We start from the raw sequence: 57,671 nt of genomic DNA, 5'->3' as shown, positions 1-57,671 counted from the left end.
CGAGTAACAATCCCTTCATCAATATCGTAGAGAAAATCTCCAACGTTGACCTCAAGATTGAGGTCCCGCCATACAAGGATTATCAAACCAAGTTCAATCTGCTCTTATCTTCCGGTCAATTGCCAGACATCCTGCACACGAATTTTCCTGCTCCTACTTACAAAGTGGCACGCGAGGGTGCTTTCATCGACCTTAAACCTTATTATGATAAATCTCCCATTGTCAAGAAAGTCATTACCCCGCAAATGATGGAGCTCGCCAAGGATCCGATCAGCGGTAAATATTGGCGCATCCCAATGGCCCTTGACAAAGGGCCGCAAGGCCATGGGATATATACCCGCTATGACCTCGTCGAGAAGTACAACGCCGGCAAATGGCCGGAATCCGTGGAAGAGTGGGTAGATTTGCTGCGGAAGATCAAGAAAGCAGAACCGGACTCTGTGCCGTTCTCTACTCGGATCGTGGGAGACCAGCTGTTCGCTTTTGGTGGTGCTGTATTCTTCAACCTATACGGAGCAAACCCTTACTCGTATCGAATTCAAGGCGGCAAGGTTATTCCGAATATCGTGCTGCCGGAGTACAAAGCGGCGGTCGAGCTGATGAGATCTCTTTATGATGAAGGTCTGTTCGATAAGGAATTCGTGACATCCGATTCTACGATCTGGGCTACGAAGTGGGCGAACAAAAACGTGCTGTTCCAATGGAACGGGGCGGATCAGATCCTTCCGGGCCTATCGTCCATCATTACAACAGGAACGGATATTCAGAAAAAATATAAGTATGTGTTCGCTCCATCGTTGAAGAAATTCCCGGCTGTCCTGGCCGATCCTAAGTATGCGGCAGGATCTGTGGCATCCCCGATCTCGGATCACGGTCTGTACATCTCCTCCAAAGCCAAGGATAAGGATCGCGCATGGGACGTCATCGAAGCGTTCGCAGCGGATGAGCTGAAGGAAGCGGTCTTCTGGGGCAAGGAAGGCGAGACGTATATCATAAAGGACGGCAAGCGTACACCGATCGCCGAGAAGTTGGGCGCGAAGGAGCGGACATGGGCCCGCCACTTGATGCTGATCTATGGCTTTACAGACGGCCAAGACGCTCAGAATGCTACTTATGAACTGCAGATCGGGACTCCGTTGTTTAAGACGGTCCAAGACAGTATGAAGGTGCTTGCAAGCGAAGCCGAGAAGATCGGGTTGACCAATCCCCCGGGATATGTAGAATCGGACGATGTCTTGATGAAGAACTCCGAAATGATGCAATCGATCAATAAGTTCACGTCCGAAGCGATCATGGGCCGCATCACGATGACTCAGTTCGACCAGGAAGTCAAGGCTTGGGAAGCCAAGTACCGCGCGCTGAAATACGATCCGCTGCAAAAGTTTATCGATGCCAATAAAGATAAGCTTCGCTCTCTGGGCTTCAAAAAGGTTGACTGGTAAATTTCGGATCGGCCTCAATGACGAATCATCTTCTCTCAGGAGCAGATGGGCATTCATCTTTTAATTCTAGTGAAGAGGGGCATTTCCAATAATGGATCCATCGACCGCAATTGAGACCTGGCCAACCGTCCCCAAACCGAATAAGCGTGGTCGGGTGAGAGTAAGCACATTAATTAACTTGTTTATTTTGTTCGCGCCTACGGCCATTCTTCTGTTCTTGTTCAACTATAAGCCGATGTACGGCATTATTATTGCCTTCAAGAATTACTCGATCTACAAGGGACTATGGGGCAGCGAATGGATAGGCTTAAAGCACTTCGAGTACTTTTTAACAGACGATAAGTTCTGGCAAGTTATGAAGAATACTCTCTTAATCAATTTTTACGACCTTATTTACGGGTTCACTGCGCCGATTGTTTTCGCTCTATTGGCCAATGAGTTGTATCAGAAAGCATTCAAACGCGTCATGCAAACCATCTCTTACTTGCCGCACTTTCTGTCCTGGGTCGTAGTTGCGGGGGTGTTCACATCTTTCCTTTCGCCAGAGACCGGGCTGTTCAATCATTTCTTAGGCATTTTCGGGATCGACCCGATATACTTTATGGTCGAACCGGGACTGTTCCGCGGACTTCTGGTCTTCGCTGATATATGGAAAGGTGTGGGCTGGTCCGCTATTTTGTATTTTGCCGTGATCGCCGGAATCGACAGCAGCCTCTACGAGGCCGCATGGATTGACGGCGCCAGCCGTTGGCGTCAGGTCCTTCATATCACGATCCCTCATATGGTCCCCATGATTACCTTGCTGCTTCTGCTACGGATCGCACATATGTTCGGCATCGATTTCGACCGGATCTTCCTTATGCAGAATCCGCTTGTCTACGACGTATCGGACGTCATCAGTACGTACGTGTACAGATTAGGGCTCGAGCAATCCCAGTTCAGCTTGACGACTGCGATCGGACTTATGCAGAGCGTGTTGGGATTCCTCTTGTTGATCGGATCGAATCAATTGTCCAAGCGTTTGACCGGCATGGGCTTGTACTAAGGAGGTAAGAGGACTTACATGGATAGGTATATGTCGCCATCACGGCTGATCTTTCAAATTTTCAACTATACGTTCTTCGTCGTGTTCTGCATCACCATCCTGGCTCCATTCATCAATGCCATCGCGATCTCCTTGAGTAGCTACAACGGGGTTCTGTCGGGCAAGGTCGGGTTGTGGCCGATCGAGTTCCAGACGGATTCCTACGAGAAGATTGCCGGCAACTACACGTTCCTGCGCTCCGCGGCGAATACGGTGTTCCTGACCATCGTGAACACGACTCTGTCCGTCATCATTTCGCTCTGCGCGGCCTATGCGTTGTCGCACAAAATGTTCAAGGGCCGGACAATCGCCTTAACGTATATCCTGATCACGATGTTTTTCAGCGGGGGGCTGATTCCTTCCTACCTGAACGTGATGGATATGCACTTGGGCAATACGTATTTCGCCCTGATCTTGCCTTATCTCGTCAACCCGTTCTACATTATCGTGTATAAGAACGTGATCGATTCATTGCCGAAGGAGCTGATGGAGTCGGCGGAGATCGACGGAGCCGGGGAAATCCGCATGCTGTTCCGCATCGTGCTGCCGTTGGTATTGCCAATGACAATGGCCTTCGTCATTTTCAGCGCTGTCTCGCATTGGAACCAATGGTTCGGCGTCCTGCTCTATATCAAGGAGAAATCGATGTGGACGCTGCAGTTCCAGCTTCGCGAAATTTTGAACAATTCCAGGCTGGAGGACGAGGTGCTCAATCCGCTAGGCCAGCAGATCATTCACCCGGAGAACCTGAAGATGGCCGCTCTTATGGTCACCATTCTGCCGATTATCGTCATCTATCCGTTCGTACAAAAATATTTCATCCATGGCCAGCTCGTCGGTGCCGTAAAGGGTTAACCTAAGCCATTTATTACATGTACGACTGAGACTAAAAATAGAGCCAGTATGATCAAAAGCCTTGATCTTACTCAATGTGATTAACTTAACGGTATAGTCAAATAAATTTGCCCCCTTTAGGCATCAATCTAAAGGGGGCAAAAGGAGAGAATGTGCTATGGATAAAAAAATGTGGGGGATATTAGTTCATCTTGGGATGAATATGTGGAGTGACCGCAAAATTGATGAAACGCTCGCCTTTGAAAAAGACGTATGGGACGACATTGTTGAGGCGTGCGTTGCAAACGGATTAAATACGATAGTTTTGGATTTGGGGGAAGGGGTGCAGTATGCCAGCCACCCTGAGCTCGCAAAACCGGGGGCATGGACGCGGGAGGAGGTCAGGCGGCAGGTAAAGCGGTTGAAGGCTGAAGGCATCGCGTTGATTCCTAAGCTGAATTTTTCCGCCTGCCATGACGCCTGGCTCGGAGACTACGGTCGGATGCTTTCCACTCAAACCTATTACAGGGTATGCCGGGAGCTAATCAGCGAAGTTTACGGACTGTTTGACGCTCCGAAATACATTCATTTAGGAATGGATGAAGAGGATTACGAGATGCAGCAGGAAATGGACCTTGTCGTTATTCGTCAGGGAGAGCTTAGGTGGAATGACCTGCAATTTCTGTGTGATTGTGTAAGTGATACCGGGGGAACCCCCTGGATATGGGCCGACCTTTATATGGACGTTACCGAAGAATTCAGAACCCGCGTAAGCAATGAAAATATTGTTTTGAGTCCGTGGAACTACAACGCTATTAGACGGGAGCATTATACGCCGATTGAAACGAGACCGGGAGAGGCGCTGCGTTATGCTGACAGAAACTATAAATATATTGAGGAAGTGCCGTTCTGCACAAACTTTATGGAAAAATCGCCCCGTCTTGCTGATGACGGCTATAAAATCGTTCCTTGCACCTCGAATTACTTTAATTGTGAATACAACATTCCAGATATGGTAGAGTATTTTAAGGAAATCGCCCCCGGCGGCAATTTGCTCGGACATATTACCGCACCGTGGAAAAGAACCACTAAGGCGCATTTGGACAGCTTTAAAAAAGAAATCCGTATGTTGGGTGAGGCAAGGGATAAATTCTACAGCTAGCAGGGTGCTGAAACAGGAAGTCATAAGATACTACAGTTTGCGCGCAGGTACAGCTCAAGGAACAGAAGCCGGAGCGATATTGCTGCAATTCTGGGGTGAGGCTGATTTTCGGCGCCGTGCGAAGCTGGGCGTCTTGCTCTGCACGACCAGTATCGCAATAATGAAGGGATGGAACATTCGTTCCAAGGGGTGATGGCCTATCATGTCTATTCTCCGACTTATCGGCGGAACGTTGCCAGCTTGGCGGAGATCGGCTGGAATGCGCAAAGAGAGTATATGCATCTGCGCGAGACGATGCGGAAGAAATTCCAGGTTTATTGAAGCTTTATAGATACTGTCGACGGCGAATCAATGTGTGATTAGAACAAATATCCGGGAACTAACATATCTAAAAATCCTCAAGCATTGTCTGCTTGAGGATTATTTAGATTAAAATATTCAGTCATTATGGTAGGTGCGGCTCTGAGATATTACTTTCTTATAAGCGACACAGTCTACGCTCCCAATCGCAGGTTTAGCATCGCGGCCTCCACATTTAATTCGAACCTCCGCTTTATCACTATCGATGATACGGTTCGGCGGAAATAAGCCGATAAAGTCGACTTAAAACGCCGCCGTGACTTGGATCGGCGTATTTCCGCTATCACGGCTACGTCGACCTGTACAATAGGCAGGCGGTTTTCGCTTTTCGGAAAATTAGCCGCTTAACGAACAATAAAGTCGTTGGTGGCTTTTAAATAATAACCGTCATTATTATATACCGCATCATCAGTATGTTTTGTGATGTTTCTACCTTAATCGATAATCTTTCCATGCAAGCACACGGAAACATTTATACCAAAGAACATAGCATTATCATAGTCAGCAGCAGACTTTAGAACAAAACCACTATTGAACATATCATTGCTCCTCGATCTTTGGAGGGTAGTCAGACTTTAATAGTTCAACTGAATCGTATTTTGCAGTTTCGAAAATTAACTTTGCTGGGGCTTTAGCCGTAGGATTCTTTACTATGTGGCCGTAAACCTTACCAAATTTTTCGAATACAAACATAGTCTTATCCGGTTCATTGAGTAGTGGATATTTATTGAGCATGAAACACCTCCGAATGAACCTATTCGACACAAAGAAAGAAAATACCTCCAGGTGGCGAATGGTGAAAGTTGAGAGGTTATTTATCAAGAATTATTCAGGAGAGGGTTTGGGTTCACGTTTAGTTGGGACAAAAAGAACCCGAAGGTGAAGATTTCTGGACCTTCTTTGCAACGTGTGAAAGCAAAGATTAAAGGGATTACATCTCGGAAAAGTCCGATTTCAATGGAGAACCGAATCAAAGAGCTTAACCAATATCTAACGGGATGGTGCGGATACTACGCATTGGTAGAGACTCCCCACATTTTTCAGGAACTGGACGAGTGGACACGAAGAAGGTTGCGGATGTGCGTTTGGAAGCAATGGAAACTACCGAGAACGAAGGTAAGGAATCTAACGGCTCTAGGCATTCCTATACAGAAAGCGCATGAATGGGGCAACACGAGAAAGAAATACTGGAGAATTGCTTGTAGTCCGATTCTTCACCGGGCTTTAGACAACCAATATTGGAAATCTATGGGCCTAAAGAATCTAACGGATAGATACAAACTTTTGCGGAATATGACATGAACCGCCGTATACCGAACGGTACGTACGGTGGTGTGAGAGGACGGGGGCTAGGCGCCCCCTCCTACTCGATTTTAAAGGATAACCTGAGTCCCTAATTGACATCGTCTATATCTAAGAATCGGGTGAGTTCTTTTGTATCGCGGATATCGAGTACGTTCATGAGGCGTAGCAGGTTATGGCTATCCGGTGCAGTTTCTCCAGCTTCCCATTTTTGATAGGATCGTACCGATGTGCCGATGGCGTCCGCAACCTCTTTTTGGGTATATCCTTCGCGGTTACGGATCCTTTTGAGTTCCTCGTTATCGAATTCCATCAACTGTGGTCCTATATGTAAAGCGTACCACACATCGGTTCCATCCTCTTGCTCCCCCCAGCAATTAAGGCCCCATATAGCTGTCGTCGGCCCGACCTGAATGAAGAGCTCACCTTTGAGGCGGTCATTCACTTTTGCCCACACACGCACTGGGTTTTTGATCCGAATTCCAATCCATCTTAAGATCGGATGTCCAGAAGCGTCACACGGGAATGTACCCGAGACTCGAATTTTATTGCCATCTCTGCTGGTGTAATCATAATTATATTGCTGTTCCAAGGGGTAGATTATCGGTAGAAGATCGCTTCTCTCCAAAACATCATTGTAGGATACGATAAAGTGCTTGGGCATTTTATCGGACAAATTGAGAACTTCGATAAGCTTCAGGTAGTGAGACCATTGGAATAGGAATTCAGTCTGACATAAAAGTCCCGTTTGTTTGATGGGGTAGTTAAATATCAACTCCACTTCTAACTGGTGGTGATAATGCATCTCCTCCAGCGTTACAAACAGCTGTTCGATGTATTCAGAAGCTTGCTCACCATATTTATGTTCCCGAATAATTCCCATTACATAGTCATTTAGTTGTCCTAGTTTGTCAAAGTTTCTCTGGGATCGATAAAAATAAAAGGGGACGCGTCTGAGAAAAGTTTCAACAGGGAGTGAATGGTTCGGGAAGTATAGCTCGTTTTCCTTTTCTCCAAGGTAGGGAAATATTTCTTCACCAATGGTTTCATGCCTACCAAAGTAAGACATGAGCTTTGTAATAGTCTTGGGATCGTCTATATACTTCTTTAACTGTTCCTCAACCGAGAGTGTAATCGCTGGCATCTCCTGCACCTCCTGATATGATACTTCCAGTCTAACACGAAGAATTTGGGTATTATAGATGTCTATTTATTCGTGTATTAACGAGAGCAGGGCAAACAAATTGCGATATACCAATTGTTATATGGTATGATTACAGAATTCTAAACGTCATGTTATTCGTAGGGACTTATGATCTTTAAAGTTAATAGTCAACTTTACCATAAATGTCGGGTAACATTAAAGTTGGTGCATAGACATTAATGTTGGTGCATTTACAAAATAGTTGGTACTCCTTTGCTTGGAGTGAAGTCCAATAAATATCACCTAGAAGTGGTCCCGATGATAATAATTATTCGGGACCACTTTTCTAAAGGCGGAGGAAAATGGATACCATCGGTGCAAGAATTAAGTTTGTCAGAAAACTGCGGGAACTAAATCAAGTAGCAATTGCCCGGGCACTTGGTATATCACAAGAGAACTCTTAGTGAATTAGAAAGCAACAAGTTTTCACCTTCTGTAGAAACGCTCATACAACTTCATCAAAAATTTGATGTGGACTTACATTGGCTTCTATTAGGGAAGAAGAACTAAGCGCGGGTTTTGGGGTATAGTGCATGCCACACTGACAGCGATTAGGTCAGGGGCTCGGGCTCCCTTACTCCACCAAACATTTGATAACGGAATCCCTTGCACAGCAAGGTTTTTTTGGTTTTTGCTTTTGCTACTTGGCGGAACAGTCATAAAAATATGGAGGAAAACACGACGCCATTGTCCGGTGATATCGCTTACCGTTTGCCATGACCGGCGCTACGATTCCGATTGGCAGGCGCTTAAGCGGGTGGTCGATTCCGGTGAGCTGGGGGACATTTTGTTCTGGAAATTGGAGCACAAAGACGATACGAGGAGGAATGGCCTTGAGGATAGGAATTGACAGCTTTACGCTCCGGGAATTGAACCTGGATCCTTATCAGTGTCTCGATTATGCCAACAAACGTGGATTGGAAGGCGTGCAGTTTGGCGGCGTGGACGGGTTAAGCAGCAAGCGCGATGTGGGTGAACTCCTGCACTTAAGGGAATACGCCGATTTGCTCGGGATTTATATAAACGTTTCCGTAGGTACATGCAATCCCCATCTGTTACACCAATCGGAGGACGAAGCAAGAAGCGCAATCATCCGTGATACTCAACTCTTCGCCAAAGCCGTCTGGTATGAGCTGAGGAGCGTAATCAGCCACAATGACGAACGATACAAACACCCCGTTCCATGGAACACGCATTTATCGAGAAGTGCCGATTTCGTATGAAGTCTGAGATCGGTGCTGGAAGAATGCGAAAGTCGGATCAACGCCGGGCCAGCTTCGTTGAGTTGGCTTCGATTGAAGCTTTTTTACAACGTAGTTTCCAAAATTACTGTTGTCTTTCCTCCGTGATCACACCATAATTCAGGTATAGTAGAAGAATAAGCGATTGTTCTGGGGCCATGAAAAATGGGGGTGGTACAGACAATGAAAATCAGATTAAAAATGTATCACTACAAAATCATCATTATTCTATTAACCGTGGCGATTGTCCCTTTTTTGGTTGTAAGCATTTACAGCACGAACCTCTTTTTGCGATATTCGATCAATATGTTCAATTCCAAAAACGAATTTGAATTGATTCGGACGGGCGCTTTCATGGAAAAAACATTGCAGCAAAGTATGGAGGCGATCTTATCGGAGATGGCGGATCAGCAGTATACGAAAATGCAGTCTATTCTCGATAAAATGAATATCCACCAGAAGTTGACCAAAGTAACCTATAACAATAAGTATGTGGACCAAGCATTGCTGTTTAATGAAGATGAAGGCTATCTGATTGTCTCCAATTACGGCATCGTGAGCGACCTGCAAAATTCGCCGTACCGCTGGATCAACGACGATATTGTCAAGATGGCCAACTATCAGGTTAAAGTGACGGGAACAAAAAGTTTGGTTTCGGCAGGGCAAAAGAAATACATCGTGTCGCTCATTGCCAAACTGCCGATGCATGATACGCAAGCCTATCTTATTTTTAATGTCAATATGGAGGCTTTGTACCACGATTTTTTGCGGCAACTGAATATTAATAGCGACGTGTACAACTATTACTTGAAGGATGCATCGGACACCGTTATTTTTCATCAAGATTACGAGCAGCTCAGTTCTTCCGGAACGCAGGAGAAGGAGCCGCTTACACGAACGGGTCGACTCGTTGTGAACAGTTATAAATTACCGACAATGGGATGGAGTTTAGTTAGTGAAGTGGATACTTCTAATTTGTATCGTGATATATTCGAGGTAAGGAACAAAATTATTCTGGTGCTGCTAATCTCGCTGTTTATTATTCTGATCATGATTTTTTTAGGCACGAGACTGCTTTACAGGCCAGTCAAAATGGTTATCGCCAAAACGACGGCGCTTTTTACCGGCAAAATAGGCGAGAAACAAGGCGAATTTGAATTCCTCAGCTCTGCTTTCGAGGATGTAGTGAAAACCAATCGCCATTTAAAGCTCGAGACCGAACAATTAATGAAAAAGACATTGGTGTACAATTTAATCAAAGATCGATTTATTCTGAACACAGAAGATATCGATCATTATTTGCACGGCTATCGTACGGATCTGGTGGTGGTATATTTTACGATAAACGACCAAACGGAATGGTCCATGAATAATCCGCATCTGATCTGCCAAGTGGAAAATGACCTTGGTACCTCATTCGATATCGATTTATTCATCGAATCCGAGCGGGAATTTATCGTTTTGTTCCGTCTGCGGCGAGGCGACCTGAATGCATTTATTACTGAACTGTTATCCACGCTGGATGATCTCATCACAAAAAGTTTGACGATTAGCATCGGCGGTATTCATCCGTTGGACAAAATCAATAACTCCTTTACTGAGGCTTTATACGCTTATAATATGGGACGAATCTACTCCGGGCATACGAATATATATTGCTACAACAAACTGCCGATCGATTACCAGAACAAACAAATGTCGGATCCCGCTTTCGAGGAGTTGGAGCTGGCCGTCAGGCAGCATAATGAAAAGGCGTATTGCGATTTGTTGCATATGATGTTTTCGGAAAACAGAAGTGTGATGGAGTACAATTATAATTTGTATATGAACATTTCTTTGCTAATCCGGCTTTACGACCATGAAAGCGTGAAGTTTTTGCGTGAAATGAACGAGTTGATCACCGACAAGGGAATTATGAATGCGGTCTACGTCAAACAGTTCTTAATCAGCAAATTTAAAGGCTACATTACCGATTACCGCAAAGATTTCAACGACTACGTGCAGAAGGTGAAAGCGTACATTGCGGAACATTATGCAGCCAATTTTTCGATGGATGATCTTGCGGAGCACGTTGGAGTGACGCGACAGTATATTAGCCAATTGTTTAAAAAGCAATACAACACGACGTTGATTGATTATGTGACCCAATATCGCGTCGAACAAGCGAAGGAACTGCTTGCCAATACGTCGATGAAGGTTTCCGATGTTGGAAGCAAGGCGGGATTTAACAGCAAAAGTTATTTCACCAAAGTGTTCAAGCTGAATACGGGTATTACACCGTCGGAATATCGAGAGTTGGCCTGGAACCGCATTCACAATAAAGGTAGTCGCATCGCCTTGAACAACGAAGAAGAATTGGCTAGATAGCCGCTGCATCAAGATGGTCTTAATTGCTTGAATGTATCGTATGCCTGCTTCCATTGTTCCGTCCAGCCTTAAAGTTTGGATTGAAAAAATGGGTCGTGGTCGCAATCGTAAATTCGCAAGATTGGATCCCGTCAAAAAATAGATGAGCAGATCGGGTGTAAGCAGCAGTGTTGACGCGGCCTCCAATTTCGGGGAGGCCGCTTTTTTCATTCTCCTTGCCGACGTATCCTAACATTTGTTGCAGCAGCTTTATTCGAAAAGCTTCGCTTTCAAGCGACGCTATTTCCTCGAATGCCTCGTTCGTCAGCACTTTTGGCTCCCGGACCGCTCAGGCGATCAGTCAAATTTTGGAGCTTTCCTCCACAACCTCTTCCCGATCATACGCTTCTCGCAAATTGCGGCCGGTCGTGATAAGGCCTCCATTTCCGGGTTAATTGCAACTTTATCACAGAGACCGTGCAATCATACAAAAAGAAAAACTGTTGTAATAACGGAAATAATAGCTTCCATCCTGCTTTTTTACAATCATCTTGACAATTGTTTGATTGAACGGCCCGAATGTTTTCCCTATGCTGAGAGCGTAAAACCACAATTTCACGAAGGGTGGTTGTCATGAAACCAATGGATTATGGCTGATTATGGCGTGTCGTTTATTACTGGGAAATGGTCGGAAAATCAAGTTCGTCTGTGGGTCGAATCGCGTATGCGCTTCATAAACGAAAAAACAGGGAAAGTCGAAGACTATTATCAATGCGGTGCTTGTAAAAGCGAAGCTACAATCGATATTGCCGCAAAATGAAAACTTAAAAGGGAGAAGTGGAAATGGATAAGATGATCGTTAAAGAAGGAGTTACCGTATTGTTTCTTGATATGCGGGAGATTGAGACGGCTTCAAACGCCAAGCTTACGGTGAATCCAGCGAAGAAGTGCAAAGCGAACCCGGTACTGCCTTTAGGCGATTACAGCGAATGGGACGGATGGCGAGCTGCCGATTGGGCTGGCTCCGTGATCTACGATCAAGACGAAAAGTTGTTCAAAATGTGGTATTACGGACAGGCGGGACCGTATGGAGAAACGTCTACAGGTTATGCCACCAGCAAAGACGGGATTTGGTGGGACAAACCGAACCTTAACATTTTTCCGGCCAACAGCAAGCGCAACAATATCGTGTTCAGTCATTACGATCCTTCGGGATTGCGATTTTCCGAGCATTTCTGCGTGACGAAGGATTATGCCGAGAAGGATGAACGTAAACGATACAAGGCCTTGACGAGGGTGCTAACAAACGAACCGATAGACGGCAAAACCCCGCGCAGCTTTCAATGGGCGTCCAATGTCGTCTATTCGCCCGACGGCATCCATTGGACGACAAGTCCGCATACGGTAGACGGGTGTGTGGACATGGCCAATATTATGATCGATGAAAGCGATCCTGGAAAGCGATTTAAAATTTACGGGTGTTTCGGAACTCCGACACGATGGTCACATACGATCATGGCCTATGGACCGGACATGGAAAATCTTCAAATGCAGTCCGAAGATCCGCTGATGCCTCCGGAAGAAGAAGCTACGGTTCACCTGTTAAGCGGGTTACAATACAAAGGGTATTATTTAGCGTTATACAACTACAGCCTATGGGCGGATTATTACGGGCATACGGGTAATGAAGACGCGGTCCAGGCCAGGAGTAGGGATAACCGCGGTCCGCGGGACTTAAGGCCGGGGGAAGGATGGGGAGCTTTCAAAGCGAACACGAGACTTGCGGTAAGTAGAAATGGCATCAGTGATTTCGTCAAAGTAAACCCTAGCGAAGCGATTATCGACAGGGGAGACAAAGGCGAATGGGACGATGCTTTTATCGTTACCTCAAATCCTGTGGTGAAGGACGATGAAATATACGTCTTTTATACCGGACACGGCGAACCGTCAGCCAACGGTCCTCAACGCTTCGATGTGTCACCCGTTAGAAGCGGACTCGCCAAGATCGAACGAGGAAGATTGACTTATCTCTCAAGCGAAGACCGGCTTTCTACGGCTGTCGTTACGACAATTCCAATGGAATTGGAGCAGTCCGGCCACCTCGAGTTGAGAGTTAATGCGGGAGAGTTGATCCCTTATCGCGATTGGATCGAGGTGGAAGTGATTGATCCAGCGACGAACGAGCCGGTAAGCGGGTTCACCAGGAGAGACTGTGAGGATATTTATTTGGACGGTTTCGATATTGTCGTCACCTGGAACGGTTCAAGCTCCTTGGCCATGAAGGATACAAACCGAATCAAGCTTCGTTTTTTCCTGCATGGCAAGGCAAGATTGTATTCCTTTGCGTTTGAAAGAGGAAAGGAAAATGCCTGATATGGATTTGGCGACAAAGAAACGTTTAATCGAGCAATTGACGGATTGCGCCACTGCGCTGGTATGCAATGCTGAAGATTTGCTCTGCATCGAAGTGCCGTATATGGACCAGACCATCAAATGTCTTTCTCCCGGTCTTCCCCCCTTGGTGGGGGAAGCGGTGACCATCAAGCTTGACAGCTCGACGCCGGGCAATAAGGCGGATGCCGAGCCATACTTCAACATGTTGGACGCTATGAGCAAAAAGGATATCCCGCAAGTGGTCGTCATCCAGACGGTAGGTATCGATAAGTCGAGAGAATGTGCGGCAGGCGACGGCATGGCCAAAACGATGATATCGGCCGGCGCCGTAGGCCTCGTGACAGACGGAGGAATAAGGGACATGAAAGATATTTTGAACCAAGGATTCAAAATATTCGGCATGGGGCACGTTGTTCACCATGCCCCCTACGTTTGGAGCGGGCTCTACGAACCCGTGCAAATAGGCGGGATTACGGTCAGGACCGGCGATATTATCCACGGCGATATCGACGGCATGATGGTGGTGCCGGAGAAGAGCTGGGAAACGATCGTTGAAGCGTGCTGCGTTACGGTGGATTTTGAGAAAAAAGCTCATTTGGTGCTGCGGCAAAGCGGGTTGTCCATCCCGGATAAGCGGGACAAGGTGCAGCAATTATGGCGAGAAGCAGTAGAAGCCGTGAAGAGGAGTGGGAACGAATGATTATCGACCGCATCGAAAATGCTTCGCTTTATTACGGTATGCATACATCGATTAAAAAGGCGCTTGAATATTTGAAGCAGACGGATTTCTCTACAATGGAGCCGGGCAATTACGATTTGGACGGTGAAAATATGTATGTCATGGTGCAACATTACTTGAATCGCCCCATCGAGAAAGGGATCTGGGAAGCGCATCAAAAATACATCGACCTCCACTATGTGTATGAAGGAAATGAACAAATGGGCTATGCGTGCGTCAGCCAATTATCCCTGATCAAGGAATATGATGAGAAAGAAGATTATTCATTTTATGCGGGAGAGGGGAGCTGGAATGTTTTCCACGAGGGAACATTCGTCATTTATGGTCTCCAGGATGCTCATATTCCGGCAATAGCGATCAACGAACCCCGACCCGTAAAAAAAGTGATCGTGAAAATAAAAGCATAACGCCGTTTCTGTGCAAACTTCATTTATACAACGGTTCTGACAAATGTGTGATTGATTGATACGGAATCTTCCCCTCATGATAAGTGTAGACACAAGCAACCTCTACTTCGAAAAAAGGAAGCTTATACAAAGAAGGGGGACGAGAAGCAAATAGCAAGTTCTCATGGATGGGCGTTGCAATATGCAGGTAGCGTAAATGGGTGGCAAAGATGGAAAAAAATGAACCGGGAGGAACGCTTATGAATCATGTGTGGAAGAAGAGCTTGATCGTAACCGTCTTATGCCTGTTGTTGTCGACGGCAGCGGCTTGCACAACGACCGAAACTGCTGAACCGAAATCGAGCAAGCCGGCCGAAGGGACCAAAACCGGAAACCAGGAAGCACCGGTAAAAATCGTCTCAATTAGCGCCTATCCCCAGTATGTGAAGAATAATGCAACGGAGAAACACGTGCACGACATCATTCAGGAAAAAACTGGCGTAGACGTCCAGAGGGTTTTCAGCACAATTGAAGGCCGAGCCGCCTATAACACAAAAGTAAATTTAATGCTGTCTTCGGGAGAACAATTGGATATTATTCCTTTCGAAACTATCGATGACGCGGTCCAGTTGTACAAAAACGGGGCGATTATTCCGATTAACGATCTCCTTGATAAATATGGACCGAACCTGAAAAAAAATATCCCTCCGCAAGCGTGGGCGGAAGTTACTGTCGGCGGTAAAATTATCGGCATTCCGAGCGCCTATCAAAACTCCGCTCCGTATATCATGCAGATTCGAACGGACTGGTTGAAAAATGTCAACCTGCCGATACCTGCCACGCTCGAGGACTTCGAGAAGGTGATGGATGCTTTCCTCAACAACGATCCGGATCGTAACGGGAAGAAAGATACGTACCCGCTTAATGCCGGCTCGGGGGCAATCCCTCTGAAAGAGTTGGAATTGGGCTTTGCTCCCTACTTCCTACCGCAAGCGATGGAATGGTGGCAGGACGACCAAGGGAAGCTGCTGCCGCCAGAAATGCATCCCGGCTACAAGGCGATGCTGGCCAAATTGGTCGAATGGAATAAAAAGGGCTATATTTGGCCGGATATGCTGTTGTCAACGGGCTCCAAGCGACTCGAAGCGATTGCGCAAAACAAGATTGGCACCGTGTCCGGATGGTGGACTTCACCCGTCTATGGCGGAACGGAAATTTTGGTGAAGACGATCCCGGATGCCAATTACGAACCGTTCCTCCTGCAAGGGGGACCCGGCGTCAATAAGCTGCAAACCGTTCCCGGCGCCCAACAAGTCACCGTGGTCACGAAGCAAAGCAAAAATCCGGAGGCAGCCATGAAGTTCCTCGATTTCCATGCGGCGAGGGAAGGGTATGATATGGCCTACTACGGATTGGAAGGGGAATCCTATAAGAAAATGCCGGACGGCACGCTGGAATTTATCGGCGGCGATAAATACGACCAGGGGAAAGCCAATTATTATGTGCTGTATTGGATGTACTATATGGATTGGAAGGATGGCGGCTTCTCACCGTGGGCGACATCATCCTGGCTTAACGTAGCATTCAATTCACTTCTGAAAAAAGTAAACAACTTGCCACGTTTCGACTATACGGACAAAGGGGTCATCTATCAAAAGACGGAATGGAAGTCCTTTGCGAAGCTGAACGATATGGAAACTTACTTGACGGAGCAAAAGACGAAAGTGTTTACAGGCGAAACGCCGTTAAGCGATTGGGATACCATCATGCAAAAATGGCAGGAGATCGGCGGCAGACAAATGATCGAAGATAAAAATGCCCAGTTTAAAGCGGCAAAAAAATAACGTCTGTCCTAACTGTGTCCCCCGTCATGCCAGTTGTGACCGGGGGACGGTTTCACAAGTCAAGAGGAGGTTCATTGTGATTATTCATAATGTAAGGAAATATAAGTTCCTTTATTTGCTTATTATGCCGGGCCTGCTCTACTTTATCGTTTTTTATTACATTCCGATGTACGGCGTCGTTATTGCCTTTCAGGACTTCAAACCGTACGGCGGCATAAGAACGATGATTTACGATCCTGTATGGGTCGGATTCAAACATTTCGAAGACTTTTTCAATTCTTACTACTTTGGCCGATTGCTCAAAAATACGCTGCTGATCAGCAGCTACAAACTGTTGTTCGGTTTTCCCGCTCCCATTGTGCTCGCTTTGATGCTGAATGAAGTCATTCGCGCGAAGTTCAAAAAAATCGTCCAGACCATTTCCTATTTGCCTCATTTTCTGTCATGGGTCATCATCTCCGGTATGGTCATGTCTTTGCTGTCGCGAACAGCGGGTCCGATTAATACGATCATTACCGCTTTCGGAGGCAAGCCGATCGCGTTTATGGGGGAGCCTGAGTACTTTCGCAGCATACTGGTAACCAGCGATATATGGGCAACCGTCGGGTGGGGTAGCATCGTTTATCTTGCGGCTCTCGCCGGCATTAATCCCGCCTTATACGAAAGTGCCAAAATAGATGGTGCCAACCGGTTCCGGCAAATCGTGCATATCAGTTTGCCCGGCATATCCAATATCATTTCCATCCTGTTCGTGCTCTCCATAGGCGGTATTCTAAACGCAGGGTTCGAACAAGTACTTCTGTTGTATTCGGAAAGTGTATATAGTGTCGGAGACATTATTGATACGTATGTATATCGGGAAGGGTTGCTGAGGAACAATTTCTCCTATGCTGCAGCCATCAGCATGTTCAAAAATGTTATTGGCCTGCTGTTCTTACTGATAGCCAATTACGTTGTGAAACGATTAGGGCGAGAAGGGATTTGGTGAGCAAGATGAAATTCAGCTGGTTCGGCTCAATCAACGCGACACTGCTTACGATCATGTCGCTGTTTTTTGTCGTCCCCTTTATCGTATTGATCAATCAATCGTTTATGTCCAATGATGCGCTTCTAAAATATGGGTATACCTTATTCCCTCGAGAGTTTGTACTCTATGCCTACAAATATTTGCTGGTAGAGAATACTTTTATTTATCGAGCTTTTGCCGTCAGCGTATTGGTCACTTGTGTCGGAACGTTACTCTGTCTTTTGTTCACGTCCAGTCTGGCTTATGCGTTATCGAAGAAGTTTTTGCCTTACCGTAGCGGCCTTACTTTGATCGTTCTAACGACAATGTTTTTCAGCGGCGGCTTGATTCCCACCTATTTGCTGGTCGTCAATTTGGGACTGAAAAATTCGCTTTGGGCCCTTATACTGCCTGCTTTAATCAGCCCCTGGTACATGTTTCTGATGCGAAACTTCTTTATGGAAATTCCCCAGGAAGTGGAGGAATCCGCTCAAATCGATGGGGCCAATGAGATCGGTATTTTGATCCGAATCGTTCTGCCGATGTCGCTTCCTTCGATCGCAACGATCGGCTTGTTTTATGCGGTCGGGCATTGGAACAGTTGGTTTCCCGCCTCGATTTATATAAATGCGCAGGAGAAATGGCCCATGCAGTTGATTCTCCGGGGCATTATTTCCAACCTCGATATGGCCGGTGGTGATATGGGGCAGAGGGTCGAATGGATGAGAAATATGCCGAAGGAGAGTGTGAAAGCGGCGGCGATTTTAATTACGGCGCTGCCTATTATTTGCGTCTATCCGTTTATTCAAAAGTATTTTGTCAAAGGCATGCTGGTCGGTTCGATAAAGGGATGAATGTCCGTTTAGCTTGGCTTGCTCCGATCTTAACACGTATTCTTGGATGAAATGAGGCTCGAGGCGAACGACGATGAAAAGGCTATTTGTGCTTGGAGACAGCATATCGATCTATTATGGCCCTTATTTGAAACAGATGCTGCACAACCAATATCATTATTGCCGCAAAGGGGACGATGAAGGACACTCGCCGTCCGACCTGATCGACAATCACTTTCTGGTCAACGGAGGAAATAGCAGCAGAGTACGGGACTATTTACAGGAGCGGCGCGTCAAGCAAGGTTGGGATTTTGACGTTCTGCTGCTGAATTGCGGATTGCACGATATAGCAACGGTCGCAGGCGTAAAGCAAGTATCACTCGAACAGTATCAAGATAATTTGAGTCAAATCGTCCAACAGCTGTTGAATACCACGATCCAAGTTTACTGGGTGCGAACAACCCCGGTTTTGGAATCGATGGCCAATATGCCGGATCAAGGATTCGCAAGATATAACATCGATGTCGCTCGATATAATCAAACAGCCGATGCAGTCATGACGTCCTTCGGTATACGAATAGCCGATCTTCACGGCTTTACCGTTTCCCTGGGAGAAGAAGCCTTCCGGGATGGCGCCCACTTCTCAGACAGAGCGTGTGAACTTCAGGCCGCTTTTCTGGCTGGGATATTGCAAAATTAACGGCTTATCTCAGAGAGTTGTTCCTAGGGTACTGATGAAGGAGGAATATGTTATGGCCATAAAATATTTTGCCGTTCTGTTGCCGATGCTGGATCCTGAAAAAAGCCGCGTTTACCGGGAACAGCATTTGGCTTTTTTGGCCGAGCGCAGGGCGGAAGGGAAATTGTTCGCGAATGGCCGGTTTATCGATGGCTGGGGAGGACTGGTCGTTTACAGAGCCGAATCCCTGGATGAAGTAACGCGACTGGTGCAAGCAGATCCTTACATCGTGCAGGGAGCAAGAACGTACGATATTCATGAGTGGGAGCTTGTAAAAGGGAAGTTGGAATAAATGAGATAGGGGTAAGACTTGTTAAGGAGTTGACCGTTATGATGAATATTGGATTTATCGGGTTAGGGATTATGGGCAAGCCTATGGCAACTAACCTGATACGCGCCGGTTATAATTTATGTGTCTATAATCGCAGTAAATCGCCTGTTGAGGAATTGGTTCGTCTCGGCGCTTCTTCAGCGCAGCATGCAAAAGAAGTAGCACAGGCATCGGATATTGTCATTACTATGCTTCCGGATTCCCCGCAGGTCGAAGAAGTTGTGTTTGGCACAAACGGTTTGTCGGAAGGATTAACTCCCGGCAAAATTTATCTCGATATGAGTTCCATTGATCCCATGACAGCCAAGAAAGCAGCAGCCGCTTTACGTGAGAAAGGCGTAGTGATGTTGGATTCGCCTGTGAGCGGAGGGGAAATAGGCGCGATTGAAGCCAAATTGTCCATCTTTGTCGGCGGGCCGCAGGAAATCTTCGATCGGATGAGACCGCTCTTGGAGAAAATGGGGACGACAGTCACAAGGGTTGGGAATGTTGGAGCAGGCAATGCCTTAAAGCTGATTAACCAGATTATTGTCGCCATTAATATGGCAGCGATTTCAGAGGGACTCGCATTTGGACAAAAAGCCGGAATTGACCCCATTGCAGCTTATGAAGCGATCCGCGGCGGTTTGGCGGGAAGCAGGGTGCTGGAAACGAAAATATCAAATATAAGTCATCACCATTTCACTCCCGGATTTCGGATCCAACTACACGAGAAAGATTTGAAAAATGCATTATCCATGGGTAAAGAGGTGGGCGCCTCTTTGGAGTTTACGCAACGGGTTTTGGAAATATTTTCTTATTTAACTAAATCGGGCTGCTCTTCGGAGGATCATAGCGCGCTTATTAAATGGTTTGACGGTAGCATTCATCCAGGGTGCTAGGATAAGCCATTATTTAATCATAGCAAACGGATTTCATTCCGTTTTGTGCCTCGAGCGAAGCGAAAGGAATGGGTATAACGATGAACGTCATGGAGATGTTCCGATTGACAGGGAAGGTAGCGGTCGTGACCGGGGGGTCCGGGCTCTATGGCGCGCATATCTCCGAAGCGCTGTGCGAGGCGGGCGCCACCGTGCTGATCGCTTCACGGAACGTAGAGCGGTGCGAGGAAGCGGCGGAAGCGCTGCGGTCGAGGGGCTATCGGGCGCATGGGATGCAGCTCGATCTAGGCGATGAATCAAGCATCGAGGCGTTCGTCCGGGAGGCCGAGGCGTCGCACGGGGGCATCGACATCCTGGTGAACAACTCGGTTTCGCGCACCGGACTGAACGACATTGAGAAGACGACGGCCGAAGGCTGGCTGGCGGCGCAGCAGGTGAACGGACTCGGGCTGATGCTGATGTCGAAGGCGGTGGTCGGCCGGATGAGGGAGCGAGGCGGCGGCAACATCATCAACATCGCCTCCATTCAGGGGATCCTCGGGCCGCATTTTCCCGTTTACGGAGAGACCGGGATGACAAGCGGCATCGAGTATACGTATGCGAAGTGGGGCATGGTCGGGATGACCAAGTGGCTCGCCAACTATTACGGAAAACACAACATTCGCGTCAACTGCATCAGCCCGGGCGGATACAATCCGGTGGGCACTTCGCGGGAGATCAAGGCGGATGAATTTCTGCGTAACTACATCGAGCGCACGCCGCTCGGCCGCATGGCTGTCGACGCCGACATCAAGGGTGCGATCGTCTATTTGGCGTCGGAGGCGTCCAAGTATGTGACCGGCCACAACCTCGTGCTGGACGGGGGGTGGAGCAATTGGTAACCGAGTCGATCCCCTACAGCGACTTCCGGGGCATGAAGCTGTCCAAGCTCATGCTGGGCACGGCGCAGCTCGGCATGTCGGGCTATGGCGTCGCGAACCGCCAGTCGCACGTCGATGACCGCGCGCTGTTGGACCGGTGCCGTCATCACGGCGTCAACTGCTACGATACGGCGCTGGAGTATGGCGACGCCGAGCCGAAGCTCGGCCGGTATTTCGAGGAACGGGGCGAGCGGCCGTTCCTCGTGTCCAAGCTGAAGACGGCGCTGGATCTAACCAGTGATGCCTCGTTGGAGGCGGAGGTGCGGCAAAAGGTCGAGACGATCCTGACCCGGCTCCGGATCTCTCGACTGCCCGCACTCATGATTCACGAGCCGCAGGTGCTGACCGTATACGGCAGCCGGCTGACGGGGATCGTCCGTCGGCTGCGGCAGGAAGGGCTGATCGAGCGAGCCGGACTGTCGCTGGGCGCTTCGCCCGATCGGCAGTATGCGGATTGCAAGACGTGGCTCGCGGACGACGTCTATGAGCTGATCCAGCTGCCGATGAACGTCTGGGACCGCCGCGTGATCGCCTGCGGGGCGCTGGAGCGGTTCCGCGAGCAGGAGAAGCTCGTCGTCGTGCGGAGCGTGTTCCTGCAAGGATTGTTCTTCCACAGCGGGGAGTCGCTGCCGGCCGTTCTGCGCGAAGCGGCCCCGCCGGCGCTGGCCCGGCTGAGGGCGTTCGCGGAGGAGGAGGGGCTGTCCGTCGCCCAGCTCGCCTTGTCCTACATCCGCGATCTGGAGGGGGTTCATTCGCTGGTCATCGGCGCGGAAACGCCGGAGCAGATCGACGACAACGTGCGGCTGCTGCAAGGTCCGGCGCTGTCGGAGCGGACGCGCGCTCGCGTGGAGCAAGCTTTTCGGGACGTACCTGAGGTGCTCATTACCCCGATGCTGTGGAAATAAAAGCAAATGCCTAGCAAGACGTGTCAGTTTAAACGATATCTGCAGAGCGCCAGACACAGAGCTTGTCTGGCGCTTCTCATGTAAAAGACTGAACCAGTTCACAATTCAAACTTTTGATCGAAATCGATGTTGTCGTCTATGCGCCGACCCGCAGATCAGAGCAGGGGGCGTAGAAAGGGAGGGAGTATGGAGATTAACGACAAGATTGCATGGGTTAACAGTCAGTGCCGGGGAGTATGGCGCTATGACGGGCTACTTCCGCCAATCCGGATTGAGCATCAGATCACGATGGGTGAAGGGGGGACTTCCCTCGTACGCAGCCGGCATATCGCCAAGGAGTTGGGGCTCTCGGACTTATATTTCAAGCTGGAGTCATGCAACCCGACGGGATCGTGCGGTCGGCGTCTCGTGGGCGCTGGAGCAAGGCAAATCGGGCTGCATCGGCACATCGTCCGGCAATGCCGGCGCTTCCGCCGCCGCTTATTCGGCGCGGGCAGGTCTGCCGTACCATCTGCTCGTGTTGGAACGGATCGTCGAGGCCAAGCTGATGCAGGCGGTTATCCATGGAGCGAATGTGTTGCGGATCAAAGGCTTCGGAGACTGCGCGGAAGTCGGTGACCAGGTATTCGCCTATATCGAGGAAGAGGCTGTGAGACGCAAGCTGGAAGTGATGATCACTGCCTTTCAGTTCAATGCCGACGCAATGGAAGGGGTCAAGACCATTTCGTTCGAGCTGGCGGAAGACGCTGTGATTACAGGCGAGAGGTTGGCCGACGCGATATTCGTACCGACAGGCGGTGGAGGACTGTACACGGGGATTTGGAAAGGATTCAAAGAGCTGACAGAGAAAGGGTTGCTCGGCCATATGCCGAAAGTGGTTGCCGTACAGTCCGAAGGCTGCTCGAATATTGTGCGCGCTTGGCGGCAAGGGACCGGCGAGCCTGCCCCCGGGGATTCGACCTCGCGCATTTCCGGACTTCAGGTGCCGAATCCCCCGGACGGAAGAAGGGTGCTTCAGGCGCTGAACGGCGGGGACGGTTTCGGCGTATCCGTGCAGGACGAAGAAGTATGGATGTGGCAGGAGAAGCTCGCGGCCCAGGAAGGTATCCTGTGCGAGCCAGCCGCCGCCGTGTCGCTGGCCGGCGTTCATCAGGCGCTGCAGAACGGGACGCTCAAGCCGGACTCGAGCGTGGTGTGTATTGTGACCGGTGCAGGCTATAAGGATAACGACCGCTTGCGGGCGATCTACGCGAACAAGCCGGAGAGTCCGTTGTACGACTTGCCCGAGCTGCAAGGTCTGTAAGCGGCCGGCGAAAGTGGTGATCGAACATGTTGATTACAGACCGTATCCACCTTGTCGGCAGCGGAGGATTGAATTCGTGTTGAGCGGGAAAGTACAATCTGGTTTTAAGGGGTGCATGGAATCATGAATACAATGGATATGTTCCGTCTGGACGGACAAGTGGCAATCGTGACCGGCGGTTCCGGCGTATACGGACAGCATCTGTGTCTTGGGCTGTGCGAAGCGGGAGCGCTCGTCGTGGCCGCCGGCAACGAGTTGGATGCTTGCGAAGCGGTGGCAGCGGCATTCCGGGAAGCCGGCCATCGGGCGTTCGCCATGCATCTGGACTTGAGCGACGAAACGAGCATCAACGGTCTCGTCGACCGGGTTGTCGAACGGCATGGCAGATTGGACACGTTGGTGAACTGTGCGGTATCCCGCATCGGCAACGCCAATCTGGAGGATGCGACGGCAGCAGGTTGGGAAGCGTCGGAGAAAGTGAACGGCGTCGGCACGATGCTGATGACGAAGACGGCGGTCAAGCAGATGCGCAAGCAGGGCAAAGGGAATATCATCAACATTTCCTCACTTATGGGCGTTGTCGCACCGAACTTCCCGATGTATGACTCGGACGACATCGTCAGCGGGATCGAATATACCTATACGAAGTTCGGCTTGATCGGAATGACGAAGTGGCTGGCCGGCTATTATGGCAAATACAACATCAGAGTCAATTGCATCAGTCCCGGAGGCAACAACATCAAGGGAACGAAAGACGAGATCCGATCGCAAGCGGTAATCGACGCTTATTTGAGTTTAACGCCAATGAATAGTTTCGCCGACGAACACGATATGAAAGGTCCGGTCGTCTTCCTGGCGTCGGATGCGTCCAAGTATGTGACGGGCCATAATCTGATCGTGGACGGAGGCTATTCGAGCTGGTAATGAAATCAACGTGGCTTTCCGGCCGCTACATATACGTGATTCGTCAGGCAAAAAGATATGCCGGACGGGAATCAGCCCCCGCCCGGATGGACTAGAGTGTGGATCAATCATACCTGTAAGGGGCGGGGAGAAAATGCGTGTAGGCATAGCGGGTGTTTTTCATGAAACGAATACGTTTGCGTCGGGACAAACCGGGATCGAAGGGTTTCAAGCAGAATGGCGGGGTGAGAGAGTAATGCTGCATGTGGAACACATAAGCTTCGAGCAATTCGATCCTTCATACTTGGAGCGCGGTGCGAAGCGGAGTATGCTGCTGCGATTCGACGACAGCGAGACGGAGTCGGGCGTTATTCCGGTCAATGTCGTGACGGGGACGGAGGACGGACCGACATTGCTTGTATTGGCGGCCGTTCACGGGGATGAGTACGAGGGCGTGCGGGCGCTTATTGAGCTGTACAGGGCCATAAGTCCCGACGATTTGCGGGGGACGCTGATCACGGTTCCGGTCGTCAACGTGTCGTCCTATCGCAGCGGGACCCGCACGTCAGGCACCGACGGCCGCAATCTGGCGCGCGAATTTCCGGGCAGCCCCACCGGCACCTATACGCAGAAGCTTGCCCATGCGTTGGACTGTGCGTTGATAGCTCGGGCGGATTTCCTGCTTGATCTGCACAGCGGAGGCAGCCATTATGCGATGCCGTTGATGGTCGGCTATTACGAGAACGAACAGTCGGAGATCGGCCGTAAGTCGAAAGCGGCGGCGGAAGCGTTCGGGATTGACGTGATGTGGGGACACGAGGAGGTTGCGCCGGGACGCACCGTGAGCGCGGCGACGGATCGCGGCATCCCGTGGCTGTATATCGAGGGATACGGGGGCAAGCGCATCCGCGAGCAAGAACTGAAGCATTTTTACGAGGGCACGCTAAGGCTGCTCGATCATCTTCAGATGCTGCGAAATCCGGGCGTATGGATCGACTGCCCCGCTAATCCGGTCGCCTGTCGTATGTTGGGCGAGGGAGATCTGGATCAGGCACCAGTTGCGAGGCATGACGGTTTCTTCATCCCTTCCGTGCGCCTGCTCGATCGCGTGTCTGCCGGCCAAACGATCGGCATGGTGTACGATTGGTTCGGCTCGCCGCTGCAGGAGGTACAATCCCAACAGGACGGGTATGTCATGATGTTGAGGGAAGTGCCGTACACGCGGCTAGGCGATGGTCTGTATGCATTGGCGGCACATAAATTATGAACTGATCTTGTGAATTGGGGGTGTAATACAATATTCAACACGTTGAACAGGGTTGCAAAGCCGGTCGCTTCAACGGATTGAATATATTGGGATTGAATTGCGGGCAAGGGCTGTTGTAGGTTGAAGCTATCCCGGGGGCCCGGGAACCAATAAGGAGGAATGAACGGTTAACACTCGAAGCCAATCGCCCGGCGGAACCATTAGGTTAAAAGAAAGTCATACTATTGGAGGTTACCACAGTGGAAAGCTTGAGCAAAAACGTGAAGTTCACTTTCTTTGATAACCGCACCTATGAATACATACATGGATTTACAAGAGAGCTGGGACAGGCAGAGAAATACGAAGGCAATCCCGTTCTAGTTCCTGAGCTCCCCCATGAATTCAAACGGGTTCATTATTACGGAACAGCCTTATATGATGAGAGAGAAAAGCTCTATAAAACTTGGTACTCTTCCCATTATTACGGTCCCGCGTTCGGCGAATCTTCACGTGAAGCCTTTTCCTATCTCAGCTATGCTTATTCGCACGATGGCGTTCATTTCATTAAACCTGAGCTGGATGTTGTACCTGGAACCAATATCGTATTGGATAACGACCAGAGAACTCACGGCCCATCCGTCATTCTCGATTATGAGGAAAAAGACCCGGACAAACGGTTTAAACTCGCGATGGCCCCTTACACGAAAGGATGCAGTATTTTCATCTACGCCTCTCCCGACGGCATCCACTGGAAACCAATGTTTGAAGAAGCTGTCATTCAGGTAGTTAGCGACTGCCACATCGGGTTTTATCGCGATCCGAATTCTGGATTGTACCGGTTATCGTTTCGAACCCGATGTCCCGATAGACGGGTATGGATCGCAGAAAGCACCGATCTTGCCAACTGGACGAAGCCTGTGCTTGCAATCGAACCCGATCAGCTCGACTCATGCAACACTCAGTTTTACGGGATGCAGATGACGCCTTATGGCGCTTACACAATGGGGATCATCTCCATGTATGATACTTACGATTATAAAGTAGATCCGAATTTTGGAAAGATGGCGGGGACGATGGATATCCAATTGGCGTATTCCCGTGACGGATTTTGTTGGCATAGAAGTATGCAAGGAAAAATGCTAATCGCCTTAGGCGCTGAGGAGGAATGGGACTCCAAATGTATCATGCCTTCATCAAATGTAATTTTCAGACCTGATCGGATGGAGTTTTACTATGCGGGAATATCAGTCGATCATTCTGGGTTTGGTCTCCTTCCTTATGAGGATATCCCTCTAGAGTGCATTGGTTTGGCAACGCTGCGGCCCGATGGATTCACGTATTTGCGAGCAAGCAGGGATTGGTGTGAGCTTATGACTAGACCTTTCGCAGTGGAGCGCGGGGAGCTGTATATTAATGCGGCTGCTGCTAACGGTTATGTAAGGGTAGAGGTATGCGACACTTATGGTCAGGCTATTGAAGGCTTCTCCTTTAACGACTGCGTGCCCTTCAATGGAGACAATATTGCCGCCAAAGTCGAGTGGATCGGGAATCCGGATCTCAACAAGATCGAACGTCAAGTCATTCGGATCAAAATTCGGGCTCTCCAGGCCGAGCTGTATTCCTTCTTCTTCCCGCATAGTCAGGATATAAGCGAGTATTGGAAATTTAAAGAAGTTTCCTGTTTGTCGCCGTTGAAATACGATCTGGAGTAAGGGGATTAAGAGATGTACCGAGCTGCCGTAATAGGATTGGGCTATATCGGATTACGAGCGGATATTCCGCGGAAGGTCATGACGCTCAGCCATACTTTAGCCTATCAGATGAACCCTGCAATTGATCTCGTAGCCGCTGTCGGCAAAACGAGAGAGCAAGGCGAACAGCTGGCTCTAGTAGCTCCGCGAACCAGCTATTTCACGGATTTGAGGGCGATGCTGAGCCGCCATCAGCTCGATATGATCAGTATTTGCACGCCGGAGCATATTCGTTTTGAGCTGCTCCAGACCGTGCTGGAGCATTCATCGGTGCCTCTTCTTTTTCTCGAAAAACCGGTGGCCACTAGCGTCGAAGAAGCGAAGAAGATTGCGGACCTTATTAAACGTCACAAGCGAACCGTCGTGGTCAATCTGTCAAGAAGGTGGAGCGAAGGGGCCAACCAGATTCGCCAGGCTGTTCAATCCGAAGAGTTCGGGAAGTTAAAGAAGATCCATCTGCGGTATACAAGGGGCATTTACAACTACGGCTCGCATCTGTTCGATTTGGTACGCTTTGTGGTCGGATCGATCGACCAAGTCCAAGTTGTTCATCAAGTGGCAACGAATAGGGATGCTAAGAAGGACTGGACGTATTCCTTTCTGTTCACATTAGCCGGTGGCGGGATTACAGGCTATGCTGAAGCATTCGACGATCGGGATATTCTGATGTTCGAGATGGACCTGTTTTTCGAAAAGGGGAAGATTGAAATGCTGCGGACAGGGGATGAAATCCGGTTCTATTCCACCGGAAAGAACGCTGTGATTCAAGGGAACCATTGGCTGTTGCAACGAACGGAAGGGGATTTGCTTAGCCGCTCAAGCCTTATCGAGAAGGCTGTTGATCATCTGGTTCACATCCTCAGAGACGGCACTGAACCGCTCAGCTCGCTCGAAGATGGGATTTACCCGCTCTATGTAGCGGAAGCATTATTACAGTCCCATAAGAATTATGGATCATTGGAAACAGTGATGGTGCACGGAAGCCAATAGGCAAAGCCGAACGGAAGCACCGAGCGGATAAGTGACAATCCCCCTTATTTCGCTCGGTTTTTTTGTATTCGGCTCATACAAAGGGGGCAACATTCATGGAGGAGTACCGAATTGAAGGAGACCAAGTGGGAGTGTGGAGTTGGGCTAGTGAGCTTGGGCTCCAAATCGCTAGTCTCCACGACTATCCGCCGGATTTGGACAGCGATGGCAGCGGCATCCGCATAAAGGTTCCGTTCGTGGAACCAAGGTAGAGGCCGTCGTTGAGCGGGGTGGCCAAGCCATACCCGTTCTTGAGCGGCTGCATCGCCGCGCTGCCCAGAACGACGTTGCCCAGCCGGTGCTTCACGGCGCCTGTATGGCGATCCAACACGAATAGGTGGTCTTTCCCCGGTACCCAAAGCTCATCGCCGCGAACGAGCAGCTGCTTATCCCCCGCCCAGTTGGAGGCGCGCTCCAACTGCTGAACGGTGTAGGCCGCTCGAGAATTAGCAAGGGGGAGTGGCCAATGGTCAGGCAGGCCAGTAAACAGGTCTGGTAAGAAGTAAATCAGTTTTAGATACCAACTTTAATGTGAATATCAGACACAAACTTTAATGTCACCATGCGTTTAATACCCTTTTCCTCGACACTAACTATATTGTAAATTTAGATGAGGGTTGAAAACTCGGAATCCGTTGATTTTTCTGGGTTTTTCAGACACCAACTATAATGTCACTGAACACTTGTGTTTAATTCATTACAATAATGTTTTGTTCTGAACAATAAAATCTTGTTCTTGTTCAAAAAGTTACAAAATAGTTTTGTTCTGAAACTAAAAACAGCATGATTGGCCTCGTAATGTTTGACAGACGGGGCCTTTCTGTATTTGGGAGGAATTATGAACAGCATTTGGGAGAGAGTTAAACAAATTCGTATTATAAATAATCTAAATCAACAAGAATTTTTTAAAGTGAATTTGAATGGGCTTCTTTTATGGGAAGGGCAACAATTAAAATAAAGGGTAACTTCTTTGGTGAAGTTGCCTTTTTTTCTTTTATAAGACGAAACGCGCGAGAGCAATGCATGGCAGCCGGGGCATCCGATTATATTTCGAAACCTCTGAATATGGACCAACTCTATTCGTTGATGCGGGTATGGCTGACGAAGCAGGATACGACCCATGTGAACACGTAGGGTAGCGCAGCTGGATGCACTACCCTTAGAGTGGATAACTCCTGCTGTATAGAGAAGGATACTGCAAGAAAAGCGTCGTAAGGCAAAATAAAAAGCACCACTTGGGTGCTTTAAGCTGGGCTTATATTTCGGCAAGCACACAATTTTATTTCTGCCATAGCGCGAGTAGATACCATCTACCTGAGGCAGAGAAAGCAGTCCGTTTTTTAAAACCGCTTTTTATACACCCTCATTGCAAAGAAATAAGCTACTAGCATAATCCCGACGCACCACGCAAGAGCGACCCATATATCGTTGCCCACCGGCTGACCTGCCAGTAGCGCTCGGATGGCTTCTACTATCGAAGTAACCGGCTGGTTTTCAGCAAAGACACGAACGACCGTAGGCATCGACTCGGTCGGCACAAACGCCGAGCTGATAAACGGCAGGAAGATAAGCGGATAGGAAAACGCGCTTGCACCTTCCACCGATTGTGCGGACAGTCCGGCAATCGCCGCGACCCAAGTCAAAGCTAGTGTAAACAGCACGAGTATACCGGCTACGGCAAGCCAAGACAGTACCCCCGCCGACGAGCGAAAGCCCATAATGAGCGCTACGAGAATGATGACGACAACAGAAATGACGTTGGATACCACCGAGGTCAGCACGTGCCCCCACAGCACGGTGGAACGCGCAATCGGCATGGAGTGGAACCGCTCAATTATGCCCCGTTGCTTATCCAAAAACAGGCGGTAAGCCGTATAGGATATACCGCTTGCAATCGCAATCAGCAGGATACCGGGCAACAGGTAGTTCACATAGTTATCCGTACCGGTTTGGATTGCGCCGCCAAACACATAGACGAACAGCAGCATCATCGCAATCGGAGTGATGCAGACCGTGAAGATGGTGTCCATACTGCGGGAAATATGGCGCATGGAACGTCCTAGCATAACACCCAAATCGTTGAAAAAGTGCTTATTTGTCGCTTCCATTTACTTTCCCTCCTTTTTACCGACGATGGAGAGGAATATCTCCTCCAAGGTCGGCTGTTTTTCAACATACTCCACTGTCGTGGATGGGAACAGCTTTTTAAGCTCAGAAAGTGTGCCGTTGGCGATAATTCTACCCTCGTGCAAAATGGCAATTCGGTCTGCAAGCTGCTCAGCTTCATCCAAATACTGCGTGGTCAGGAGTACCGTCGTGCCGCCATCGGCAAGCTCCTTGACCATCTTCCAAACCTCGATACGCGACTCGGGATCAAGTCCAGTGGTCGGCTCGTCGAGGAAAATGATCTGCGGTTTTCCTACAAGGCTCAAGGCGATATCGAGCCTACGGCGCATACCACCCGAGTAAGTAGACACCTTGCGGTCGGCGGCGTCTGTCAGGCCGAAGCGTTTAAGCAAGTCGTCCGCAACCTGGCGCGGATTTTTAAGGTATCGTAGCTTTGCAATCATGATAAGATTTTCCCGTCCGGTCAAAATCTCGTCCACGGCGGCAAATTGCCCGGTCACACTGATCGCCTGCCGCACATTGTCGGGTTTGGACACAACATCGAATCCGTTTACGGTGGCGGTTCCACTGTCTGGTTTGAGTAGCGTGGTGAGGATTCTGACAACCGTTGTCTTGCCCGCCCCGTTGGAGCCGAGCAGGGCGAAAATACTGCCCTTTTCTACCTCGAAATCTACGCCCTTTAGGACTTGAAGCTGCTTGTAGGACTTTTGCAGCCCTGTCACTTTAATGGATTTGGTTTGCATACTTTTCCCTCCTTATCGGACTATAACCTTTGACAAATCGGCCCCCATGCCTTTGAGCGCAGCATAGGTCAGCTTATCCATGACTGCATCGTCAAAGCAGATGGTTTTGATGGAACGGTAATACTTATTGGTCAACGAAAAGAACGCCTGAAAAGATACATTCTTGAGTGTAGCGCCTCTAAATGAAGCTTCGGTTAATGCCGACTTGTCAAACTTAACGCCGATAAAGGTTTGCCCGTCAAAACGTTGCCCGCTCAGGTCGCAATATTTGAAGTCCACGCCGTCAAAGATACATCTATCAAAGATTGTTTTTCTAAGATCGGTCTTGGTGAGAGTGACGTCGGTCAGTTTTACGCCTGTGAATTTGGCTCCGTCCATCCCTGAAATGCTGAAGTTGGTGCGTATAAGGATTGATTTATTGAAGCTCGCATCCGAAAGGTCTAGGGCGGATAAGCTACAGTCAGTCAGATTTGCGCCATCAAAATTGGCTTCACGTGCGTCGCTGCTCTTAAACGAGCTGCCGGTCAAGTCTGCGCCCGAAAAGTTGGAACCGCGTAACGCGCTAGCATTAAATTGTCCTTTATGCGCAATAACGTCTGCAAAGTCGCTAACAGCTAGGTTACTCGCGCTAAAGTTTGTTACCACCTGCCGCTCCAGCGAGCGGGAGAGGTTGGCGACCTCTAGTACCGTTTGCTCAATGTCGCCGATGCTATCAATGGTCATCTCAAAAGCGGTTTCGTCGTCCTTGCCCTCTGCTTTGAGTTCGCGGAACCGCTCCTGCAAATCGGAAAGCAGGTCGGCCTTTAATTCGGTGGCGCTTTTTACCCCATCGTACGGTGCGAAAACCCCATTCAAATAGTTGTTCAATTTCTCATTCATAACATCCATCTCCTTATAGTAAGTTTTCAAGTACGCGCTTTGCGTACTCCCAGTTGCTTTTGTTTTGGGTGTAAGTCGCCTTACCCTTTTCGGTTATTCTAAAATATTTACGCCGTCCACCCTGAGATTCATCGCCCCAATACCACTCGATATCACCATCCGCTTCAAGCCGCCGGACGCTGGAGTACATCGTGGCTTCCTTTAATTCATACTCATCGCCCGAGCGCTCTGCAATCAGCTTGACAATCTCGTACCCGTAGCGGTCAGCTTCTGATAAGAGCCGTAGAATCATGGTATCGGTATGTCCGCGCAGCAGGTCGGATGTAATTTTGTTCTCGCTCATATTATCACCCCCGCATCTGTATAATACGGCATATTACTATGAGTGTCAAGGTAGTGTTATGAATAAAATACCTTGTTTGAAAATTCATAACGGTACGCCTGGGCAAAGAATCCGTTATTAAATGGAGTGAGATGCTCGACCATCGTATGTCCCTTGGGAGGATTCGCGAAGGGGTGCGGTATAAAGCCTAAAGGAAAAGTAGCTTTCCAACAAAGTTAGAATACGAAACAAATCGTGATTTTGGAATATTACAGAATCGTTCATTACTAGTTATACTTCAAGTAGTTCCATTTATTTTGAATATTGGAGGACTAACTGTATGAAAAATATTGTGGTTACCGGTGGTAACGGCCAGTTTGGCTCCCAAATTGTTACCCAGTTAGTGGAAAAAGAGTATAAAGTCGTCATTTTGGATAAAAATAATGGACCTGATTCTATGTTGGACCGGAAAAATGTGCTGACGAAGCTGGTTGATTTAAATCATTATCATGAGGTAGAGCAGGCGATGAAAGGAGGCGATGCCATCATTCATATGGCAGCCATCCCCGATCCCCGCAGCGGAGATGCTCCTCGCGTTTTTATTAATAATGTGGCGAGTACATACAATATTCTTGAATCGGCCTCCAAACTGGGATACCAAAAAGCTGTCATTGCTTCAAGCGAGTCCGCTTATGGTTTTCCTTGGGCGAATCGGCCGCTGTCTCCGCTGTATTTGCCTGTTGACGAACAGCATCCCTTGATTCCTCACGACTGTTATGGAACATCCAAGGCGGTTAATGAATTAACGGGGGAGTCATTTTTTCGCAGGACAGGGATGCAAGTAGTCTCTTTGCGTCTGTCTTCCCTGTGCACGCCGGCCACTTACAAATACTTCTATTCTTGTTTGGACAATCCTATGGAATTGCGAAGGGTTTTATGGAGTTATGTTGATATAAGGGATGCGGCTGCCGCATGTATCCTGGCTTTGGAACGAAATGGGCTGGGCAGTCTTTCCTTGAATATCACCTCTGATGATACTTGCAGCAATATAAAATCCCAGGAATTGATTCAACAATATTTTCCGGAGGTTACCGACATTAGGGCGACCTTCCACGAATACGAGTCTCTTTACAGCAACGCTAAAGCTAAAGAGATTTTGGGATGGAAGATCCTCCACAATTGGCGGGACCAACTATGATGAAAGCATTGGGAAGCACGATAGAATGAATAGGAATGGAATGGAGAGGAATAGTATGGCAGGGAAATTAAGGGTGGCGCTTGGTCAATTTTGTCAACTGACAGACGAACAGGCGAAATTTGCAAAGCAGCTTGGATTTGATAGCATACAGCTCAATACGCCCGCGCTTCCGGGAGATGATTGTTGGGAGTACAAAGATCTGTTGGAATTGCGCTTGCGCTGCGAAGAATATGGATTGACGCTTGAAGCGATCGAGAATGTGCCGATCGGCTTCATGTACAAAATCATGCTCGGCTTGGAAGGTCGCGATGAACAGATTCGAAATTATCAGACGATTATCCGAAACATGGGAAAAGCGGGCATTCCCATTTTGGGGCATCACTTCATGCCTGATGGAACGTGGCGCACTTCGTACACCGTTCCCCTTCGAGGCGGCGCGCGGGGGATGGGATTTGATTTGGAGAAAGTGTTTGTAGACGAAACGGACCGCAGTGGAAATTTGGTCATCGCTCGGGACCCACATTACTTGGGGCTGATCGATTCGATCGTCAAACAGCCGATAAGCGAGGAAGAAATGTGGGAGCATTATTCCTATTTTATCAAGGCGGTCATTCCTGTGGCGGAAGATGCCGGTGTCAAGCTTGCGCTTCATCCTGACGATCCTCCGGTCGCGAAAGTAGGCGGAATTTCCCGGTTGTTTTGGAATGCAGCCAATTTCAAACGGGCGATGGAAATCGCCGATAGCGACGCTTGGGGCTTGAATCTTTGCTTGGGGAGTTGCTCGTCGATGGCAGGCGGAGCGAAAACCGTCTATGACATGATTAATTACTTCGGACCCAAAGGCAAAATATTTTATGTCCACTTCCGCGATGTCCAAGGTACTGTACCCCAGTTCAATGAATGTTTCCTGGGAGATGGTAATTTTAATCCGGTAGAGGTCATGAGCGCACTCAAGCAGGTTGGATTCAATGGGTTCATGATTGACGATCACGTTCCTTGGATCGATTACGACAATAACTGGGGACATCGTTCTCATGCGCATCAATCAGGGTATCTGCAGGGAATTATTTCCGCCTTGGAAGTATTGTAAAGAGGATGCGGCCGCAAAACTTAATCCGACAATTAATCTTGAGGGAGAGCACAGTTGATGATGCGAATAGCCATAGGCCAATTCAGAGAGATAACGGAAGAAACGATGAAGTTTGGCAAACAGCTTGGGATCACGAGCTGTCAATTAAATTGGCCCAATTTGCCCGGCACTGCACAATGGGAGTACGAAGACTTGCTTGCGATGCGCTTGGAATGCGAGAAATATGGAATGAAGCTGGAAGCGCTAGAAAATACGCCTTTCGATTGGTATTTGAAACCGATGCTTGGGATTGCAGGAAAAGACGAACAGATCGAACATTACAAAACGACCATCCGTAATATGGGACGCGCGGGCATTCCTATTCTCGGTTATCACTTTATGCCGAATTCGGTATGGCGAACCCCGAATGAAATCGGTCGAGGGGGAGCTTCGGTGACCGCATTCGATATGAATCAGGCTCCGCAGTATAACCCGAGAGCAGCCTCTGGGGCAGCTGTGGCGGATTCGGATATAACCGTTCAACGGCTTATGGACGAAGGCCCTGAAAGATTTATCACCGAAGAAGAAATGTGGGCAAATTACGAGTATTTCATCCGGGCAATTATTCCTACTGCTGAAGAAGCGGGAGTGAAATTAGCATTGCATCCGGATGATCCGCCAGTGCCTGAACTCGGTGGAATCGGCAGGCTATTTTACAAGTTTGAAAATTTCAAGAAAGCAATGGAAATCGCCAACAGTGATGCATGGGGGCTTGATTTGTGTCTCGGCTGTTGTTCTGAAATGGTTGGTGGCGCTTTGAGTGTCAAACAAATGATTGAGTATTTTGGTCCTATGGGAAAAATCTTGTATGTCCATTTTCGTGATGTACAGGGTACAGTTCCAAAGTTCAAGGAATGCTTCCTTGGCGAAGGTAATTATAATCCGGCTGAAGTTATGCTGATGCTGAAACGGAACGGGTTTACCGGTTTTATGTCTACCGATCACGTACCCGTTATTGTCAACGATTCGCCTTGGCAGCATCGCTCCCGTGGACATGCAATCGGTTACATGCAGGGTTTGATGGAAATGGCGGTACTACTTAGAGAGAATAGGTCATCAAAGGAGTAATATAAAATGGGGCAATTAGAGCTAGTCATAGACGCAAAGGCGGAACTTGGCGAAGGCCCGAGTTGGGATGCGAAAAAACAGCTGTTGTATTGGGTGGATCTGACTGGTAAAAAACTGCATATCTATGACCCGTCCGCGAAAACCGACAACTATATGGAGTTTGATCAATTTGTGGGCACAGTCGTTCCACGAGCGTCGGGCGGTGTGGCATTGGCTTTGCAGAAAGGTTTTTTTACGATGGATGAGCGGTTTGAACGGCTCATCCCGCTGGTCGATCCGGAACATCATTTGCCTGACAATCGCTTTAACGATGGCAAATGCGATGCCGCAGGGAGGTTTTGGGCAGGAACGATGAGCCTGCATGGACATAAAGAGGCAGGGACGTTGTATTGTTTGCAAACCGATGGAAGCATCAGGTCGGTTATTTCGAAAGTAAGCATCTCGAATGGGATCGGCTGGAGCCCGGATCATCAAACGATGTATTTCATCGATTCTCTTACAAGGAATGTGGTTGCTTTCGACTTTTGTTTGGAGACAGGCGAGATTTCCGGAGGCAGAACGATCGTTACTTTCCAGGAAGGGGAGGGACTGCCGGACGGTATGACAGTCGATGCTGAAGGGATGATCTGGGTTGCCCAGTGGGAAGGGTATCAGGTTTCACGTTGGAACCCCTATTCCGGAGAACGGCTCGAGGTCGTGCCGGTTCCGGCGAAATTTGTAACTTCGTGCGTATTTGGCGGTGAACATTTAGATGAACTTTACATCACGACGGCAAGAGCCGGTATGACCGAAGAAGAGCTTTTGGCGTATCCGCACGCAGGAGGGGTATTTCGGATAAAAACACAAATAAAGGGATTGCCTACGTATGCGTTTGAAGAATTAAATTAAATATTAATAATGGGAGGCAATTTAGTTGAAAATTGCAGAAGTATTAACAGCTTACCCGGATCGGCTTTGGCATGTTGCCAAACAGGCCGGTGTGACTCATGTCGTTGCCCGGATGCCGCTTCGCCGGGAGGGTCAGCCCTCTGTCGACTACATGGATTTGTTGCATATGAAGAAACGCTATGAAGATTTCGGATTCAAGTTGGAAGTGTTTGAGCCCGGTCTGGAATGGCAGATTCATAAAACCCGGTTAGGAATCGAAGGCCGTGACGAAGAGATCGCGATGTTTAAAACGTTGATCCGAAATATGGGAGCTTTGAATATCCCTGTGCTTTGCTATAATTTTATGGCCGTTTTCAATTGGATTCGGACCTCGGTTTCCACTCCGGAGCGGGGAGGGGCCCTGGTCACCAGTTATGACCATACGCTGATGAAGGATGCGCCACTTACGGAAGCGGGAATCGTAAGCGTGGATCAGTTATGGGAAAATCTACGTTATTTTCTTAAAGAAGTAGTCCCCGTCGCGGAGAAAGCCAAGGTTAAATTGGCACTGCATCCGGATGATCCGCCACTTTCACCGATTCGAGGTATTTCCAGAATTATTACGAGCGCATCGGCATTAAAGCAAGCGATTGAGTTGGTTCCGAGTGAATTCAGTGGTGTGACATTCTGTCAAGGCACGTTGGCGACAGCCGGAGAAAATATCCCACGGACGATCCAAAACCTGGGTAGTCAAGGGAAAATATTTTTCATCCACTTTCGTGATATTCGAGGTACCGCCGAAAAATTTACGGAAACATTTCATGACAATGGTCAAACAGATATGTTTGAAGCGATAAAAATGTACAAAGCTGTAGGATTTGATGGGGCGATTCGGGTGGATCATGTGCCGACGATGGAAGGGGAAAATAATCGTGATCCGGGGTACGAGGTGATGGGAAGGCTTTATGCGTTAGGCTATTTGAAAGGACTGCTGGAAGGTGTGCAAAGCCAAATAAGCAAATAGTGAAGGGAGGGATTCTCTCCCCTTCATTATCATTGCCTGCCTATTTCTGCGCAGGTTGTCAGGAGAGATAATTATAGTTGGAATTCAAAACAAATCGTGATTTTGGAATATTTCAACGCTGAATATTAGATGTTATATTTCGTGTAGGCCATATAAAAGATGACTAATCGAGGAGTAGATCAAGTGACGGCAAAACGTTTGTTCCACAAAATGCTTGCGCAAAAATATTTGTATTTAATGGTGATTCCTTGTATTGCCTGGTTTATCATATTTAATTACTTTCCTATGGTAGGCATTATCATCGCATTTAAAGATTATACGTTTGCCAAAGGCATATTCGGTAGTCCCTGGTCCGGACTTGAATATTTCAAACAATTTGTAAGCGGTTACCATTTCAAAATAATACTGATCAATACACTTGCGATCAGTTTGTTGAAATTAATTTTTGGGTTTCCGGCACCAATAGTGCTTGCATTATTATTGAATGAAGTGAGAAAGCAATTTTTTAAAAGATGGATTCAAACGTTATCTTATCTGCCGCATTTTGTTTCGTGGGTTATCGTGCTGGGTATTTGGGGACGTATGCTCTCCGTGAACGAAGGTATTGTCAATAGGATGCTCGTCGGCCTCGGATGGGTAGATCACCCTTTGAATTTCATGTTAACTTCAAAGTATATGTGGTCCATTGCCTTGATTACAGAAATCTGGAAAAATATCGGGTTTAGCAGCATTATATATTTGGCCGCTCTTTCCGCAATTAATCCCGAATTGTATGAAGCTGCGGGAATCGACGGCGCAGGCAGGTTTTCGAAGCTTCGCCATATCACCTTACCGGGGATTCGGCCTACGATCGCCATTCTGTTTATTCTTGCTGTCGGTGGAATTTTTAATGCCAATTTCGAGCAGTTATATATATTGGGTCTTCCACCGGTATTGGATAAGACGGAGGTTATCGATACCTATATATTCCGCTACGGATTGCAAAATTTGCAGTATAGCGTCGGGGCTGCCGCGGGAGTTTTGAAATCGGTTATAGCGTTAATTCTCGTATTGCTAACAAATAGAATAGTGAAAATGCTTGGAGAAGATGGACTATATTAGTTTTCACGAGGGGGAGACAACATGAAACGATCAATCGGCGAGAAATTGTTTGACAGCGCTAACATTATGATTCTTTCCATATTGGGATTGGCGACCTTCTATCCCTTCTGGTATGTGTTAAGTATTTCTTTCCATGACAGTGCGGTATCCAGTTACTTTGACGTCTACTTTTGGCCTAAAGCATTTACATTGGATAACTTCAAAATCGTATTTGTGACAAATGCTTTGGTGAACGGGTTTATCGTTACGCTTCTTCGAACGGTAATCGGGTCTATTTTATCTGTCCTTATGTGCGGCCTTCTGGCCTATGGGTTATCCAAAAAGTATTTGATCGGGAGAACGCTTTTTCTGAATATCGTCATTCTTACGATGTTTTTTAGCGGGGGGTTAATTCCACTCTATATTCTTTTAAAGAATTTGATGCTGCTTAATTCGTTCTGGGTTCTCATCATCCCGAGTTTACTCAATGCCTGGACCGTCATATTGATGAAAACGTATTTTGCCAATTTGCCGGAAAGTATCGAGGAATCAGCCAAAATCGACGGGGCCAACGATTTGATTATTTTCTTTAAGATTATTGTGCCGATGTCCATGTCGCTCATTGCTACGATGCTGCTTTTTGCGGCAGTCTATCACTGGAACGATTGGGTTTCAGGTGAAATATTTATCATGGATCCGAAGAAGCTTCCTGTGCAGACGATTCTCATGAGAATGATCACTCAGGTGGATGCAAGCAATATGATTCAGCAAGGGATGAGCATGGAGTTTGTCACTAAGTCGCCATCGATCGAATCGATCAAAATGGCAGCGATTGTAGTGACGACGGTTCCGATCATTCTGGTGTATCCTTTCCTGCAGAAGTATTTTGTGAAGGGCGTTATGATCGGTTCGATCAAAGGGTAATTTGGCGAATATATGGCCATCTAGGCTTATATATTAATAGATTTACAAGGGAGAGTCGATTCGATGAGGGGAAAAACAGGCAAGTGGATGGCAGTTTGGTTGATTATGGCACTAAGTGTTTCCTTGTTGGCAGCATGCAGCGAGCAAAAAGAACCGGTCGGAAACGCCACCGCCACCGGAAGCGCAACACCGGGAAACAAGCAGGCGAAGAAGCTGGAAGATTACACGCAAGAGATGAAAATTACTTCATACCAAGGCGCCAGGTATGCGGGTCCAAGCAACGGGCCGACAACCGAATTCGCCAAATACGTCAAACAGAAGTTTAAAATCAATGTGGACGGATTTATTTGGCCGGCCGGCGAAGACGGTCAGAAAAAAGTTAGCTTGATTGCGGCATCGGGGGAAATGCCGGACATTATACAGTACAAAATCGATCCGCCCGCCTTGCAAATTTACCAGGAAATGGCTGACGCCGGTATGCTCCTCGATATCGAGCCGTATCTCAAGAATACGCCAGATATTACCAAATATTTTACCAAAACGATTCTCGATTCCTTTCGCAATCCGACAGACGGCAAGCTGTATGTCCTCCCCGGATTTACGGTCAACCCGGATTTGAAGGATCAATTGACGATCGCCGTCAATAACGTGCTGATGATCAGGGAAGATTGGTTGAAAAAGTTGAATCTCGAAGCTCCGAAAACGCCGGACGAGTTTTATAACGTGCTTAAGGCGTTCAAATCGTTGCCTCCTGTAAACGGCAAGCAAGTCGTTCCTTATTTGCCGCTTATGGAAGGCGTAGAAATCAATTATCATATCGGCGGCATGTTCGGCATTCACAGGTATAAAGACGCGCATGACGACAACGAAAAAAGAATGATCGATTACCACGAGAAACCGGAGTATGTGCAATTTTTAAAGTTTGCTTCCAAGCTGTTCCGGGAAAGTCTGATCGATCCGGAAGCCTATAAGCTGAAATGGCAGCAACCGTATAACGATATGATTCCAAAAGGAAATGTTGGCATCGCAAGCATGTGGCCAAACGATATCGCCGGTTTCAATGCGGGCTTCCAGAAGACTGATCCAAGCGCGAAGTATGTGCCGATACCGCTCCCGAAAGCGCCGGGTGTGCAAAACAGCCAAATCGAACGGATCAATACGCTCGGCACATCGGGGATAGTCATCAGCAAGAAGGTGTCCGATCCGGAACGATTGTTCAAGTACATGAACTGGATGAACACGAATGAAGGCTGGGCAACCGTGTTGTGGGGGCCGCCGTCAAAAGATAACGGAAGCTGGTACATTGCGGATGACGGCAAGCTGGTCGACAATCTCGAAGTGGATCAGAAGAAAACGGCCGACAATCCGAAGTGGGGAGCCGACGTTCTGGGCGCATGGGCATATGGTTTATCCGGCATTCTGAAGTATACGCACGATTTGGTGCTGGATAAGGCGCGTCCGATGAACGAGATGCGGGCACTTGCCAAAAAACAATATGCGGGCGAAATCTTTATGGATACGGTATTCGACATTTATCAAAATACGCCTCCCGGTCCGGTGCGTAAAGCGAAAGGTGTCGACCTCGACAAAATATTCAAGGAAACGGAAGCCAGAATCGTTATGACGGCCAAGGACGACGCCGATGCGGAAAAGATGTACAATGCGATGATGGATCAGGCAAAAAAAGCAGGGTTCATGGACATCATGAAGGAAGATTATGGCCGATACATGGCAGTAAAAGCGAAATATAAATAAGTCTATGCAGAATAACAAGCTAAAGCTAAGGTTTGAAGCTTTAGCTTGTTATTCTAGACCACTGAATGAAGGGAACGTTAATTGTGTCAGCAATAAAACATTTGCCGTATAAATACGAATTCCGCACAGACGAGCTGGACGCGATCAAATCGTGCAACGATGCGCATGGATTCGCCATAGTGAAGGAGGTGCTTACTCCGGAGCTGGTGGAGCGTTTGAAACAATCGATTCAAGACATCTTTGCGCCGGTCTTGGACACGCATTATACTCAACTCACTCCCCAAAAGTTGGACGAATTTTCCAAGGCCGATCGAAAAACCGATGAAGCGGCACATCCTGAACATAAAACTTATGTGATAGTTGACTTTATCGAAAAGTCGGAAGCACTCGCAAGTTTAATGACCTATGAACCCTATATGAGGATTGTACGCAACTTGTACAATGATCAATCGATCACGCTCAACCGCTCCGCGGCCATCTATAAAAAACCCGGCGCAGTTGCCGGCCCTTGGCATACTGATTGGGAGCCAATGGAGGGGGTTTATGGCCCGAACGCAGTATTGAACAATACCGGGGCATGCTCGAACTGGTTTTATTTGACCGGCGTACATCCCGATCGCGGAGGACTTGCGCTCATCCCTGATTCGCATACGATAAATTGGCAGGGGCCTGAGGGGTTTGCTTTCATGGAGAAAGGACGTTCCTTCTATCGCCAAGGAGGCACCCAAGCTCTCTACGACCGATTTGATTTTCCGGAAGTATTGCCGCTATATACGGATCCCGGCGACCTGATCGTATTTGCTGAACGCACGTTCCATGGCGTGTTTCCGCATAACGGCAGCGAACCACGTCTTAGCTGCGGATTGAGCTTCCGTCCCGGCAATGCCGGTTTTCCTAAATGCTGGCCGCTCTCTGAAACAACACGGCGATTTATCGCTTCTGCTTCGGCGGAAGCGCATCCCTTGTTGGAGCATTATACAGGTTTCAACAACAAATGGAGGAGCAACCAATAGAGGTTGGAGAGGAGAGGATTCGAATGACTGGCAAAGAGGCAGATATGAAACAAGTGAAGGAAATTCATATCATCCCGTATTCGCATCATGATTTTGCTTGGACGAATTCCAGGGAGTGGCACATTCGCCGATATCTTCTGTCGTTTAGCGAAATGCTTGACGTTATGAAAGAAAACGAACATTTCACTTGGATGATCGACAATGTGACGCATAGTTTGATTCCGTTTATTAACCATTGCCCTGAAAAAGTTGCAGAGATGAAAAAGCGGGTGAAAGAAGGCCGGATATACGTCGCCAACGGCGGTTATAGTTTGGCCAGATCGACCTATGTGGGCGAGGAGACGTTTATACGCAACATGGTCGAAGGAAAGCGGTTTTTCCAAACGTATTTTGACATCAGCAACATCGAATTGTTTTATAGTGCCGATGTTGCATGCGGACACAGCCAACTCCCGCAATTGCTGCAGTTGGCAGGGCACAAGTATTACCGGTTTCTCAGACCGGAGGAAGCGTTGGATGCCAAGAAAATTCCGCGCCAATTCATCTGGCAAGGGCTTAACGGTTCAAAGGCCTTAGTTTCCCGGGGTACTTACGGCGGATTTGCGTTTGATGCCAAATATACATTCAACGATTTTCAGCGGGAATGGGAGGAGACGAAGCAGGCGTTTTTCGATCAGGAATTAGTGGACAAAATCGATGATCTGCTAATGGCGGATATTGTCTGGCTGAACTACGGCGCAGACGATTTCAGACCGTTGCATAATTTGTTCGATGAACCGATCAATATTCTGGGGTTCGCTGAAGAGTGGAATAAACGGGAACAAGTCAGCCTGCTCTTTTCTGATCCTGTTGCCTATTTCAGAAAACTGCAGGCCACCAAGCTCCCCGTTCATGAGGGCGTACTCGATCCGTGCGAACTTTCTTATAATGCGCCGTTTCGCGGGAGGCATTCAATGTGGAGAATGCGGAGTGAATTGGACCGACTCATTGTCAAAGCGGAAAGTTTGGCGGCATTCGCTTCCTTGACTGGTATGGAGTATCCGTACCGGCAACTGGAAACATTGTGGAAGCAATTGTTCGAAATTACTGGTCATGCCATCGAATTTGTGTTTCGCTCAGACTTCGACGAATTGTACTCGATAGCGGAAGGCGCTAGATCGACGGTCCGCACCTTGATCAAACAATTAACCGATCATGTCGCCGCCAAGCTTCAGGTTGATCCGGGGTCGCAATACGTTGTCTTCAATACGCTCAACTGGCGGCGCATTGAAAACGTCCAGTTGCATATTACAAGCCCGTTCGGCGTATCGGGATTCGATCTGTACGACGGTCATGGCAACAAAGTAGATTATCAAATTGTCAATGTTTGCAGCGGAGACAAAAAGTATGTCAATTGCGAAGTCAACGAAGTGGATATCGTTTCGCAACTCGACGTTCCACCAATGGGATATGCCGGTTTGACGATGGTTAGAAACGGCATGCAAATTGTCGAAAAAATCAAAGCAGAATACATTGACGACGCAAACAGGCCTACCGCTCCAGACAAAGTAGTCATCAACAACGATCGGATCGAAGTGACAATCGAAAAAGGCCGAATCAGCGAAATTAAACAACTTGGGACAGGTCGGGCGAATCTGGTCGGGGGTACCAATGTTATCAACGGTTTGAAGTTTGTACAAACCGAGGCTTCGCCGACTTGGGTATCTTCCTGGAAAACGATTGATGAATTTGGTATCAAGCCTGAGAAATGGGAGCTTACGGAAAACGGACCTCTCCGGTGGATTTATCGTGTCAACGGTAAATTAGGTAGCAGTAAAGTTAAATTGGATATTATTCTGAACAGAGGGGAAAGCGCCATCGGATTCGACGTGGAGTTGGATTCCGACCGCGATGAAGGTTATTATGCCGTCGACTTTTCCTCCGACCCGAATACCTATTTACATGCGGACATTCCGTTCGGCGTTGAAGAGCGGAATCTGGCGAATGAATATTACGAAAAAATTCCCGGAACACCATCCAACTACAACGTCTATGAACGGGGATATGCCGGACAATTTTATGCAAGAAGCTGGGCTTTGTTTCAGAGCAGTGAAATCCCTGTCGCCATTGTTTCCGGGAATTGTTCGATTTATTACAGTCATGATATGAACAAACAGATCGTATCGCTTTTGCTGCACCGCTGCATGCCGCTTGATGGTAAGAAGGAGGGGTGGGTGAGGCAAACGCACCCGTCGATCGACGGAAGTGGAAAGCATCAATATAACTATTACCTTTATTTCCCTGAAAGTAAAGAACAGGTTGCGGATATCGCCAAATTTGCGAAAGGAAAGGCGCATCCCGCAGAAATTGCCGTCAAATATAATGTTGTATCAGCCGAAAGTATGCCGAATGACAAATCGTTTGTGGAGATGGATAGCGAGAATGTCATCATTACCGCTTTCTATATGGAAAACGGCAGCTACTTGCTGCGCTTTTATGAAGCGGAGGGGCGAAGTGCCACGCTACGCCTATCGCCGAAATTCGATTTCAGAAGGGCGCGAACGGTCGATTTGCTTGGGAACGAAGCTGATCAGCCGGCGGTTGCAGTTGACGCGGCCAATCGTCATATTTCAATTGCAGTGAAACCTTGGCAAATTGTCACACTTCAACTGGAAATCTAACATCGAGGGTACGAAAGGCGGGAGAGTCCTATTGGAATTCCGTATGAACGAAAGGCCAATCGTCATCCGTGCCTTTACCGAGCACGATGCTGATCTCGTTTATTCCTTCTTTCAACGGCTCTCGGACGATTCACGTTCTCTTTTTCACCCGCATCCTTTTACAAGAGAAGTTACCGAGCAACTGACCGGTCCGGATTTGGCGAACGCGGAGACGTGCCGGTTTTTGGTCGGCGCTCGCGATGAGAATGGAGAGAGCATGGTCGGATATTTGTTCTTCTGGGATTGGAGCAGAAGCGTACCGTGGTTCGGAATAGCTGTCGCCGACTCCTGGCAAGGGCGCGGCCTCGGCTCCGACATGATGGCCTTCGCTATCGATATGGCGCAATCCCACGGCAAGGGGGGCATTTTGCTGACCACGCACACAACGAATCGTCGCGGCCAGGCGCTTTACCAAAAATGCGGGTTCGAGACGATCGGAGAAAGTTTGACAGGGGAGCACCTGCTGATCCGGCGATTCTAGCGGCTTACGCTTCATATTCCGAATGATGAACAATGTACTCATTTTCTGTCGCTTGCTGGGAAAATGGGTACATTTACGCTCTTTTAGGCTTATCCGCATCGGTTGGTTATCTGTTATACTTTTGCATAAGAAGCCTGTTTACGGCGCTATCCAGAGGATGTGGTGTATACGAAGCTGCGCAACAAGATGCTTGTTTTTTTTGGGTTGATTTTTGTGGTGTTTCTGGTCAGCATCAGTTTCTTTTCTTACAAAAAGGCGGGAACTTATCTGGATCAGCTGTCCAGTGGCGCTTACAGGGAAGTGTTGAAGCAAGCGAATGTGACGCTCGATTACCGCATGAAAAATTACGAAAGGGTTATCAACACGTTTTACATCAGCGACGAATTTCAGGAGCTGCTTACCCAGGACAGCGGTGACAAATTCGACGAATATATGGTCAATAAACGATTGAAGGATTTTGTCGAGTCGCTGTTGAACACGTACGAATATGTACCGCGGGTGAAGGTGTACAATTTCAGCCAAAATACATTCTCGGGCAGCATTTACAAGGAATCCGACATCGAGGATCAGGAGTGGAAACAGAAGGTCTTGTCGAGCACGTCGACTAGCGTATTATGGACCATCCGCCGCTACGACCTTCACGGCGAGAAACTACTGAAGCTCGTGGCCGCCAAGGCGCTGCGCAACAAGCTCAACGACGAAGTGTATGGGATCGTTTCGCTCGAAATCGATCCGGGATACTTGTTCAACCAGATCAAAAATTTCGATTTGTTCACGGAAGGCAACGCTTATGTGCTGGGCGAGCAAGGCAGTATCCTGTTTCGTCAGAGCGATCGATTGATCGGACTGTTCAATCAAACAATCCCATTTGCCTACAAAATGTCCGGCGAATCCGGTTATTTTACGGAAACGATCGATGGTGAACCTCATCTGGTCGTTTATGATAAGAGTGTCAGCGGCAACTGGACGATGGCGGGTGTAGCGCCGATCGAAGGGGCGCTGCTGCTGTCCAACGAAGTCGGCGATTACATCCTCACCTTGTCCGTTTTGCTCATTGTGCTCGGCGTTGTCGTCATTTATGGGTTGTCTTATTTTTTTACGAAACGGCTGAGCCGGCTGACGGACGAGATGATGAAGGTGAGCAAAGGGGTGTTCGATGACCTTCAGATCGATACGAGAAGCAACGACGAAATCGGCGAAATGAACAAAGTGTTCCAATTGATGATGCGGAAATTGAACAAAAATATCGAAGAAATCAGTGAGATGAAATCGGACGAATTTGCCTCCCGGATGAAGGTGCTTCAGGCGCAAATCAACCCCCATTTTCTGTACAATACGCTTTCCACGATCAACTGGATGGCCATAGGAATTGGTGCGGAGGATATTTCACAAACAGTCAACGCGCTCGCCAAATATTATCGGATCGCACTCAGTAACGGCAAGGAAATCATTTCCGTCAAAGAAGAACTGGATCACATCCGGTATTACGTCTACATTCAGCAGATTCGGGTCAAAGACAACATTTCGTTTCGGTTTTCCGTCGACGAAGAGGTGCTCCTTCATGTTACGCCGAAAATGATTTTGCAACCGATCGTAGAAAATGCCATTATCCACGGAATTGAAGAACATAAGAAAACAGGCACGATAGTCGTATCCGTTCGGAAGCATGGTGAGCATATCGTATTCGAAGTGGAAGATGACGGCTGCGGCATGGATGAGAACCTGCAGGCGAAGCTCGTCTCCGGTCATCATGTCGCCTCCGGTTACGGTCTTACGAATATCGACAGTAAAATCAAGCTGTATTTCGGTAACGCGTTCGGCTTACACATCACGAGTAGAGTAGGAGCCGGTACGAAGGTGACGATCGTCATACCAGCCACAAGTCAAATGTAAACGGAAAGAGGCGAGCGTATGTTGAAAATCGTGATTGCCGAAGACGCCGCGATCGAACGGGAAGGACTGGTCAATAGCATTGATTGGGCGGCCCTCGGTATGGAGGTGGCAGGGGCGGCGGAAGACGGGGTTCAGGCGTGGGAGCTCGTCGGGACCCATCAGCCGGATATATTATTGACCGATATCAAGATGCCTCTGAAGGACGGCATTCAACTCGCCAAGCAGGTGAGCGAGCAGTACCCATCGCTCAAGATCGTCTTTTTCTCCGGCTACGAAGATTTCAACTTCGCCCTGGAAGCGATTAAATCCAAAGTGTGCGAATATATATTGAAGCCGTATACGATTGCGGAAATTACTGACGCGTTAAGGAAAGTTGCCGGTCTATGCTTGCAGGAGCAGAATAAACTCAGGGCAGAGGAGCTCATTCGCAACAAATGGGAAGAAAGCAAGGCGTACCGGGAAGAGAATACGTTCAAAGCGCTTTTGTATGGTCTGCACAAGAGCAATAATGTGCCGGAGGACCTCGGCCTTAGCGATCCGAAATCGGCATATGCGCTCATGCTGGCGCGTATCGTGACGTTATCGGACGACGGGGAAAGCGACGATATTGCGAAGCAGCGGAACAACCTGCTTCTCGGGAACTTATTGAAGGAGCGCCAGGCGATGTTTGATGGCGGTAAGCTGTTTTTGAACCGGGAAGGGGAGTTTCTGCTACTGCTTAACGAAGATCAGCATGTATTGCACAATAAAGCGGTGATGGAACGGATCGGTGCGCAGCTTCGGGACTGGATCCGGGCTCGGATCCATGCCGATTTGGTAATCGGAGTCAGCAATCCGGTCACCGATCCGCATCAGCTTGCCGATTGTTATGCGCAGACGCTCGAAACGATGAAGCTCGGTACGATTCTTGGCAAGGACCCGATCATGTTTTACGACGATTTTAATGGATTGGAAGCGTTTACACGCATGGATAAAATTGTGAAAACGGCCAAAGGAATTATTACGAAACGATACATGGAAGCCATTTCGCTGAACGATATCGCGTGTGAGGTCTATATGTCCCCCAATTATTTAAATACCATCTTCAAGAAGGTAACGGGGAAAAACATGAACAAGTACTTGATCGAAGTTCGGGTGGCGAAAGCCGTAGAGCTGCTGCAGGAAACGGACGCCGTCATTTCCCGGGTGGCGGCAAGCGTCGGGTATAAGAATATAGCCCATTTTAGCACAGTCTTTAAAAAACATACCGGATTATCTCCAATCGAGTATAGGGATAACAAAGTTAGAATACAAAACAAATCCTGATTTTGGAATATTACAGAATCGTTTATTAACAGCTAAACTTCAGCATCCTTTGAAATGAAAAGGCAACAAATATGCGAATGACAAGAATAGGGCAGCTAAAGGTGGAGAGCAAATAACCCAGGAAGTAAACGAATGGTATAAGAATAGATAATCATTTTACTAGAGGACCAATGCGGCGGCAAAGTACGAAACGGTGGGGAGAAGCTCCCTTGTGCGCCTTGTCTTCCATTTCGATGTTGCTGCGGCAAACGTGGTCGATTTGCTCGGAAACCGCATGGATCAGCCGTCGCTTGCCGTCGCCGCGGACCGCCTCGCCGGTTCACTGGTCGTGAACCTGTGGCAGATCGTCACGCTTCAGCTTGCGACGTTTTTTTGAATGGGGGATAAAAATGAATTTATTTGATTTATCGGGGAAGACAGCAGTCGTGGTTGGTGGCAACAGTACGTTGGGTGGTTCGATGGCGGCAGCGCTCGGTGCATATGGAGCCGATGTTGCGGTGGTTGGCCGCAATATGGGGAAATGCGAAGAGGTACGAAAACGTATTGAGCATGCAGGCGGCAGCGCCCGGTGCTTTAAGGCCGAAGCAACGAGCAAAGACGATTTGCAGAACGTTTTATCGAGTGTTCTGACTTGGACAGGGCATGTTGATGTGCTGATGAACTGTCCAGGCAAAATTAGCACGACTCCTTTTTTTGAACTTACGATGGAAGAATGGGATTCGCTTATCGAAATCAACTTGAAAAGTATTGTACTCGCTTGTCAGGTGTTCGGAGAATGGATGCTGAAGCAAAGAACAGGCGGCAGCATTATCAACATTTCTTCAGTATCCGCGGAAACGCCACTGTCACGTGTATTTACTTATTCCGCTTCGAAAGCTGCTGTAAACAATGTGACCAAATTTTTGGCTCGTGAATTTGCTCCTGGTAAAGTGCGTGTAAACGCGATTGTACCCGGGTTTTTCCCGACGGCTCAAAACCGTGAAGTATTGTCCCCAGACCGTGTGGAAGCAATTATGAGGCAGACCCCGATGGGTCGTTTCGGAGATCCCGCAGAACTGCAAGGCGCGGCCATATGGCTGGCTTCAGATAAGGCATCCAGCTTTGTTACGGGAGCGCAAATTCATGTAGATGGCGGTTTCGGGATCATGACCCTATAAAATGCGGGAGCCGACGGGATGGCGATTAAGCTTTCCGGCAGATGATGGAGTGATTGTGAAAGTAGGTTTGGATTCATTTACGATCCGCGAACTAAAGCTGGATCCATTCGAACAACTTGATTTTGTATGTACTGCGAAGCTCATGCCAACCGACAGCAGCCGCTGCTCTAATCTGATTCGTCAATTCGCTTTTCTGCTCTTTTATCGATTTTTTTGCAGCCAGGGATTGCAATTCTGAATGGAAAGATGTTTAATGCATCATTACTGATAAAAAGTATAAATCATGCGTATATTTCCGCACGAATCGCAATAAAAAAAGCCCAGAGGCTTCTCCTTAGGCTCAGCTCATTAGTTTTTTGACCAGCTCCGCTTTGCCTTTCACTTCAAGCTTCTCGTAAATTCGGCTCAGACCCTTTTTTACTGTAACTTCCGCTAAATAAAGCTTCTGGGCTATTTCCAGGTTGGATGAACAAGTCCTTGTTAGAAGAGCAATGTCTCGTTCACGAGGAGTCAGTCCCGATAAAACAGCATCCAGATTGGTCGTTTCGTTGTCGTCTTCTGTGGACTGATAAAGATTCTTCACAAATTTCTTCATCTCTTTGTCTTCCCTAAAATCGAGCACAAATACAGGTGCCGGGAAATCGGGACCAAAACCTTTATGTTTGGCTCTAGGCACCTCCACATATCCGATTCCTTTCACCGCTTCCTGGTTGTATTGCATTGGAGCGGTATAAATCATGAGCCCGCCTTTCAAATAGTAGGAAAGATAGGTTTGAAAGTACATAAACCGGGCGGCTGCGCTACCGTCCTTTGAAAAATCGATCATATATTGAAACCATCCTGCCGGTGACTCAGGCGTTACGTTCAGCTTATCCCGCTGCTGTTTAGATAAGACGCGGAAATAGGACTGGGTAATCGGGTTTTGTTCCAGCAGCCGAAGAGAACCACGATGAATGGGAATGTAGACGAAAAGGCCAACCGCTTCGTGTTTTTCATTCTTAAGCAGCCTAACCACATCGCTTCCGAGTGAAATCAGTTCGGATAGCTGCATTGACGTAAACCATTTCTCATTGACAGCCTTAGGAATTTTATAGATATGCTTTTCATTTGTAACTGGATCGTACATCTCCTGGATATAATCTTCAAGATTCGCAAGGACATCCTGAACATATTGTTCGGCTTCATGCAGATTATCCGGGTGAACCGTTTCAATATAATACGTTTGATCAACAGCATCATCGAAAAACATAGCCCGAAAACTAGGCTCCCCCACGATATAAATAAAATCCAACAGGAGAAGATTTCTCTCTTCCAAGGAAACATGCCGTGAGGTTAAGAGGCTATACTGGTAGTTTACGCTTCGCTGCCAAAGCTGATTATAGATTTGCGGCTTTTTTAGTCTGAAATCCTGATAGAGTGCTTTTCGGAGTACCTGATGCAGATACCATCCTCGCTCACTTTTTCTAACAAAGGAAAGATGAATGAGTTTGTCAAACTCTTCGTTGCTTATCTCCTTCTCGAGCATAGTTTCGAGGAGCTCTTGGTTGAACACACAGACCATGGTTACCGCTTCCAATAGTTCCCGTAGGGTTGAGTCCGGAATCTCTCGCATCCACTGACCGGCAATTTCTTTAAAGGTTTCATTCCACAAAAGGGATTCAGGCTCCTGTTCCCCCCTCATTCCTCCCAATTCATTTAAGCCCATGAAAAGGGATAACGCTAATGGATGGCCCTTCGTAATCATATATGACTTCCGAACGAAGCTTACGTGATGTTCACCATAAATAGAAGTGTATTGTTCACAGGTTTCGTAATCAAACGGTGACAATGGTACAAATTTGATAACTCTTCTCCATGCCGGGGATGAAACCCAGCCTCCTTTTAACGGGAAGCGTCCAGATAACACGATCAGGATACGGTTTGATAATCTAACTAAAAAGGAAGTACGGAGCCAATCATCAAGCTCATTCATCTCTTCATACGTATCGATAACAAAAACCAAGCGACCAGCCTGAGCCCGATGAGAAAGCTGCTGCGCAGCTTTCTGCAATAACTCTTCTTCCCGACATTCCTCGAGAACTTCAGTATTTAAAACGGCGAGCAACCGTGAGGCAAATCCTTTCGGTGTCTTGGTAAAATCCATGCTGTCCAAAAGAAAGAAAGGAACTCCTTCGTAGTCACAAATTCGTCGGAACTGATCCAGCAAGGAGCTTTTTCCGATTCCCCCTGTGCCGCTGACATTTAAAATGCGTGCTTTACTTTCCGGGTTGAACACGAAATTTCTGAACAACTCGAGCTCCATTGTTCGCCCGACAAAAAAACTCTCTTCTAATCGTCGAATCTCCTCACCAAAGCTGCTCATCAAAGCCTCCATCTGCGTACTGATATCAGATTATATACTTTTGAGTATACGTAAGGATCTATCCCGATCCTGTTTTTCCTTATATAGTCATATCATCAGTGGATATGAAACCACACGCGGAATTTAGTGGTTACATGCACTGGATTCGGATGAGGATGCCTTATTATAAATCCATCAGCAAAGGGGATATAGCAGGATAAAAATACAGCATTTTACTAATCAAAATTTTACTAAACTTCTAAATAAACTACAACAACTCGATTTTATCTGGTCAAATGGTTTTCTTATTACCGATGAAGAGCAGCAGCAAATCAAATAACAAAGGAGAGTATTTCAATGTACAATCGTTATGATCTTTACGGGCCCGTTCACAAGGGACTCCGCTTTGCCTTAAGCAGCCTTTGTTTTCAAACGGGATCGGTTGATATCTTATCCGATGATCAAGGATTGAAGTCGTTTCTTGAGGAATTCAAACGGGTCGTCATCATCTTGGAAGCTCATGCCCATGATGAAGATCTGCATCTGAACGATCCATACATGCAATATGCGCCGGAGACGGCAAAGCGGTTGGAAGATGAACACGAAGTGTTGGATATGAAGCTTGATAACATCGTTACGTTGGCAAATCAACTAGAGCATACGGAGATTTCATCAGAAGAACGCAGCAGTTTGTGGTACCAGTTGGGCAGAGACTTAACCCGCTTCACGGCCGAATATTTCATGCACCTGCAGAACGAAGAAGGGCCCGGAATGGATGCGCTATGGGCCAATCTGACCGATGAACAGCTCCATGAATATTCCGATAAAATACGATCTTCCATCCCACCGCACGCCATGATGATATTCCTTCACTATATGCTTCCCGCAATCACACATATGGATAGGTTCGCGATGTTAAGCGGCATGAAACGTTTTGCCCCTCGGGAAGCTTATGAGGCCGTTCTGCATTTGGCGGAGAGCCGTTTGGATTCGAATATTTGGCTGGAATTAAAGTCGTCGTTAGAAGCTGTATCATAAACGTGAGGTGAATTAAACATGAAAGTTCTTGTGGTAGGCGGTACAGGTACGGTTGGAAGTCAAGTGGTCGCAAACTTGGCGAAACAGGGAGAAGAGGTTCGGGTACTGACCCGGAATCCCGATGCTGCAAACCGCTTGCCCGACTCTGTTAGCATATGTCCGGGAGATTTGGAATCGCCTGATACTCTGGAAGCGGATTTTTATCAAGCTGATGCATTATTTTTACTAAACGCCCTCTCTCCTACGGAAACCGCTCAGGGTCTAAGAGCGGTCGAAGAAGCCAAAAAAGCAGGTGTAAAAAAAATCGTGTATTTATCGGTGCCGATGCCGGAAGATTCCAAACATATTCCCCATTTCAAAAGCAAAATTCCAATTGAAGAAGCCATTCGGCAGTCCGGAGTCATGTATACCATTTTGCGTCCCAATAATTTTTATCAGAATGATTACTTTTATCGGGAAGCGATTCTTCACTATCGAATTTATCCGCAGCCGATCGGTTCTATCGGACTAAATCGCGTAGATGTAAGGGATATTGCGGATGCTGCCGTGAATGCGCTCCTACGGAATGGTTATGCGGGCAAAGAGTATCCGATTATCGGTCCGGATCCATTGACAGGAAATTCGACCGCAGACATCTACAGCCGTATCTTAGGAGAGGAAATCCGCTATGGCGGAGACGATTTGGACGTGTGGTTTGAACAATCGCGAACCGTCCTGCCGGATTGGATGGCAAAAGACTTTAAAATTATGTATCGGTATTTCCAAGATAAGGGGTTAGTGGCGACTGAACGCGATTTTGAGCTTCAACGCGAAATCTTAAATCGGGAGCCGCGTTCTTTCGAATCGTTCGTTATCGAAACAGCGGCTCATTGGAAGAATAGCTAAAAGTAGGAACTTAAGAAAGCTCTCCGCATGGCCCATTAACCGGTGTAGATACTTCTACATGGTCAGATGTTAGTTCGACACAAAGAAATTGTAATGGCTGGGCTATCCCTAAGCAGAAAGGCTGCTGAAGGATAGTCCCTTTTTTGATTTCAAGAGTCCTTCTTGTGAGTTTATTGTGAGGGAATAACGATAGAATGAAAAGAGTAGAGTTGAAATGCCGAGGAATGAACGGGCTGGAGCTCGCGGAAAAGATCAACGAAGCGTCGGAACATACGTCGAAGATCATTAGCGATTGAATGGGGAGGAGTGTACTTCATGGCAAAAGTGATGGTTGTAGACGATACGATCTTTATGAGGACGATTATCAAAGATATTATCTTAAGCATGGGGCATGAAGTGGTAGGCGAGGCATCCAATGGTGTGGAAGCTCTCAGGCTGTATCCCTTGATGAAACCCGATTTGGTGACTATGGATATCACGATGCCGGACATGGACGGTGTAACCGCCGCTAGAGAACTGCGTAAGATGGATCCGCAGGCCATAATCATCATGTGCTCAGCCATGGGACAACAGTCCTTGGTTCTTGATGCTATCGTTGCCGGTGCGAAGGACTTCATCGTGAAACCAATTCAAACGGACAGGGTTGTCGAGGCGATCAATAAAGTTTTGGAAGGGGGAACACGCTGGAATTGAGACTTATCCTAAAAAAAGGCCCAATAAAGGACCTTTTTTATATATTGCCTATGCCGCTAACGACTCGATCTTATCACGTGGAGATTGAAAAATGGATATCCATTTTTTAATCGCTGTGACAAGGATGATAAGGCCTAAAACTAGCATGATGATCGATAGAACGCCATTGACTACGTTATACCCGGCTGCGTTCGGATTGAGGTACACATTCTTGACCATCCAATACCCCGCAACGTTGACTGTAACAAACAGATACGCGAGGGGAATGAGACAGGTGAGCATATAACGGCGCTTATCGGCAATTTTCAAGATGACGGTTGCACCTATGATGAGTCCGATCGAGGCCATTAATTGGTTGGAGACACCGAACAACGCCCACACCGAACCAATATCGCCTGAGAAGAGCAGATACCCCCAAAAAGAACATGCAAGTGCGCTGGCAAAGATCGTTCCAGGAATCCAATCCGTACGTTTCAAAGGCTTGTACATTTCGCCGAAGAAATCCTGAATGAGATAACGGGAAACGCGAGTTCCTGCATCGATAGCGGTTAAAATAAATACGGCTTCGAACATAATGACGAATTGGAAGAAATAAGGCGCGAGATTGGCGAACCAAGGGATTTTCGTAAAGATGTAAGTCATGCCGACAGCAAGTGTAACTGCCCCGCCTGTTCTTCCTTCCAGATTCAACCCGATTTCCTGGCTAAGCTGAGGCAAGTTGACAACGTCCATACCTAATTTTTGGAATACGGCCGGAGTGGAATTGATGGCAAAATAATCGGCCGGATGAAGCGCTGTTGCGGCGATCAATGCCATGATTCCGACGACACATTCGACTAACATCGCTCCCATACCTACTACTTTAATGTCGCTCCAGCGATTCAGCATTTTAGGTGTTGTACCGGATCCGATAAAGGCGTGAAATCCGGAGATGGCACCGCATGCAATCGTAATAGAGATAAAGGGCCAGACAGGACCAGCGATGATAGGACCGCCGCCATGGATGAATTCCGTTACAGCAGGGAACTGAATGGCTGGGTTAATAATAAAGACGCCGATAATGAGAGCGATAAAGACTCCGATCTTCATAAAGCTGCTCAAATAGTCGCGAGGCGCCAGAAGCAGCCATACAGGTAATGCTGCCGCAAAGAAAGCGTACACGGGCAAAATAATGGATAGTGTCTTCGTATCAAAGGTTAACCAATCGCCAATGACGGTGTTTTGAATCGAAGGACCCATAAAAACTCCGACCATTAGAAGAATGAAACCAACGGTGGAAGCCAGTTTTAAATTTCCTGTTTTCTTATAGAAAATACCTACACCAATCGCGATCGGAATGGTGATTCCTACGGCGAACGTTCCCCAAGGATTGTTCTCTAGCGCATGCAGAACGACCATGGACAGACCGGCCATTGTAATCGTAATGATGAACAGCATCGCCAAGCCCGTACAGAACCCTGCGACCGGACCCAATTCCTCTTTGGCTACTTCTGACAACGATTTCCCTTGCTTCCGCATGGAGGCGAACAGGACAACGGCATCATGAACCGCTCCTCCGATTACGGCCCCGATCAGCAGCCAAAGTAAACCGGGAAGATAACCGAATTGTGCAGCTAAGATCGGACCGACAAGAGGACCTGCTGCGGCAATGGCTGCAAAGTGATGGCCGAATGAGACCCATTTGTTGGTAGGAACATAATCTTTACCGTCGTTTAATGTGTGAGCTGGTGTTGGAATAGAGTCGTTGAGCTTCAAAACTTTTACCGCGATAAATGTGCAATACAACCGATATGCAATCATTAAAATACAAATAGAACCTACTACTATTGTAATCGCATTCATTTTTTACCCTCCCTATATCTCTATAACATTTATTTACCCATCATACTTAATGAAATCGACGTCTTTAAGTTTTCAGGATAAAACGCAAAGTTTGGGGAGTGAGCAGCAAAAAATAAGGATTCAAATGCAACCGTTTTTTCTAAATAAGAAGAGATATCATCAAAATCCAATACGTTGGCGCAGCTCTTTTATATAAGTTCGGCTTACCGGCACCTTTGATCCGTCCTTCATGATCAGGGTATAAGTAGAGTGGAACCAGGGCTGGATTTCAACAATACTGTCTAAATTTACAAGAAAGGAGCGATGGACACGAACAATCGAAGTGCTATGGAGTCTTTGCTCAAAAGCCATAAGCGGTTCATTCACTTTATATTGCTGTTCATCCGTTGCTATGACCGTCTTCCCTTCGACAGAACTGATATATACAATTTTGCTTATCGGGATTAATAAAATGCGTTCATCAACGGTGAATGCTAACTTTTCGACCCTATCCGCCGTATTGGATTTCTGGGAAAGGTTAAGGGTCACACGGCTTTCTCGAAGCTCCTGCAGCCTGGCCACCTTCTCAACCGTCTGTTGGATTCGGCGCTCATCATAAGGCTTGAGAATGTAGTCCGCGGCGTTTAGTTCGAACGCTTTGAGAGCATACTCATCAAAAGCCGTCGCAAACACAACTTCCGTCCGGTGATTCAAGTCTAATAGCTGACGAGCTAAATCCAATCCGCTGTGTTCAGCAAGCTGAATATCGACGAATACGATGTCAGGCTTGAGATCTTGAATTTGTGTAAGCGCAGTATCAATGGATTCAGCTTCCCCTACGATCTCTACCTTTTTGCTGCGGCGAAGAAGGTAGCTGAGTTCATCTCGGGCCAGCGGTTCATCGTCAACTATATAAGCTTTCAACATGCCGATCACCCCACTTATGACTATTTAATGGTACGGTGATTACTACTTTAGTGCCGACATTCGGTTCGCTTTCTATATGAAAGGCACCATCCTCACCGTATATTTCCTTCATTCGTT

General features: G+C 47.8%; 55 protein-coding genes and 1 pseudogene (2 of these 56 cut by a window edge). 46 read left to right on the top strand and 10 right to left on the bottom strand.

What is annotated here, in order from left to right:
• The 7 genes from AC58QD_RS22200 to AC58QD_RS22170 all read left to right on the top strand — a co-directional run.
• A protein-coding gene (locus AC58QD_RS22200) for an extracellular solute-binding protein (RefSeq protein WP_497337195.1) crosses the window boundary here: on the top strand, window positions 1–1,442 show its 3' portion. The gene continues 220 nt to the left of window position 1, outside the view; the window shows 1,442 of its 1,662 coding nt (coding positions 221–1,662); its start codon lies off the left edge, out of view; it ends in the stop codon at window positions 1,440–1,442.
• 91 nt (window positions 1,443–1,533) lie between these two features.
• Window positions 1,534–2,487 (top strand): ABC transporter permease, encoded by a 954-nt coding sequence (locus AC58QD_RS22195; RefSeq protein ID WP_497337194.1) that lies wholly within the window; start codon window positions 1,534–1,536, stop codon window positions 2,485–2,487.
• Between the two features lie 18 nt (window positions 2,488–2,505).
• Entirely contained in the window at window positions 2,506–3,381 is an 876-nt protein-coding gene (locus tag AC58QD_RS22190) for a carbohydrate ABC transporter permease (protein ID WP_497337193.1), read from the top strand.
• Window positions 3,382–3,538: 157 nt separating this feature from the next.
• A complete protein-coding gene (locus AC58QD_RS22185) occupies window positions 3,539–4,522 on the top strand; it encodes a glycoside hydrolase family 20 protein (protein WP_497337192.1) in 984 nt (327 codons plus the stop codon).
• A gap of 4 nt (window positions 4,523–4,526) precedes the next feature.
• Window positions 4,527–4,715 carry a hypothetical protein gene (locus tag AC58QD_RS22180; RefSeq protein ID WP_497337191.1) on the top strand — a complete coding sequence of 63 codons (189 nt, stop codon included), beginning with the start codon at window positions 4,527–4,529 and terminating at the stop codon, window positions 4,713–4,715.
• Window positions 4,715–4,843, top strand: coding sequence for a hypothetical protein (locus AC58QD_RS22175; RefSeq protein ID WP_497337190.1), 129 nt, complete (start codon window positions 4,715–4,717; stop codon window positions 4,841–4,843). The genes AC58QD_RS22180 and AC58QD_RS22175 overlap by 1 nt, the downstream gene beginning before the upstream one ends.
• Window positions 4,844–5,761: 918 nt before the next feature.
• Window positions 5,762–6,184: a group II intron maturase-specific domain-containing protein gene (locus AC58QD_RS22170; protein ID WP_497337189.1), complete on the top strand. Its 423-nt coding sequence runs from the start codon at window positions 5,762–5,764 to the stop codon at window positions 6,182–6,184.
• Between the two features lie 91 nt (window positions 6,185–6,275).
• Here the strand turns inward: AC58QD_RS22170 and AC58QD_RS22165 are convergent, their stop codons facing one another.
• Window positions 6,276–7,328, bottom strand: coding sequence for a helix-turn-helix domain-containing protein (locus AC58QD_RS22165; RefSeq protein WP_497337188.1), 1,053 nt, complete (start codon window positions 7,326–7,328; stop codon window positions 6,276–6,278).
• A 426-nt stretch (window positions 7,329–7,754) separates the two neighbouring features.
• On the opposite strand from AC58QD_RS22165, the gene AC58QD_RS22160 reads away from it, so the two are divergent.
• From AC58QD_RS22160 to AC58QD_RS22150, 3 genes are all read left to right on the top strand, one after another.
• Entirely contained in the window at window positions 7,755–7,898 is a 144-nt protein-coding gene (locus tag AC58QD_RS22160; protein ID WP_497337187.1) for a helix-turn-helix domain-containing protein, read from the top strand.
• 323 nt (window positions 7,899–8,221) lie between these two features.
• The gene (locus tag AC58QD_RS22155; RefSeq protein ID WP_497337186.1) at window positions 8,222–8,611 is read left to right on the top strand and encodes a hypothetical protein; all 390 of its coding nucleotides are present in this window, start codon (window positions 8,222–8,224) and stop codon (window positions 8,609–8,611) included.
• Window positions 8,612–8,812: 201 nt separating this feature from the next.
• On the top strand, window positions 8,813–10,996 hold the full coding sequence (locus AC58QD_RS22150; RefSeq protein WP_497337185.1) for a helix-turn-helix domain-containing protein: 2,184 nt from the start codon (window positions 8,813–8,815) through the stop codon (window positions 10,994–10,996).
• Between the two features lie 232 nt (window positions 10,997–11,228).
• Here the strand turns inward: AC58QD_RS22150 and AC58QD_RS22145 are convergent.
• Window positions 11,229–11,423, bottom strand: a pseudogene (locus AC58QD_RS22145) (class II aldolase/adducin family protein); the annotation flags it as partial.
• A 395-nt stretch (window positions 11,424–11,818) separates the two neighbouring features.
• On the opposite strand from AC58QD_RS22145, the gene AC58QD_RS22140 reads away from it, so the two are divergent.
• From AC58QD_RS22140 to AC58QD_RS22060, 17 genes are all read left to right on the top strand, one after another.
• Entirely contained in the window at window positions 11,819–13,348 is a 1,530-nt protein-coding gene (locus tag AC58QD_RS22140) for a glycoside hydrolase family protein (RefSeq protein ID WP_497337184.1), read from the top strand.
• Window positions 13,341–14,069: an RraA family protein gene (locus AC58QD_RS22135; RefSeq protein WP_497337183.1), complete on the top strand. Its 729-nt coding sequence runs from the start codon at window positions 13,341–13,343 to the stop codon at window positions 14,067–14,069. The genes AC58QD_RS22140 and AC58QD_RS22135 overlap by 8 nt, the downstream gene beginning before the upstream one ends.
• Window positions 14,024–14,515: a NanQ anomerase/TabA/YiaL family protein gene (locus AC58QD_RS22130; protein ID WP_497337182.1), complete on the top strand. Its 492-nt coding sequence runs from the start codon at window positions 14,024–14,026 to the stop codon at window positions 14,513–14,515. Before AC58QD_RS22135 ends, AC58QD_RS22130 begins: the two co-directional genes overlap by 46 nt.
• A 239-nt stretch (window positions 14,516–14,754) precedes the next feature.
• The gene (locus AC58QD_RS22125) at window positions 14,755–16,338 is read left to right on the top strand and encodes a type 2 periplasmic-binding domain-containing protein (protein ID WP_497337181.1); all 1,584 of its coding nucleotides are present in this window, start codon (window positions 14,755–14,757) and stop codon (window positions 16,336–16,338) included.
• A gap of 76 nt (window positions 16,339–16,414) precedes the next feature.
• Window positions 16,415–17,326: an ABC transporter permease gene (locus AC58QD_RS22120; protein ID WP_497337180.1), complete on the top strand. Its 912-nt coding sequence runs from the start codon at window positions 16,415–16,417 to the stop codon at window positions 17,324–17,326.
• Window positions 17,327–17,331: 5 nt separating this feature from the next.
• Window positions 17,332–18,198 (top strand): carbohydrate ABC transporter permease, encoded by an 867-nt coding sequence (locus AC58QD_RS22115; RefSeq protein WP_497337222.1) that lies wholly within the window; start codon window positions 17,332–17,334, stop codon window positions 18,196–18,198.
• A 73-nt stretch (window positions 18,199–18,271) separates the two neighbouring features.
• Window positions 18,272–18,877, top strand: coding sequence for an SGNH/GDSL hydrolase family protein (locus tag AC58QD_RS22110; RefSeq protein ID WP_497337179.1), 606 nt, complete (start codon window positions 18,272–18,274; stop codon window positions 18,875–18,877).
• A 58-nt stretch (window positions 18,878–18,935) separates the two neighbouring features.
• Window positions 18,936–19,208 carry a YciI family protein gene (locus AC58QD_RS22105; protein ID WP_497337221.1) on the top strand — a complete coding sequence of 91 codons (273 nt, stop codon included), beginning with the start codon at window positions 18,936–18,938 and terminating at the stop codon, window positions 19,206–19,208.
• A 38-nt stretch (window positions 19,209–19,246) separates the two neighbouring features.
• Window positions 19,247–20,128: a 2-hydroxy-3-oxopropionate reductase gene (locus AC58QD_RS22100; RefSeq protein WP_497337178.1), complete on the top strand. Its 882-nt coding sequence runs from the start codon at window positions 19,247–19,249 to the stop codon at window positions 20,126–20,128.
• An 80-nt stretch (window positions 20,129–20,208) separates the two neighbouring features.
• Window positions 20,209–21,009, top strand: a complete 801-nt coding sequence (locus tag AC58QD_RS22095) for an SDR family NAD(P)-dependent oxidoreductase (protein WP_497337177.1) — start codon at window positions 20,209–20,211, stop codon at window positions 21,007–21,009.
• A complete protein-coding gene (locus tag AC58QD_RS22090) occupies window positions 21,003–21,953 on the top strand; it encodes an aldo/keto reductase (RefSeq protein ID WP_497337176.1) in 951 nt (316 codons plus the stop codon). Before AC58QD_RS22095 ends, AC58QD_RS22090 begins: the two co-directional genes overlap by 7 nt.
• Window positions 21,954–22,197: 244 nt before the next feature.
• Window positions 22,198–23,256, top strand: a complete 1,059-nt coding sequence (locus tag AC58QD_RS22085) for a pyridoxal-phosphate dependent enzyme (RefSeq protein ID WP_497337175.1) — start codon at window positions 22,198–22,200, stop codon at window positions 23,254–23,256.
• Window positions 23,257–23,379: 123 nt separating this feature from the next.
• Window positions 23,380–24,180: an SDR family NAD(P)-dependent oxidoreductase gene (locus AC58QD_RS22080; protein ID WP_497337174.1), complete on the top strand. Its 801-nt coding sequence runs from the start codon at window positions 23,380–23,382 to the stop codon at window positions 24,178–24,180.
• A 133-nt stretch (window positions 24,181–24,313) separates the two neighbouring features.
• Window positions 24,314–25,426, top strand: a complete 1,113-nt coding sequence (locus tag AC58QD_RS22075; RefSeq protein WP_497337173.1) for a succinylglutamate desuccinylase/aspartoacylase family protein — start codon at window positions 24,314–24,316, stop codon at window positions 25,424–25,426.
• Window positions 25,427–25,665: 239 nt separating this feature from the next.
• Window positions 25,666–27,117: a hypothetical protein gene (locus AC58QD_RS22070; protein WP_497337172.1), complete on the top strand. Its 1,452-nt coding sequence runs from the start codon at window positions 25,666–25,668 to the stop codon at window positions 27,115–27,117.
• Between the two features lie 12 nt (window positions 27,118–27,129).
• Entirely contained in the window at window positions 27,130–28,146 is a 1,017-nt protein-coding gene (locus AC58QD_RS22065; protein WP_497337171.1) for a Gfo/Idh/MocA family protein, read from the top strand.
• A gap of 95 nt (window positions 28,147–28,241) precedes the next feature.
• On the top strand, window positions 28,242–28,397 hold the full coding sequence (locus AC58QD_RS22060; protein ID WP_497337170.1) for a hypothetical protein: 156 nt from the start codon (window positions 28,242–28,244) through the stop codon (window positions 28,395–28,397).
• Between the two features lie 1,128 nt (window positions 28,398–29,525).
• Here the strand turns inward: AC58QD_RS22060 and AC58QD_RS22055 are convergent.
• The 4 genes from AC58QD_RS22055 to AC58QD_RS22040 are packed head-to-tail and all read right to left on the bottom strand — an operon-like array spanning window position 29,526 to window position 32,277.
• Complete coding sequence (locus AC58QD_RS22055; RefSeq protein WP_497337169.1) at window positions 29,526–30,293, bottom strand: ABC transporter permease; 768 nt, start codon at window positions 30,291–30,293, stop codon at window positions 29,526–29,528.
• Window positions 30,294–31,055: an ABC transporter ATP-binding protein gene (locus AC58QD_RS22050; protein ID WP_497337168.1), complete on the bottom strand. Its 762-nt coding sequence runs from the start codon at window positions 31,053–31,055 to the stop codon at window positions 30,294–30,296.
• A gap of 12 nt (window positions 31,056–31,067) precedes the next feature.
• Window positions 31,068–31,934, bottom strand: coding sequence for a pentapeptide repeat-containing protein (locus AC58QD_RS22045; protein ID WP_497337167.1), 867 nt, complete (start codon window positions 31,932–31,934; stop codon window positions 31,068–31,070).
• A 13-nt stretch (window positions 31,935–31,947) separates the two neighbouring features.
• Window positions 31,948–32,277, bottom strand: coding sequence for a PadR family transcriptional regulator (locus AC58QD_RS22040; RefSeq protein ID WP_497337166.1), 330 nt, complete (start codon window positions 32,275–32,277; stop codon window positions 31,948–31,950).
• Window positions 32,278–32,596: 319 nt separating this feature from the next.
• On the opposite strand from AC58QD_RS22040, the gene AC58QD_RS22035 reads away from it, so the two are divergent.
• The 16 genes from AC58QD_RS22035 (at window position 32,597) to AC58QD_RS21960 (ending at window position 50,087) form a co-directional block, all read left to right on the top strand.
• Window positions 32,597–33,454, top strand: a complete 858-nt coding sequence (locus AC58QD_RS22035; protein WP_497337165.1) for an NAD-dependent epimerase/dehydratase family protein — start codon at window positions 32,597–32,599, stop codon at window positions 33,452–33,454.
• Between the two features lie 55 nt (window positions 33,455–33,509).
• Window positions 33,510–34,544, top strand: coding sequence for a mannonate dehydratase (locus AC58QD_RS22030; RefSeq protein ID WP_497337164.1), 1,035 nt, complete (start codon window positions 33,510–33,512; stop codon window positions 34,542–34,544).
• 57 nt (window positions 34,545–34,601) lie between these two features.
• Entirely contained in the window at window positions 34,602–35,651 is a 1,050-nt protein-coding gene (locus AC58QD_RS22025) for a mannonate dehydratase (protein WP_497337163.1), read from the top strand.
• 6 nt (window positions 35,652–35,657) lie between these two features.
• On the top strand, window positions 35,658–36,539 hold the full coding sequence (locus tag AC58QD_RS22020; protein ID WP_497337162.1) for an SMP-30/gluconolactonase/LRE family protein: 882 nt from the start codon (window positions 35,658–35,660) through the stop codon (window positions 36,537–36,539).
• Between the two features lie 25 nt (window positions 36,540–36,564).
• Entirely contained in the window at window positions 36,565–37,542 is a 978-nt protein-coding gene (locus tag AC58QD_RS22015; protein WP_497337161.1) for a mannonate dehydratase, read from the top strand.
• Between the two features lie 183 nt (window positions 37,543–37,725).
• A complete protein-coding gene (locus AC58QD_RS22010) occupies window positions 37,726–38,643 on the top strand; it encodes an ABC transporter permease (protein WP_497337160.1) in 918 nt (305 codons plus the stop codon).
• Window positions 38,644–38,664: 21 nt separating this feature from the next.
• Entirely contained in the window at window positions 38,665–39,546 is an 882-nt protein-coding gene (locus AC58QD_RS22005; RefSeq protein ID WP_497337159.1) for a carbohydrate ABC transporter permease, read from the top strand.
• A 63-nt stretch (window positions 39,547–39,609) separates the two neighbouring features.
• Window positions 39,610–41,301: a type 2 periplasmic-binding domain-containing protein gene (locus AC58QD_RS22000; protein ID WP_497337158.1), complete on the top strand. Its 1,692-nt coding sequence runs from the start codon at window positions 39,610–39,612 to the stop codon at window positions 41,299–41,301.
• A gap of 83 nt (window positions 41,302–41,384) precedes the next feature.
• Window positions 41,385–42,314: a phytanoyl-CoA dioxygenase family protein gene (locus tag AC58QD_RS21995; protein WP_497337157.1), complete on the top strand. Its 930-nt coding sequence runs from the start codon at window positions 41,385–41,387 to the stop codon at window positions 42,312–42,314.
• 23 nt (window positions 42,315–42,337) lie between these two features.
• Complete coding sequence (locus AC58QD_RS21990; RefSeq protein WP_497337156.1) at window positions 42,338–44,974, top strand: glycoside hydrolase family 38 N-terminal domain-containing protein; 2,637 nt, start codon at window positions 42,338–42,340, stop codon at window positions 44,972–44,974.
• 31 nt (window positions 44,975–45,005) lie between these two features.
• Complete coding sequence (locus AC58QD_RS21985; RefSeq protein WP_497337155.1) at window positions 45,006–45,494, top strand: GNAT family N-acetyltransferase; 489 nt, start codon at window positions 45,006–45,008, stop codon at window positions 45,492–45,494.
• A 162-nt stretch (window positions 45,495–45,656) separates the two neighbouring features.
• Window positions 45,657–47,387 carry a sensor histidine kinase gene (locus AC58QD_RS21980; RefSeq protein ID WP_497337154.1) on the top strand — a complete coding sequence of 577 codons (1,731 nt, stop codon included), beginning with the start codon at window positions 45,657–45,659 and terminating at the stop codon, window positions 47,385–47,387.
• 18 nt (window positions 47,388–47,405) lie between these two features.
• Window positions 47,406–48,692, top strand: a complete 1,287-nt coding sequence (locus AC58QD_RS21975; RefSeq protein ID WP_497337153.1) for a response regulator transcription factor — start codon at window positions 47,406–47,408, stop codon at window positions 48,690–48,692.
• Window positions 48,693–48,903: 211 nt separating this feature from the next.
• Window positions 48,904–49,068, top strand: a complete 165-nt coding sequence (locus AC58QD_RS21970; RefSeq protein WP_497337152.1) for a hypothetical protein — start codon at window positions 48,904–48,906, stop codon at window positions 49,066–49,068.
• Window positions 49,069–49,081: 13 nt separating this feature from the next.
• Window positions 49,082–49,849, top strand: coding sequence for an SDR family oxidoreductase (locus AC58QD_RS21965; protein ID WP_497337151.1), 768 nt, complete (start codon window positions 49,082–49,084; stop codon window positions 49,847–49,849).
• A gap of 1 nt (window position 49,850) precedes the next feature.
• Window positions 49,851–50,087, top strand: coding sequence for a hypothetical protein (locus AC58QD_RS21960; protein WP_497337150.1), 237 nt, complete (start codon window positions 49,851–49,853; stop codon window positions 50,085–50,087).
• A 102-nt stretch (window positions 50,088–50,189) separates the two neighbouring features.
• Here the strand turns inward: AC58QD_RS21960 and AC58QD_RS21955 are convergent, their stop codons facing one another.
• Window positions 50,190–52,211: a LuxR C-terminal-related transcriptional regulator gene (locus AC58QD_RS21955; protein ID WP_497337149.1), complete on the bottom strand. Its 2,022-nt coding sequence runs from the start codon at window positions 52,209–52,211 to the stop codon at window positions 50,190–50,192.
• 336 nt (window positions 52,212–52,547) lie between these two features.
• Here AC58QD_RS21955 and AC58QD_RS21950 point away from each other — a divergent pair, with 336 nt between their 5' ends.
• From AC58QD_RS21950 to AC58QD_RS21940, 3 genes are all read left to right on the top strand, one after another.
• Window positions 52,548–53,228 (top strand): hemerythrin domain-containing protein, encoded by a 681-nt coding sequence (locus AC58QD_RS21950; RefSeq protein WP_497337148.1) that lies wholly within the window; start codon window positions 52,548–52,550, stop codon window positions 53,226–53,228.
• 18 nt (window positions 53,229–53,246) lie between these two features.
• The gene (locus AC58QD_RS21945) at window positions 53,247–54,113 is read left to right on the top strand and encodes an SDR family oxidoreductase (RefSeq protein WP_497337147.1); all 867 of its coding nucleotides are present in this window, start codon (window positions 53,247–53,249) and stop codon (window positions 54,111–54,113) included.
• A gap of 315 nt (window positions 54,114–54,428) precedes the next feature.
• Window positions 54,429–54,806: a response regulator gene (locus tag AC58QD_RS21940; RefSeq protein WP_497337146.1), complete on the top strand. Its 378-nt coding sequence runs from the start codon at window positions 54,429–54,431 to the stop codon at window positions 54,804–54,806.
• Between the two features lie 48 nt (window positions 54,807–54,854).
• On the opposite strand, the gene cstA is transcribed toward AC58QD_RS21940, so the two are convergent.
• The 3 genes from cstA to AC58QD_RS21925 form a co-directional block, all read right to left on the bottom strand.
• Complete coding sequence (gene cstA, locus AC58QD_RS21935) at window positions 54,855–56,648, bottom strand: carbon starvation protein CstA (RefSeq protein WP_497337145.1); 1,794 nt, start codon at window positions 56,646–56,648, stop codon at window positions 54,855–54,857.
• Window positions 56,649–56,807: 159 nt separating this feature from the next.
• Window positions 56,808–57,554 carry a LytR/AlgR family response regulator transcription factor gene (locus AC58QD_RS21930; RefSeq protein ID WP_497337144.1) on the bottom strand — a complete coding sequence of 249 codons (747 nt, stop codon included), beginning with the start codon at window positions 57,552–57,554 and terminating at the stop codon, window positions 56,808–56,810.
• A protein-coding gene (locus tag AC58QD_RS21925) for a LytS/YhcK type 5TM receptor domain-containing protein (protein ID WP_497337143.1) crosses the window boundary here: on the bottom strand, window positions 57,532–57,671 show its final stretch. The gene runs 1,633 nt beyond the window's last position; only the last 140 of its 1,773 coding nucleotides appear in the window; its start codon lies beyond the right edge, outside the window — the gene reads right to left on this strand; the stop codon is at window positions 57,532–57,534. The genes AC58QD_RS21930 and AC58QD_RS21925 overlap by 23 nt, the downstream gene beginning before the upstream one ends.

The sequence above is a fragment of the Paenibacillus sp. J2R1T-4 genome, assembly GCF_059692235.1.
This window is presented reverse-complemented; position numbering and strand designations above follow the sequence as displayed.

Excerpts from the sequence above, each read along its gene's own strand:
- AC58QD_RS22195 (WP_497337194.1), top strand. The coding sequence starts at position 1,534 with ATGGATCCATCGACCGCAATTGAGACCTGGCCAACCGTCCCCAAACCG.
- AC58QD_RS22190 (WP_497337193.1), top strand. The coding sequence starts at position 2,506 with ATGGATAGGTATATGTCGCCATCACGGCTGATCTTTCAAATTTTCAAC.
- AC58QD_RS22185 (WP_497337192.1), top strand. The coding sequence starts at position 3,539 with ATGGATAAAAAAATGTGGGGGATATTAGTTCATCTTGGGATGAATATG.
- AC58QD_RS22175 (WP_497337190.1), top strand. The coding sequence starts at position 4,715 with ATGGCCTATCATGTCTATTCTCCGACTTATCGGCGGAACGTTGCCAGC.
- AC58QD_RS22165 (WP_497337188.1), bottom strand. The coding sequence starts at position 7,328 with ATGCCAGCGATTACACTCTCGGTTGAGGAACAGTTAAAGAAGTATATA.
- AC58QD_RS22150 (WP_497337185.1), top strand. The coding sequence starts at position 8,813 with ATGAAAATCAGATTAAAAATGTATCACTACAAAATCATCATTATTCTA.
- AC58QD_RS22140 (WP_497337184.1), top strand. The coding sequence starts at position 11,819 with ATGGATAAGATGATCGTTAAAGAAGGAGTTACCGTATTGTTTCTTGAT.
- AC58QD_RS22135 (WP_497337183.1), top strand. The coding sequence starts at position 13,341 with ATGCCTGATATGGATTTGGCGACAAAGAAACGTTTAATCGAGCAATTG.
- AC58QD_RS22130 (WP_497337182.1), top strand. The coding sequence starts at position 14,024 with ATGGCGAGAAGCAGTAGAAGCCGTGAAGAGGAGTGGGAACGAATGATT.
- AC58QD_RS22125 (WP_497337181.1), top strand. The coding sequence starts at position 14,755 with ATGAATCATGTGTGGAAGAAGAGCTTGATCGTAACCGTCTTATGCCTG.
- AC58QD_RS22115 (WP_497337222.1), top strand. The coding sequence starts at position 17,332 with ATGAAATTCAGCTGGTTCGGCTCAATCAACGCGACACTGCTTACGATC.
- AC58QD_RS22110 (WP_497337179.1), top strand. The coding sequence starts at position 18,272 with ATGAAAAGGCTATTTGTGCTTGGAGACAGCATATCGATCTATTATGGC.
- AC58QD_RS22100 (WP_497337178.1), top strand. The coding sequence starts at position 19,247 with ATGATGAATATTGGATTTATCGGGTTAGGGATTATGGGCAAGCCTATG.
- AC58QD_RS22095 (WP_497337177.1), top strand. The coding sequence starts at position 20,209 with ATGAACGTCATGGAGATGTTCCGATTGACAGGGAAGGTAGCGGTCGTG.
- AC58QD_RS22085 (WP_497337175.1), top strand. The coding sequence starts at position 22,198 with ATGACGGGCTACTTCCGCCAATCCGGATTGAGCATCAGATCACGATGG.
- AC58QD_RS22080 (WP_497337174.1), top strand. The coding sequence starts at position 23,380 with ATGAATACAATGGATATGTTCCGTCTGGACGGACAAGTGGCAATCGTG.
- AC58QD_RS22075 (WP_497337173.1), top strand. The coding sequence starts at position 24,314 with ATGCGTGTAGGCATAGCGGGTGTTTTTCATGAAACGAATACGTTTGCG.
- AC58QD_RS22065 (WP_497337171.1), top strand. The coding sequence starts at position 27,130 with ATGTACCGAGCTGCCGTAATAGGATTGGGCTATATCGGATTACGAGCG.
- AC58QD_RS22060 (WP_497337170.1), top strand. The coding sequence starts at position 28,242 with ATGGAGGAGTACCGAATTGAAGGAGACCAAGTGGGAGTGTGGAGTTGG.
- AC58QD_RS22055 (WP_497337169.1), bottom strand. The coding sequence starts at position 30,293 with ATGGAAGCGACAAATAAGCACTTTTTCAACGATTTGGGTGTTATGCTA.
- AC58QD_RS22050 (WP_497337168.1), bottom strand. The coding sequence starts at position 31,055 with ATGCAAACCAAATCCATTAAAGTGACAGGGCTGCAAAAGTCCTACAAG.
- AC58QD_RS22045 (WP_497337167.1), bottom strand. The coding sequence starts at position 31,934 with ATGAATGAGAAATTGAACAACTATTTGAATGGGGTTTTCGCACCGTAC.
- AC58QD_RS22040 (WP_497337166.1), bottom strand. The coding sequence starts at position 32,277 with ATGAGCGAGAACAAAATTACATCCGACCTGCTGCGCGGACATACCGAT.
- AC58QD_RS22035 (WP_497337165.1), top strand. The coding sequence starts at position 32,597 with ATGAAAAATATTGTGGTTACCGGTGGTAACGGCCAGTTTGGCTCCCAA.
- AC58QD_RS22030 (WP_497337164.1), top strand. The coding sequence starts at position 33,510 with ATGGCAGGGAAATTAAGGGTGGCGCTTGGTCAATTTTGTCAACTGACA.
- AC58QD_RS22025 (WP_497337163.1), top strand. The coding sequence starts at position 34,602 with ATGATGCGAATAGCCATAGGCCAATTCAGAGAGATAACGGAAGAAACG.
- AC58QD_RS22020 (WP_497337162.1), top strand. The coding sequence starts at position 35,658 with ATGGGGCAATTAGAGCTAGTCATAGACGCAAAGGCGGAACTTGGCGAA.
- AC58QD_RS22005 (WP_497337159.1), top strand. The coding sequence starts at position 38,665 with ATGAAACGATCAATCGGCGAGAAATTGTTTGACAGCGCTAACATTATG.
- AC58QD_RS22000 (WP_497337158.1), top strand. The coding sequence starts at position 39,610 with ATGAGGGGAAAAACAGGCAAGTGGATGGCAGTTTGGTTGATTATGGCA.
- AC58QD_RS21990 (WP_497337156.1), top strand. The coding sequence starts at position 42,338 with ATGACTGGCAAAGAGGCAGATATGAAACAAGTGAAGGAAATTCATATC.
- AC58QD_RS21975 (WP_497337153.1), top strand. The coding sequence starts at position 47,406 with ATGTTGAAAATCGTGATTGCCGAAGACGCCGCGATCGAACGGGAAGGA.
- AC58QD_RS21965 (WP_497337151.1), top strand. The coding sequence starts at position 49,082 with ATGAATTTATTTGATTTATCGGGGAAGACAGCAGTCGTGGTTGGTGGC.
- AC58QD_RS21960 (WP_497337150.1), top strand. The coding sequence starts at position 49,851 with ATGCGGGAGCCGACGGGATGGCGATTAAGCTTTCCGGCAGATGATGGA.
- AC58QD_RS21955 (WP_497337149.1), bottom strand. The coding sequence starts at position 52,211 with ATGAGCAGCTTTGGTGAGGAGATTCGACGATTAGAAGAGAGTTTTTTT.
- AC58QD_RS21950 (WP_497337148.1), top strand. The coding sequence starts at position 52,548 with ATGTACAATCGTTATGATCTTTACGGGCCCGTTCACAAGGGACTCCGC.
- AC58QD_RS21945 (WP_497337147.1), top strand. The coding sequence starts at position 53,247 with ATGAAAGTTCTTGTGGTAGGCGGTACAGGTACGGTTGGAAGTCAAGTG.
- AC58QD_RS21940 (WP_497337146.1), top strand. The coding sequence starts at position 54,429 with ATGGCAAAAGTGATGGTTGTAGACGATACGATCTTTATGAGGACGATT.
- cstA (WP_497337145.1), bottom strand. The coding sequence starts at position 56,648 with ATGAATGCGATTACAATAGTAGTAGGTTCTATTTGTATTTTAATGATT.
- AC58QD_RS21930 (WP_497337144.1), bottom strand. The coding sequence starts at position 57,554 with ATGTTGAAAGCTTATATAGTTGACGATGAACCGCTGGCCCGAGATGAA.